Below are 55,674 nucleotides of genomic sequence, written 5' to 3' on the forward strand. Positions count from 1 at the left end.
CGTCCTCCCTCACCGCCGGCCGTGAGGGAGGACGCCGCACGATCAGGTCACCTGATCACCGACCGGCAGACCGGCCGCCTCCTCACGCGAGGAGGGCCGCGGCCTCCTCGTCGGCGTCGGGCTCGGCGACGGTGGCTCCGGGCAGCCGCACGGTGAAGACCGTCCGGCCCGGCACGCTGTCGACGGCGACCGTGCCCCCGTGCCCCGCGACGACGGCTGCCACGATCGCCAGGCCCAGGCCGGTGCTGCCGTTGGCCCGCGACCGCGAGGAGTCCCCGCGGGCGAACCGTTCGAACACCCCGCCCTGCAGGTCCGCGGGGATGCCGGGGCCGTCGTCGACCACCTCGAGGACCGCCTGCCCGTCCTCGGCGCGCAGCCGGGTGGTCGCCGTCGTGCCGGGCGGGGTGTGGGTGCGGACGTTGGCCAGCAGGTTGGCCAGCACCTGGTGCAGCCGGGCCGCGTCGCCGCGCACCAGCACCGCGGCCGGGGGCAGGTCGACCCGCCAGCGGTGCGCGGGACCGGCGGCGTGCGCGTCGCTGACGACGTCGAGGACCAGCCCGGTCAGGTCGACGTCGCCGCCGTCGAGCTCGCGCCCGGCGTCGAGGCGGGCGAGCAGCAGCAGGTCGTCGACCAGCCCGGACATGCGCACCGCCTCGGCCTCGACCCGGCGCAGCGAGGCGTCGGCCTCCTCGGGCAGCCCCCCGCGGCGGCGGACCAGCTCGGTGTAGCCGCGGATGGAGGTGACCGGGGTGCGCAGCTCGTGGCTGGCGTCGGCGACGAAGCGGCGCAGCCGGGTCTCCGACGCCTGGCGGGCGGCGATGCCCGACTCCACCGAGTCCAGCAGCCGGTTGAGCGCGGCACCGACCCGGCCGACCTCGGTGCGCGGGTCGGTGTCGGCGGCCGGCACCCGGTCGGCCAGCCGCACCTCCCCGCTCGACAGCGGCAGCTCCGCGACCCGGCCCGCGGTGGCCGCCACCCGGTGCAGCGGGCGCAGCGTCCGCCCGATCACCGCCGAGCCGACGAGCCCGGCGGCCAGCAGCCCGAGCAGCCCGACGGCGACCTCGACGACGACCAGCCGCAGCAGGGCCGCCCGCACCGAGTCCAGCGGCAGGCCGGTGACCAGCACCTCGCCGTCGCCGGCCGCGGTCGCGACCACGCGGTAGGAGCCCAGCCCGCCGAGGTCGACCGTCCGCGGCTCGCCGTCGGCGTCCAGGCGGGCGAGGTCGGCCGCCTCGGCGGCGGTCAGCGCCTCCCCGTCGCCCTCCCGGCCGATGACGGCGGCCTCGGTGACGGTGCCGTCCTCGACCCGGGCGCCCAGCGTGCCGTCGCCCTGCCCGGGCACCACCAGGAAGTCCGGGCCCTCGTCGGCCCAGCCGTCCCAGCCGGGCCAGCCACCGGGCCAGGCGGGACCCTCGTCGGCCTGCTCCGAGCGGGCGACCGCGGCCGCGAGCCGGTCGTCCACCTGCCCGAGCAGCTCCCCGCGGACGGCGGTGGCGGCCGCGGTGCCCACGACGGCGAGCACGACGGCGAGCGGCACGAGGAAGGCGCACAGCAGCCGGGTGCGCAGGGACCACCGCCGGGCGCGCGAGCTCATGCGCCCACCGTGCGCGGCGGACCTGCACGTCGCCTGGATGCCGGTCGGGAGTCGGCTGGGGGCCGGGTGCCGCGCCGTGCCCCGCCCGGGCCCCGGTCTCAGGCTCGACGGGTGCAGAGCACCACCCCGGGCGGGACCCGGCCCGCCCGGGCTGTCAGCGGCCGAGGCCCGGGAGCGCCGTCGCCGGGGCGAGGGCAACGTCGCGGTCAGCGCGTCGTCGCGCAGCTACGAGCGCATCCTGCGGACCAACGTCCGAGCTGCTGACCGCCGCCTACCGCTTCCGGCTGCTGGAGCGGGCGCTGGGGCTGACCGGCCCGCTCAGGCCGCCGGGCGTCCCAGCAGCTCGGGGAGGGTGAGCCGGGCGGCCCGCGGGCGGTCGACGACGACGACGTCGGGGCCCGCCGCGGCGGCCTGCATCAGCCGGGCCCAGCGCAGCCCGTGCCGCCGCATCCGGCCCTCGGGGATGCGGCGGCCGCGGATCCGCTGGCCGTCGGCGGCCTCCTCCGGCGAGGCGTCGAGCAGCACCAGCCGCACCCATCGCCCCGCCCCCCGCGCGGTCGCCAGCACGACCGGGCGCCACCAGCGGCTGGTCCACGGATCGGCGAGCACGACCACCGGTGCCGGGCCGGCGAGCGCGTGCAGCACCCGCAGCCGGTGCTGCAGGTGCACCAGCGGGCGCACGACGCGGTAGGGCACGCGGGAGCCGGTGCGCCAGCGGGCGGCGACCTGCTCGGAGTCCACCGACGTCACGCCGGGGACCCCGTCGCCCAGCAGCCGCCGGACCATCGTCGTCTTGCCGCTGCCGGGCAGCCCGCCGACGACGACCAGGCCGCGCCCGCCGTCCTCTCCGGACACGGGGCCCGGCACGGAGTCGGGCACGGGGCCCGGCACGGGCATCGTCGCGGTCGGCACGGCTGCCTCCTCCTGTCCCCGGCGGCGCGGGACGCACCGGCCGGATCGGCGGCGGACGCTACCGGGCCGCTCCCGCACGTGGCCGCTCTCGGCGCGCGGGACCGGGCCCGCCGCAGCGACCCGCGGCGAGCCCGTCGGCGGAGCCGGGCAGAGAGTCGCTCCGTCAGTCGCCGTCGGCGTCCCACCACCAGCCGCCGCGGCCGCCCCACCAGGGACCGGCCGCCTGGGCGGACTGCACGAACTCGGTGACCCGCGCCTCCAGGTCGGCCCGCCACTCGTCGGCCTGCTCCTGGGTGAGGCGGCCCTCCTCGACGGCGGCGGCGATGCGCTCCTCCGCCTCCCCGACGATCGCGGTGACGAGGTCCTCGACGGCGACGCCCTGGGCCTCGGCCACCGAGGCGAGGGTGGCGCCCTCGGCCTCCAGGGCGGTGCGCAGCTCCTCCTCGGACAGGCCGAGGGTCTCGGCGACCACCGAGGACCCGTCGCCCCAGCCGTCGTGCCAGCCGTCGTGCCAGCCACCCCAGCCGCCGTGCCAGGCCCCGGCGTCGTCCAGGGTGGTGGCGACCTCGTCGGCCTGCTCCTGGGTGAGCGACCCGTCGTCGACGAGGCCGGAGAGGGCGTCGCGGATGCGGTCCTCGACCGGGGTGGCGGAGTCGGTGGTCGTGTCGGGGGTGGCCGTGTCGTCGTCGGCGACGGCCGGGACGGCGAAGGCCAGGCCGCCGACGGCCAGGGCACCGGCTGCGGTGGCGATCACGATCTTCTTCCGCACGGGCACACTCCTCGCTCGGGCGGCCGGTCGATCCGGCCGTCGGCTGCGAGCATCGGGCCCGTTCCTGTGACCTTGCTGTCAACCGCCCGTGCCGCGACTGTGGACCCCGGCCCCGGCGGGCCGGGCGCTCAGCCGGCCGCCGGCTCCGGCACGACCGAGCAGGTCCCCGCGGGGATGAACACCCCGGTGTGCCCGTCGGAATCCCACTGGACGACGTAGGGCGGCGCCCCGTGCTCGCCCCGGACCTCCAGCACCCGGCCGGTGCGGTCCGGCTCTCCCTGGTGCGTGGACCGGACGACGATCCGGTCCCCGACGCGTGCCTCCACGGCGACCTCCCAGCGGTGTGGCCCTGCCGTCACGCCGAGCCTGCTCCCCACCCCCGCACCGGGGCAAGGGCCCGGGACACCGATCCCGCCGGGGGCGGGGTGGCCGCCGCGGGCGGAGGAGGAACTCATCCCGACGGGGTGGCGACCGCGGACGGCGACGCGGCCACGGTCGTCGCCGGGCCCGACGGCCGGGAGGTGGTCATGACCGGGGGAACCGCACCCGCGGAACGTCGACTGCTGCGCTCCCTGGGCACACCCGACTCGATGATCGACGAGTTCGACTTCTGGGACCGCCGCCACGAGGGCCGGCGGCTGTTCGCCGAGCTGTTCGGGACCTTCCTCCTCGTGCTCGTCGCCGTCGGCGGCGGGATGGTCGACGCGCGCTTCGGCGGCTCGGCGGTGCCCTACGGCGCCCTCGTCGTCGCCCCGGCGCTCATGGTCACGGCCGTCATCCTGTCCATGGGCACGGTGTCCGGGGCCCACCTGAACCCGGGAGTCAGCATCGCGTTCGCGCTGCGCGGGGACTTCCCGTTCCGCCGGGTGCCCGCCTACGTCGTGGCGCAGGTGCTCGGCGCGGTCCTCGCGACCCTGCTGCTGTGGGCCCTCCTCGGCCGGCAGGGCAGCGCCGGGCTCACCCTCCCCGGCCCGGGGATCTCGGCCACCACGGCGATGCTGTGGGAGGTCGTCCTCACCGTGGGGCTGGTCAGCACGGTCCTCGGCGTGTCCTCGGGGGCACAGAACCTGGGGCCGATCGCCGCGGTCGGCGTGGGCAGCTACATCGCGCTGGCCGGGCTGTGGGGCTCGCCGGTGAGCGGCGCCTCGATGAACCCGGCCCGGTCACTGGGTCCGGCCCTCGTCCTCGGGGACTGGACGGCGTGGTGGGCCTACCTGCTCGGACCCGCCTGCGGCGCGCTGGTCGCCGTGGGCATCGCCGTCGTCCTGCGGGGTCCCGGCGGAGGACGCAGTGGGCGGGCGGCCGCCCAGGGGACGCTGGGCCCGGACCGGCAGGCCGGCCCGATCGACCGGGACGCGACCGCGTCCCCCGCCGGGGACGGTGTCGACGCCGGCCGGCCGCGGGCCGATCGGTCACCCCGCCGGTGAGCCCGCCGCGACACGAGAGCCGGCCCGTCCACCGTCGGGGCCGGCGCCGGGAGGACCCGATGGAACAGCGGACCGGAGCACGCACATCGCTCCTGGCCACGACGGCGGCGGCCCTCGCCCTCCTCGTGACCGCGTGCAGCACCGGGCAGGACGCGGAGACGACCCAGGAGGTGCCGGACACGCCGGGCGTCGACGGCTCGGTCGGGCAGGTCGCCCTCGACGACGTCTTCCTCGACGCCGACGCGACCATCGCGGCGGGTGACTCGGTCGGCCTGCGTGGCGCCCTGACCAACGACGCGGACACCGACGACCGGCTGGTCTCCGTCAGCACCCCCTCGGCCGGGTCGGTCGTGCTGCTCGACGAGCAGGGTGACAGCAGCCCCGACGGCATCGACCTGCCCGCCGACGGCTCGGTCGACGCGACGCAGGGGCAGGTGCGGATGCAGCTCGACGACGTGACGGCCGACATCGCCACGTCGGACACCGTGTCGGTCACCTTCGCCTTCGAGAACGCCGGACAGGTGCAGCTCGACGTGCCCGTCGGGACGTCGTAGGCCCGGTGGTCGGACCCGCCGGCCGAGCGTGCCCCGCCGGTCAGAGCAGCTTCGGGAAGACGGCGAGGAGCACGACCCCGACGAGGGCCATCACCACGCCGGTCCCGAGCAGCAGCCACTGCGAGCGGGGCGCGCGCACCCGCGCCGACATGGCCGCGAAGAAGAGGACGGCGGCGAACAGCACCGTGAGGACGGTGTAGTCGTCGCCGCGCTGGTCGTCGGTGAGGGCGGCCTCGAAGCGCTCCGACGCCTGCGCGTCGAGCTCCGTGGCGGGCCCGGCGCTCCGGCAGGACGTAGGAGGACATCTCGAACGGTGAGCCCGGGGCGTCCGCGGCGGTCCCGCCGCCGCCACCCAGTCCCGGTGGGCGGTCGCCAGCGGCTCGGGGAACCGGGCGACGAGGAAGTCCGCCAGCTCCTCCTCCCCGGAGCCGTGGGCGACGACCCACTGGGTCCACAGCCCGATCTGGTTGGTCAGGCGGGCGTTGGCGAGAGCGGCGGCGCGGGCGGCCTCGATCCGGTCGGCCGAGGCCTCGCTTCGACTCGGCTCACCGCGCACCCCCTCCTCGGACAGGCGTCCACGCTGCGCCCCGGCCCCTGGGCCCGGTGCCATCCCGGCAGGACGGTCCCGCGGCCGCACGCTGCCGCAGCGCGGAAACACCGAGTTCACCCACGTGCCGCCCGCACGGTGCACGCTGCGGGTGTGACCAGCGTCAGCCCGCCGCCCGGGCGCTCACGCGGCGGCCTCCGGGCGCACCCGGTCGCCGCCGCGCTGCCCCTGGTGCTGGCGGTCGTGCTGGCGGTCGGCTCGGCAGGGGTCCGGGACGGGATGGCCGGCGACCCGGTGTCCGTGGCAGCCGCCGAGCCGACGGTCCCGCAGGTGGCCCGCGCGGAGTCCGCCGTCGGCACCGCGCCCGGACCCGCCCCTCCGCCGGCCGTGACCGCGCCACCGGTCGACGCCGCCGGGGTGCTCGCCGCCGTGGGCGCCGCGGCGGCGGAGGCGGGCGGCTCCATCGACCTGGTGGTCGTGGCCGCCGACGGGACGCCGCTGGTCTCCTCCCCGGCCGCCGGCGACGCCGTCTACACCGCCTCGCTGGTCAAGCTGTTCCTCGTCGGCCGGCTGCTGGAGCTGGAGGCCACCGGGGCGGTCGCGCTCACCGACCGCGACCGGGAGCTCATGGAGCGCGCGATCGTGCGCTCGGACGACCCCGCGACCAGCGTGCTGTGGGACCGGTGGGAGGGCGCCGCGCTGGTCACACAGACGGCGGCCGAGGCCGGCCTGACCGCCACCGCTCCCCCGGTGACCGCCGGCCAGTGGGGCGAGGCGACCACCAGCGCGGCCGACGTCGCCACCCTGCTGTCCCGGCTCAGCGGGTGGCTGGGCAGCGGCCCGGCCGCCACCCTGCTCGGCTGGATGCGCGCCACCGCCCCCACCGCCGCCGACGGGTTCGACCAGGCCTTCGGCCTCCTGGCCGGCGGACCGGCCGGGACCGTGGCGGCCAAGCAGGGCTGGATGTGCTGCGTGGACGGCGGCCGGCAGCTGCACTCGGCCGGGGTGCTGCCCGGTGGTCAGGCGGTGGTCCTGCTCGGCGACTTCCCGGCCGCGACGTCGTGGGCCGAGGCCCGGAGCGCCCTCGACACCGCCGCCGCCGCGGTCCGCGCCGCCGTGGGCTGAGCCGCCGGGCGCGGGCCACCGGGCCGGTCCCGGGTCCCTCGGGAGGTGCGACGCCCAGCATCCCCGCAGGGAGCACCCAGGCCGGCGGCAGGCGCGGCGGCCACCGTGCGGACATGGACCGGCCTCCCCACGGCGAGCCCGACCGCTGGCTCTTCGACCCCGACTCCACCCGCGCGCTGGTGCTGGCGCGCCGCTGCCCGGGCGGCCGGGCGGTCGAGGACGTGGTCTCCGACCTCGTCTGGGGCGAGGTCGTGCGGCTGCTGCGCTGGGCCACCGCCGGCACGCACGCGACGGCGGCCCTGCGGACCGGGATCTGGTGGCGGCTGGCCGCCGGGTGCGCGGCGCTGCTGCGCCGGCTGCCGGAGCTGAGCGCCGAGATCGCCGAGCCGTGGTCGCTCGACCCGCCGCCCGCCGTTGCACCCGGGGTCCCCGCCGCCGACCGGATCGGTCTGGTCGCCGAGCGCCTCGCCGCCCTGCTGCGCAGCCGGGAGCCGGTGCCGCTGCGCCGGCTGGCCGCCGAGGTGGACGCGCTGGGCGAGGCCGCGGTGCAGGCCCTCGCGGATGCCTCCTTCGACCACTGGCCTGACGACGCATCGCGATATATCGTTAGCGTCATCCGATACGTCAGGAGGACGTCGTGAACCGCGATCCACGCTTCGAGGGGTGGCGCCCCCGCCACCACCACCACCACCACCGCCCGCACGGCTTCGGTTTCGGCCCCGGGGGGCCCGGCTGGCCCGGGAGCGGCCCCGGCGCCGGCGCGGGCTTCGGTCCCGGTCCCGCGTTCGGTCCCGGGTTCGGTCCCGGCCCGGGCTTCGGTCCCGGCTTCGGCTTCGGGCCGGGACCGGGTGGCGGCCACCGCCGCCGCGGCTGGGGCCGCGGACGGGCTCTCCGCGGTGACGTCCGCGCCGCCGTCCTGCTGCTGCTGGCCGAGGAGCCGATGCACGGCTACCAGCTCATACACGCCATCGCCGAGCGCAGCGGCGGGCGCTGGACGCCCAGCCCCGGCGCCATCTACCCGACCCTCGCCCAGCTCGAGGACGAGGGCCTGGTCACCGTGACCGCCGAGGGCGGCCGCAAGCTCGCCACCCTCACCGAGGCCGGCCGCAGCGCCGTGGAGGACCTGCGCGGCGCCGGGACCGACCCGTTCGCCGGCGCGCCTGACGGCGCGGCCGCGGCCGACCTGCGCGCGCTGCTCGACCAGCTGCACGGCGCGGTCCGGCAGATCGCCCGCACCGGCACCGAGGCCCAGCTCACCGCCGCTGCCGAGGTGATCGCCCAGGCCCGGCGGTCGCTGTACCTGCTGCTCGCCGAGGGCCCCGACACGGCGCCGCCGTCCGCGGCCGAGTGACCCGCACCGGGCGCCGCGGGTGACGGCGCCGGCTCAGGACGCGTCGTCGAGCACCCGGCGCAGCGTCGCGGCGAAGGCCTCGGGCTCGCCGGTCTGGCCGTACTCGCCGCCGAGGAAGCCGTCGTGGCCGCCGGGGAAGACCACCGGCGCCGTCCCCAGCCGCCGGGCCATCGCCTCCCCGGCGCGCTGGGCGAGCTCCCCGTCACCGGCGGCCCCGACGGCCACCAGCACCCGGGTGGGCGCGGCCCGCAGCGCGTCGACGTCGTGCTCGTGGTGGGTGCAGGTGATCAGGTTCTGCGCCAGCAGCACGTCGTCGCGCGAGCCGTCGTCCCCGGCGGGCAGGCCGAAGGTCGCGGGGTCGGGGACCGGTCCCAGGTCGGCCGGCACCGGGCCGCGGTGGGCGACCAGCCGGATGAAGCCGGCCATCCCCACGCCGAACCCGTCCCGCTGGTAGGCCTCGGCCACCGCCCGGGTCGCCGCGGAGGCCTCGTCGCGGTCGGGCAGCACCGCCAGCACCGGCGGCTCGTGCGCCACCAGGGTGCGGACCAGCTCCGGCCGGCGGACGACGAGCTCGAGGGCGTTGACCGCCCCGCCGCTGGTGGCGAAGACGTCGGCCGGTCCGCCGCCGACCGCCTCGAGGACGCGGGCGAGGTCGTCGGCGTGCTCCTCGGGTGTGCTGTGCGCCGCGCCGTCGGTGCGCCGGCTGCGCTCGACGCCGCGGGGGTCGTAGGTGACGACCGTGCGGTCGGGGAAGTACCCGGCCAGCGTGCCGAAGCCGGAGGCGCCCATCGGGAAGCCGACCAGCAGGAGCACGGGCGCCTCGGGGCTGCCGGGGGCGGCGGGACGGACGTCGTAGGTGAGCTGCGCGCCGGGGACGTCGAGGAGCTGGGTGCGGATCTCGCGGGCGGTGGTGGTCATGGCTGCCTCCGGGGGTGGTGGGGTCGCAGGGTGGACTCCCCCGGCCCGCCGTTCTCATCGCCGCCGGTCCGGACCTGCCGCGCGGGGGCGGGCGTGCCACGCTCCGGCATGGCCTTCGACCTCCACCGGACCGACGGCGAGGTGCTGCACTTCGACGACGCCGCCCGGTTCAGCTTCACCGCGACCGGTCACCTCGTCGTCTACGACTCGCACGGCAACAAGACCCTCTACAGCCACCACAGCTGGAACTGGCTCGAGGAGCCCGTCCCCCCGCCGCGCCCGATGCGCTGAGCGGCCGGCCCGCGCGGCGTCGGGCAGAGTGCGGGTGCCGACGACGGGAGGAGCGGGGATGGGTGCGCGGGCCAGGCTGGGCGGGGTGCTCGCGGACGCGCTGCTGGGCCTGCCCCTGCGCGCGACGCCGTACACGGTGGAGCGGGACGTCGCCGTCCCGATGCCCGACGGGGTGTCGCTGCTGGGCGACCACTACCGCCCGGCCGCCGCCACCGGTCCGCTGCCGGTGGTGCTGGTCCGCCTCCCCTACGGCCGGGCCGGGCTGTTCGCGCACGCCTTCGCCGCGCCCTACGCCCGGCGCGGGTTCCAGGTGTTCGTGCAGTCCACCCGCGGCACCTTCGGCTCGGGCGGGCACTTCCGGCCGTTCACCACCGAGCACGAGGACGGCCTGGCCACCCTCGCCTGGGTGCGCGCGCAGCCGTGGTGCGACGGCCGGGTGGCGATGACCGGCGGCAGCTACTTCGGCCACACGCAGTGGGCGGTGGCGCCCTACGCCGACCCGCCGCTGGTGGCGGTCTCCCCGCACGTCACCGGGGCGCGGATCACGTCGGCCTTCTACGACCACGGCGCCCCCGGGGTGGAGAACGCCCTGCGGTGGTCGGTGGCGATCGGCCGCCAGGAGGCCGGCGGGGTGCCCGCTCCGCTGCTGCGGCCCCTCCTGCGGACCCGGGTCGAGCGGGCGCTGCGGCGGCTGCCGCTGCAGGCCGCCGACACCGCCGCCACCGGGGCGCCGGTGCCCTTCTGGCGGGACTTCACCGCGCACGCCGCACCGGGGGACCCGTTCTGGGACACCGCCGACCACGACGACGCCGACCTCAGCCGCATGCCGCCGGTCAGCATGGTCACCGGCTGGTGGGACCTGTTCGCCGCCGCCCAGCTCGCCGACTTCGCACGGCTGCGCGCCGCCGGCGTCCCGGCCCGGATCGTCGTCGGCCCCTGGATCCACGGCGAGCCCGCCGAGCTGCGGGCGATCCTGCGCACCGACGTCGCCTGGCTCGACCACCACCTGCGCGGCGGGCCGGCGCCCGGCGGCGCGCCGGTGCGGCTGTACCTGCAGCAGGCCGGCCGGTGGCTGGAGTCGGAGTCGTGGCCGCCGCCGGGTAGCCGTCCGGTCCACCACCACCTGCGGGCCGGCGGCGGCCTCACCCGGGACCCCGAGCCCGGGAACGCCGCGCCCAGCGAGTTCACCCACGACCCGGCCGACCCCACGCCCACCATCGGAGGCCCGCTGCTCGAGCGGCCGGGCAAGCAGGCCGACAACCGCCCGGTGGAGGCCCGCGACGACGTGCTGGTCTTCACCGGGCCGGTGCTCGACCGCGACGTCGACGTCGTCGGGCACGTGCGCGCCCGCGTGCACGTACGCCCCGACCTCGAGCACGCCGACGTCGTCGTGCGGCTGTGCGACGTCGACCCCGGCGGGGTGTCGCACAACGTCGTCGACGGCATCCGCCGGCTGGACCCGCGCAGCGTCCCGGCCGACGACGTCACCGTCGGCACCGACGGCGTGCTGGCCGTCGACGTGGAGCTGTTCCCCACCGCCTACCGCTTCCGGGCCGGGCACCGGCTGCGGGTGCACGTCGCCGGCGGCGCCTTCCCCCGGTTCGCCCGCAACCTCGGCACCGCCGAGCCCTTCGCCACCGCGACCGCCGGGCGGCCGTGCCGGTTCGAGGTCCACCACGACGCCGCGCACCCCTCCCGGCTGGAGCTGCCGGTCCTGTCCTGACACACGACGGCGCCCCCTCTCCGCAGAGAGGGGGCGCCAGACCGTGAGCCGAGGGTGTGGCCCCTCCGCAGGGTCCCGCCGCGAGCGTGCGAGCGGTGGGGGGCGGAGGGGTCCTTCGATCAGCCGGCGAGCTCGCCGGCCAGCTCGCCCTCGAAGGCCTCCTGGATGACCTCGGCGCCGCCGGGGACGTCGGCCGGCCGCAGGATGATGCTCTGCGTGCTCGGCGACACCCCGGTCTCGAAGCCCTCGATCGGCACGATCAGGCCCCCGGTGTCGACCTCCTGGAGCTCGTCGAAGGCAGCGCGGACGCCTTCACGGGTGAGATCACCGTTCTCGCAGGCCGCGTCGAGCACCTGGTTCATCACGTCGCCCATCGCGTAGCCGAAGATCGCGCCGAGGCTCGGCGTGGTGTTCGGGAAGGCCGACTGGTACTGCTCGAGCAGCTCGGGCTGGGCGTCCCACGACGTGACCGGCGAGGCGACGTACAGGTGGTCCTTGAGCCACTGCGCCGAGGGGCCCTGCAGCAGGCCCGGCGCGAACACCGGGTTGCTGCCCAGGATCGGGACGTCGAGGCCCTGGGCCTGGGCCACCGCGGCGACCGAGGCGGTCGCCGCCGGGCCGACGGTCAGCACGATGGCGTCGACCCCCTCGGCGGCGAACTGGGTGACCTGCGCGGACATGTCCTGGTCGGTGGACTTGATCTGCGCCGGGATGACGGTCAGCCCGCGCGCCTCCGCGACGGCCTCGCTGCCGGCCAGGCCGTTCTCGCCGTACTCGCCCTCGAAGTAGATGTGGCCGACTGTGGCGCCGTCCTGCAGCAGGCCCTGGTCGAACAGGTACTGGTAGCCGTTGGCGATCTCGACGTCGTAGGTGGCCCCCAGCACGCCGGTGCCGGGGATCTCGGTGAGCGTCCGCGCCCAGGCCGACGAGAAGTTGGTCATGACGTCGGACTCGAACTCCGGCGCCAGCGCGGTGTTGATCGGCGAGCCGATCGTCTGCTGCATCGCCAGGACGTTGGGCTCCATGGAGCTGTAGAGCTGCACGCCCGTCTGCGGCACGTAGCCGGTGTCCTGGACGTCGAGCTCGACGTCGTAGGTCTCGCAGACCTGGTTGTCCTGCCAGTACAGCGTGTTGCCGTTGGTGATGTCCTGGCCGAGCGCGGCGAAGGTGCCGGTCAGGTCGGTGAGCACGCCGAGCCGGATGGTGGTGCCGTCGACGCCGATGTCGGTGGCGACGTCCTCGCCGCCACCACCACCGCCGCCACCACCGCCGCCGCCGCTGTCCTCGGCCCGGGTGCTGCAGCCGCTGACCGCGACCACGGCGACGGCGGCCAGGACGGTGGCCCCCCGCAGACGCTTACCTGCTCTCATCTGGTGCTGCTCCCTTGCGCTGGTGGATCGGACGGGACGGTGGTGCCGGGGCCGGCGCCCGGGGAGGGGCCGCCGGACGAGCGCGGGGAGGCGCCCGGTGATCCGCGGCCGGGTCTGCGACCCCGGTGGCGGAAGCGGTTGGCGAACCCGACCAGGCCGCCGGGCTCGAAGAGGATGACCAGGACGATCGCCAGGCCGAACAGGTAGCGGGCGGCGATGCCGGCGGAGATCCCGCCCTCGCCCGGCGCGCTGACCAGCGGCAGGACGTCGGCGAACTGCTGGAACACCAGCGGCAGCGCGGTCACGAAGGCCGCGCCCAGCGCCGCGCCGGCCACCGAGCCCAGCCCGCCGAGCACGATCATCGCCAGGTAGAGGATCGAGACGGTCAGACCGAAGGACTCCGGCGCGATGCTGCCGATCGACAGCGCGTACATGACGCCCGAGAGGCCCGCGTACATCGAGCTGACGAGGAACACCCGCGCCTTGTAGGCCTGCACGTTCACGCCCATGACCGAGGCGGCGACCTCGCTGTCGCGCAGGGTCTGCAGCGCCCGGCCCGGCCGGCTGCGCAGCAGGTTGCGGGCGAAGACGTAGGCAGCCAGGGCCAGGACGATGCCCAGGTACCAGAGGCGCTCGGCCTCCCGGAAGGGCACGCCGAGGACGAACAGCTGCGGGTCGCTGTTGCCGAAGGTGAACCCGAACAGCGAGAACTCCGGCACCGAGCGGCCGTTGAACCCGCCGGTGACCGGGGTCCACGTGTTGAGGACGTGGACGCCGATGAACACCAGCCCGAGCGAGGCGACGCCGAGGTAGATGCCGCGCAGCCGCGCCGCGATCGGGCTGAACAGCAGCCCGGCGACGCCGGCGAGCAGGACGCCGACGACCATGCCGACGATCGGCGGCAGCTCCAGCCCGCGCAGCGAGGCCCGGGTGCCCAGCCCGCCGGACTCCCCCGAGATGTAGGTGTAGCTGACCGCGCCGACGGCGAGGAAGAACGCGTGCGCCAGCGACAGCTGCCCGGTGGTGCCGACCAGCAGGTTCAGCCCGATGGCGCCCACGATCGCCCCGGCGACGGCGAAGCCGGTGCGCAGCCAGAACTCCCCGACGTAGAGCGGGAGGACCAGCAGGACGACGAGGAAGGCCACCAGCAGCAGCGGCTTGAGGAACCGCATCGGCGACCGGCCGGCGCGGGACGCGTCGGCCGCCGTCGTCCTGCGGGTGGCGCCGGCCGGGGCGGAGAGGGTGTCAGACACGTGTCAGCTCCTTGGTCCCGAACAGCCCGGAGGGGCGGACCAGCAGCACGATGATCATGACGACGTAGGGGGCGACCTCGCCGAACCCGCGGCCGAGGAAGGACAGCTGCTCCTGGTAGCCGGCCGCCATCGCCTCGGTGATGCCGATGAGCAGCCCGCCCACCAGGGCGCCGCCGGTGGAGTCCAGGCCCCCGAGGATCGCCGCTGGGAAGGCGCGCAGCGCGACGGTGTAGGCCGCGGCGCTCACGCCCGGGGTCGGGGCGCCGACGAGGAACAGCGCGGCCACCGCGGCCAGCACGCCGGCCACGATCCAGGCCAGCGCCGAGACCCGGCCCTGCCGGATGCCCATGAGCGCCGCCGCCTCGCCGTCCTCGGCCGAGGCGCGCATGGCCACGCCCCAGCTGGAGTACTTGAAGGCGACGAAGAAGGCGATGATCAGGACCCCGGCGACGCCCATCGCGATCAGCCGGTTCTCGCTGATGCCGACGCCGCCGATGCGCACGGAGTCCCCGCCCCACGGGTGCGGGACGTTGAGGATGTCCGGGCCGATCCGCCGGATCAGCTCGGTGAGCAGGATGATGTCGACGCCGATGGTGACGATCGCCAGGCTGATCACCGGGGCGCCGCGCAGCCGGTTGATGACCAGCCGCTCGATGAGGAACGCCGCCACCGCGGTGACGAGGATCCCGACCAGCACCGCGGGCAGGAAGCCGATCGGGTCGGCGAGCCGGGCCATCGTGTAGGCGGCCAGCAGGAGCAGCGAGCCGTGGGTGAAGCTCACGACCTCGCTGGCCTTGAAGATGATCACGAAGCCCAGGGCGATGAGCGCGTAGATCGCGCCCAGCGAGATGCCGTTGAGCAGCAGGGACAGGAACTGGTTCACGGCCGGCTCCCCGGGGCGTCGGTGGACTGGGTGGGGTGGGTCGTGGAGGTGCGGGTCGGCGTGGGCCGGGCCGTGGTGGGCTGGGCCGCGGCGACGTGCCCGGCGGCGGCCTCCGCGGGGTCGACCTCGGAGCCCGAGCCGAGGTAGGCGCGGATGACCTCGGGGTCGGCCTGGACCTCCGCCGGCGTGCCGTCGGCGATCCGGCGGCCGAAGTCCAGGACGGTCACCCGGTCGGCCAGGGACATGACCATGCCCATGTCGTGCTCGACGAGGATGACCGAGATGCCGAGCGCCGAGCGGATCTCGCGGATGGCGTCGGCCATGCGGTCGGTCTCCTGGGCGTTCATCCCGGCGACCGGCTCGTCGAGCAGCAGCAGCCGCGGCTCGATGCACAGCGCCCGGGCCACCTCCACCCGCTTCTGGTCGCCGTAGGAGAGCACGCCCACGGGGGTGTGCAGCTTGGCGCCGAGGTCGAGGAACTCGGCGATCTCGCGGATCCGCTCGCCGTGCACCCGGCCCTCGCGGGTGGCCCGCGGCAGCCGCAGGCCGGAGGAGAGGAACCCCGCCCTGGTCAGGTGGTGGCGGCCGAGCATGAGGTTCTCGGCGACGGTCTGCGCACCCGACAGCGCGATGTTCTGGAACGCGCGGGCCACGCCGACGCCGGCGATCTGGAACGGCCGCATGGCGCTCAGCCGCGCGTCGCCGAACCGGACCTCCCCCGCGGTGGCCCGGTACACGCCGGACAGGACGTTGAACAGCGTCGACTTGCCTGCGCCGTTGGGCCCGATGACGGCGTGGATGGACCCCGGGACGACGGTGAAGGAGACGTCGTTGAGCGCCTTGATCGCGCCGAAGGCGACGCTGACGCCGTCGACCTCGACCGGCGGGACGTCGTCCCGCGTGGTCACCGGTGCGGCGCTCACGTCGTCCACCGCGACAGGGTCCGCAGGGGGGCGCGCTCGACGCGCTGCCCGGCCTCGGCCTCGCCGGTGTGGCCCAGGTAGAGCCGCTGCACCTCGTCGGTGGCCGCCAGCTCGCGGGCGTCGCCGGACAGCGAGACCTCCCCGACGTCGAGCACGTAGGCGCGGTCGGCGACGCCGAGGGCCATGGTCGCGTTCTGCTCCACCAGCAGCACCGACGTCCCCTGCCGGTTGATCTCGGCGATGACCTCGCCGATCTGGCCGATGACGCGCGGGGCCAGGCCGAGGGAGGGCTCGTCGAGCAGCAGCAGCTTGGGGCTGGCCATCAGGGCGCGGCCGATGGCCAGCATCTGCTGCTCGCCGCCGGAGAGCAGGCCGGCGCGCTGCCCGGCCCGCTCCCGCAGCACGGGGAACAGGTCGTGCACCCGGGCCACGGCCGAGGCCTTGGCGGCGCGGTCGCGGTTGCCCATGCCGCCGGCGCGCAGGTTCTCCTCGACGGTCAGCCGCCCGAAGATCCGCCGTCCCTCGGGGACCTGGACCACGCCCCGCCGCACGATCTGGCCGGCGTCGCGGCGGGTGAGGTCGGTGTCCTCGAAGCGGACGGTCCCCTCGTCGACGCGGCCGCGGTGCAGCCGCAGCGTCCCGGAGATGGTCCGCAGCAGGGTGCTCTTGCCCGCGCCGTTGCTCCCGAGGACCGCGACGACCGAGCCGTCGGGGACCTCCATCGACACGCCGCGGACGGCCTCGACCGCGCCGCCGTAGGTGACGCGCAGCGAGTCGATGCTCAGCACGGCGCAACCCGGGGTGATGTCGCCCACATGCGGCGGAACGATAGGGCGAAGGTCAAGGCCGGTCGCGCTGGAACCGCACGACTGTGACCACTCGGTGATACGAGTCCACGCCGTCCTGATTCCGGGGGGCAGGTCGTGTGCCCCGGCCACACGACCTGGGGCGGGTCTGCGGGTCCTGCCGACATTGTCCGGGGTCCGCGGCCGTGCCAGCACCGCCGGTGCCTCGACGCGAGGTGTCCGCGGCTGCTACACCCGGCTCCCCGGGACCGACGCCGGCAGAGGAGCCCCCGTGTTCGACCAGACGCTGACCGACACCATCGCCCAGGCCCGCCGGCACGCCCTCGGCGACCTGCTGCACCGCTCCGCCGCCCGCACCCCCGCCAAGCCCGCGCTGCGCTTCCGCGACCGCTCCTACACCTACGCCGAGCTCGACACCGTCGTCGACCGCACCGCCAACGCCCTCGCCGCGCGCGGCGTCGGCCGGGGCGACCGGATCGCGCTGCTCTCCCACAACGACGACGGCTACGTCGTGCTGGTGTTCGCCCTCGCCCGCCTGGGCGCCGTCGCCGTCCCGGTGAACTTCATGCTGCAGGCCGGCGAGGTCGGCTACATCCTCGGCCACTCCGGAGCCGTGGGCGTCGTCGCGGAGCACGCGCTGCTGCCGGTGGCGCAGGCGGCGATCGAGCAGGCCGGGCGGACCCCGGAGGTCCGCGTCCGCGGCGTCCTGGGCAGCGGCGGCGGGCCGCTGCCCGAGGGCTGGGAGCCCTTCGAGACGTGGGCGGCGCACGAGGACGCCACTCCCCCGCAGGTGCCGGTCGCCGACGACGACGTCCTGCAGCTGATGTACACCAGCGGCACCGAGTCGCGGCCCAAGGGCGTGGTGATGACCAGCCGCAGCCTGGTCACCCAGTACGTCAGCTGCATCGTCGACGGCCGGTACTCCGCCGACGACGTCGCGCTGCACGCGCTGCCGCTGTTCCACGTCGCCGCACAGCACTGCTTCCTCAACCCGAACCTCTACCTGGGCGGCAGCAACGTGGTGCTCGACGGCCCCGACCCCGCGACCGTCCTGGAGACGATCGAGCGGGAGCGGATCACCAGCCTGTTCTGCCCGCCGACGGTGTGGATCGGCCTGCTGCGGCACCCCGACCTCGACGAGCGCGACCTGTCCTCGCTGGCCAAGGGCTACTACGGCGCGTCGATCATGCCGGTGGCCGTGGTCGAGGAGCTGCGCCGGCGGCTGCCGGGCATGGCGCTGTTCAACTTCTACGGGCAGACCGAGATGTCCGCGCTGGCCCTGGTCCTGTCCCCGGAGGACCAGCTGCGCCGACCCGGGTCGGCCGGTACCGCGGTGATCAACAGCGAGACGCGGCTGGTCGACGACCTCGGCCGCCCGGTGGGCCCCGGCGTCGAGGGCGAGATCGTGCACCGCAGCCCGCACGCGACCGCCGGCTACTGGAACGACCCGGACAAGACCGCCGAGGCCTTCCGCGACGGCTGGTTCCACAGCGGCGACCTCGGCGTCATGGACGCCGACGGCTACATCACGATCGTCGACCGCAAGAAGGACGTCATCAAGACCGGCGGGGAGAACGTGGCCAGCCGCGAGGTCGAGGAGGTGCTCTACCAGCACCCGGCGGTCGCCGAGGTCGCCGTCTTCGGCATCCCGCACCCGCGGTGGATCGAGGCCGTGGCCGCCGTGGTGGTCCCCCGGGAGGGGCAGCGGGCCGAGCCCGCGGAGCTGGTCGCCTTCTGCCGGGAGCGGCTGGCCGGGTTCAAGACGCCACGGCACGTCGTGGTCGCCGACGCGCTGCCCAAGAACGCCAGCGGCAAGATCCTCAAGCGCGAGCTGCGGACGGCACACGCCGACCTGGCCGGCGAGCAGGAGGCCGGCTGAGCGCGACCCCGGCCGGCCGGGACCGTCGGTGCCGGCGGGCAGGATCGGCGGCGTGCCCGCCTTCTTCCTCCCCCGCGCCACCGACGACGACCAGGCCGAGCGGCTCTACGAGGCACTCGCCGAGTTCGCCGGCTGCGAGCCCGCGCCGCCCGGCGGGCGGGTCCGGTCGATCGGCTTCGAGCAGGACGGCGCCCGGTGGGTGGCCGAGGTCGGCGAGGAGCTGCGCGGGCACCGGACCACGTCGTTCCTGCGGCGCGGCGAGCTCGTCGAGCACACCGAGACGCTGACCGACCCCGCGCGGGTGCTCGCCGTCTACCCGGGCACCCCGCACGTCGTCGTCACCGACGCCCAGCCGATCACCGGCACCGCCTCGCGGTGGGCCAACCCCTTCTCCGCGCAGCCCGACGAGGTGGTGCTGTTCGACGCCGGGTGAGGGCGCCGCTCAGTCCTCGACGCGGAAGCCGATCTTCATGGCCACCTGGACGTGGGCCACCTCGCCGTCGACCACCTGACCGCGGACCTCCTGGACCTCGAACCACTCGATGTGGCGCACCGTCTGCGCCGCCTTGGCGATGCCGGTGCGGATGGCGTCGTCGACGCCGACCGGGCTGCTGCCCACGATCTCGCTGAGCCGGTAGACGTGGTTGCTCATGTCGGCCTCCTGACCTGCGGACCCCGGGCCGAGCCTCCCGCCCGGACGGGTGGATGTCACATCCGCGGGGCCGGCGGTGCTGTAGGGATGTGGACGTCGTGAGGCAGGCGCCGGTGACCGCGCTCGGGACCGCCGTGGCGCGCGGGACCGCCCGCGGGCGCCCGGGTCGGAGGGACGGTGCCGTGGCAGGCGAGCGGGGCGCCGTCCGGGCCGACCTCGAGCAGGTGTTCCGCGCCGGCTACCCCGCCGTGGTCGCCGTCGCTGCGCGGGTGCTCGGCTCGCGGGACGAGGCCGAGGACGTCGCGCAGGAGGTGTTCCTCTCCTTCGCCCGCTCCGCGGTGCCCGCCGCCGAGGCCCCGGGCTGGCTCGCCGTCGCCGCCGCCCACACCGCGCTCAACCACCTCCGCTCGGGCCGCCGCCGCGCGGCCCGGGAGGAGGCCGCCTCCGACGGCCACCGGCCCGTCCCCGACGTGGCCGACGACGTCCTGCTCCGCGAGGAGCGCAGCCGCGTGCGGGCCGCGCTGGCCCGGCTGCCCCGCCGGCAGGCCGTCGCCCTCGTCCTGCGCCACAGCGGCCTGTCCTACGCCGACGTGGCCGCCGCCCTCGACCTCTCCCCCGGCAGCGTCGGCACCACCGTGCGGCGCGCCGAGTCCGCCCTTCGCGAGGAGTTGACCCGCAGTGCCCCTGTTGCCTGAGCGCCTGTCCGCCGACCGTCATCCCGCCGACGGCACGCTGCGCCGCCTGCTCGACGAGCCCGCCGGCGTCACCGACGCCGACCGCGCGCACGTCGCCGGCTGCGCGGTCTGCCTGCGCGGCCTGGCCGACGTCCGCGCCGACGCCCTGACCGCCGCCGACGCCATGACCGCCGGTGCCACGCCGGCCGCGCCCGACGTCGACGCGGCGTGGCGGCGGCTCTCGGCCGCGGTCGACGCCGAGGCCCGCGGCCGCGCGCCCGCGCCCGCCCCGGCCCGGTCCGGCCGGTGGCGCACCGCGCTGCGCAGTCCCGTCGTCGCCGCGTTCGGCGTGGTCGTCGTCCTCGGCGGCGCCGGGGCGGCCGCCGCCGCCGACTGGCTGGACGTGTTCCGCACCGAGGAGGTCGCCGCCGTCGAGGTGAGCAGCACCGACCTCGTCGCCCTGCCCGACCTGTCCGCCTACGGCGACCTCGTCGTCGTCTCCGACCCCGACGTCCGGGAGGTCCCCGACGCGGACGCCGCGGAGGAGGCCACCGGGCTGGAGGCCCCGGAGGTCGGGGTGCTGCCCGCCGGGGTGACCGGCGAGCCGCGCTACACCGTCGGCGGGCAGGCGGTCGCCGAGTTCACCTTCTCCGCCGACCGGGCCGCGCAGGCCGCCGCCGCGGCCGGCGAGACGCTGCCGCCCCCGCCGGCCGGGCTCGACGGCGCCACGTTCCGGCTGGAGGCCGGCCCCGGGGTGGCCGCGGTGTGGTCGGAGGCCCGCGGGGTGCCGGCGCTGGTCGTCGGCCGGGTCACCGCGCCCACCGCGTTCTCCTCCGGCGTGCCGTTCGCCGAGGCCCGCGACTACCTGTTGTCCCTGCCCGGCTTCCCCGACGACCTCGCCGCGCAGCTGCGGACCTTCGACGGCGACGGCGGCACGCTGCCGCTGCCGGTGCCCGCCGAGCTGGCCACCTCGTCGACCGCCGAGGTCGACGGCGCCCCGGCCACCGTGCTGGCCAGCCGCGACGGCACCCTCACCGGCGTCGTCTGGGTCGAGGACGGCCTGGTCACCGCGGTCGCCGGCTCGCTGAGCGAGGACGAGGTCCTCGCCGTCGCCGGGGACCTCGGCTGACCACCGGCTCCCCCGCCGCCGCCGGGGACGTGCGGCAGCTGCTCGAGCAGCTGCCGCCGTCCCCGGCGGTGTGGTGCTCGGGACTGCGCAAGCGGTACGGCCGGCGCACGGCGGTCGACGGCGTCTCGTTCACCGTCGGCCGCGGCGAGGTCGTCGGCCTGCTCGGCCCCAACGGCGCGGGCAAGACCAGCGTCATCAAGATGCTGCTCGGCCTGGTCCGGCCCGACGCCGGCGAGGTGCTGCTCCTGGGCCGGCCCGGGCGCGACCCGCGGGCCCGCGAGCGGGTCGGGTACCTGCCCGAGCTGTTCCGCTACCAGCCGTGGCTGACCGCGGCGGAGGTGCTGGCGCTGCACGTGCGGCTGGCCGGCGCGCCGGTGCCGCGGGAGGGCCGGCGGGAGGTGCTGGCCCGGGTCGGGCTCGCCGAGCGGGCCGGTGACCGGGTGGGCGGCTTCTCCAAGGGCATGCAGCAGCGGCTGGGGCTCGCGGTGGCGCTGGTCGCCCGCCCGGAGCTCGTCGTGCTCGACGAGCCGACCAGCGCGCTGGACCCGCTCGGCCGGGTCGACGTGCGCGACATCGTGCTGTCCCTCAAGGACGACGGCGTCGCGGTGCTGCTCAACTCCCACCTCATCGGCGAGGTGGAGCGGGTGTGCGACCGGGTGGTGATCCTCGACCGCGGGCGGGTGGCCGCGGCGGGCACGCTCGCCGAGCTGCTCGGCCGGCGGGAGCTGCGGCTGCGCCTGACCGGGCTCACCCCGGCCGCCGAGGCGCGGCTGGCCGCGACCGGCGCCACCACCCGCACCGGCGAGGACCTCACCGTCGCCCTGCCCGCCGACGACGACGGGACCACGGTGCCCGGCCTGGTCGCCGACCTGGTCGGCCTCGGGGTGCGGGTGCACGCGGTCGAGCCGGTGCGGATCAGCCTCGAGGAGCGGCTGCTGGGCATCCTGCGGGAGGAGCGCACGTGACCGAGCTCGCGAGGTCACGCGTCAGCGCAGCACCGCCCGTCGCCATGCCGACGAGCGCCGGCGAGGAGGCATCGTGACGGTCCTGACCTTCGCCGCGCTGACGCTGCGCGAGGCCGCCCGCCGCAAGGTGCTGCGGGCCCTCGGGGCGCTGACCGTGGCGCTGCTGGCCCTGTCGGCCTGGGGCTTCTCCCGGCTCGCGACGGTCGACCCCGAGTTCGGCGCGCTGACCAGCGGCGAGGCCCGGCTGTTCGCCTCCCAGCTGCTCAACCTGGTGATGTTCGGCTACAGCCTCATCGCCGCGCTGGGCACCGCGTTCCTCGCCGGCCCGACGCTGTCCGGGGAGGTCGAGTCCGGCCAGGCGCTGGCGGTGCTGGCCCGGCCGGTGCGCCGCGCCACCGTGCTGGCGGGCAAGTGGCTCGGCCTGGTCGCCTTCGGCACCGGCTACGTCGCCGTCGCCGGGTTCGCGCAGTTCCTCGTGGTCCGGTGGGCCGTGGACTACTGGCCGCCCGACCCGGTCACCGGGCTGCTGCTGCTCGCCGCGCAGACCACGGTGCTGATGACGCTCGCGCTGCTGCTGGCCACCGCGATCTCCCCCATGGCCTCGGGCATCGTCGCCGTCGGCCTGTTCGGCGCCACCTGGGTGGCCGGGGTCGTGGGCAGCGTCGGGGAGGTCATCGGCAACGACGGCGTCGCCCGGGTCGGTGAGGTCTCGCGGATGCTGCTGCCCACCGACGGGCTCTGGCGGGGTGCCATGCACGCCTTCCAGGACGCCACCGCCCCGGCCGCCTTCGGCTTCGAGGGCTCGCCGTTCCTCTCCATCGCCCCGCTGAGCCCGGCCTACCTGGCCTGGGTGGTGGTCTGGCTGCTGCTCATCGGCGGGCTGGCCGCGCTGTCCTTCTCCCGCCGCGACGTCTGAGGCCCCGGGGTCAGGGACCGAAGAACAGCCGGACCGCGGTGCCGCACGGGCCGGTGCGGACGGCGGCGTCGTCGGCCAGGCTCCACGCCAGCCACATCCCCTTGCCCTCGAGCGGGTCGGGCGGCACGTAGCCGAGCGTCTCGTCGGGCAGGCCGGGCCCGGCGTCGGACACCTCGACGACGAAGGCGTCCCCGTCGGGCCACGTCGCCAGCGTGGCGAACGGCGCCACGCGCAGCGCGTTGACCACCAGCTCGTGGGCGGCCGCGACGACGTCGCCGAGCCGGGCGCGGCGGTCGGCGGGCAGCGTGACGCTCAGCGCGCGGCGCGCCTGCACCGGCGCGGTCACCGTGGTGACGGCGGCGCCGGCGGGACGGGCGGTCCAGGGGCGCTGCAGCGCGCGGAGCAGGCGCACGGGGTCCTCGTACGCCGGCTGCGGCGCGGGCGCGGTGCCGTCCCAGGTGAGCGGGTGGGACCGCGCCACGGTCGTCAGCACGTCGCCGGGCACGCGCCGGGCGTCGTGCAGGCAGAGGCTGTAGTACGGCATGGCGTCGAAGCAGAGGTTGGCGACCGCCTCGAAGCGGCTCCACTCCCGCCCGTCGTCGCGGGTGAGCCACACCGGCTCGGCGGCCAGCCGCCAGCTCGGCGCGCCGGCCCGCAGCTCGCGCAGGTCGCGGGCGTAGGCCAGCAGCGTGCCGTGGCCACCGCGCCACCAGGTCTCGGCGGCGGCGAAGGTCGCCAGCCGGCCCAGGTCGGCGCCCAGGTGGGCGGCGAGGAGGGAGCGGACCCGCCGGCCGGCCACGACGAGCACCGGCTCCTCCCGGCGGAAGCCCTCGAGGACGAAGGGCACCACCCGCTCGACGAGCTGGGTGTCGTCGGAGAACACGAACCCCTCGTGCGCGAGGGAGGTCCCGTCCCAGCCGCCGGTGGGACGCAGCAGGGCCGTCACCGCTCCTCCTCGAGGAGGTCGAACAGGTCCAGGCAGCGGCGCAGGTGCCGGCCGGTCCCGGTCAGCCGGAGGGCCGTGCCCCGCCCGGCCAGCTCGTCCCGCGCACCGGAGAGCGCCCGTGCGCCGGCCACGTCGAGGAACCCCAGGTCGGAGAGGTCGAGCACCAGCTCCCCGGGGACGGGGCCGGCCGTGCCGAGGACGGTGTCGACGAGGGCGGTCCGCACGGCGGCGGCCTCGGTGAGGTCGACCTCGCCGCGCAGGGCCGGCTGCGGGCCCCGGCCGGACAGGTGGGCCAGCGGCTCGCGGTCCCCCATGTGCTGCACCGGGTGGAGGACGGCGACCGGCGCGATGACCTCCGCGCCCAGTGACGCGTCGTAGAGGCAGGCCGCGGTCATGGGGACCGCCCCCATGAGCTCGTCGGCGAGCCGCTCGTAGGCGTGCAGCAGACGGCGGCCCGGGGGCCCGCAGCGCAGCAGACCGGTCACGTCGGCGGCCACGCGCAGGCCGGTGCGCCCGCCGTCGAGCGCGGCCTGCACCGTGACGCGGTAGCGCTCGGCCTGCTCCTCGGGCACCAGGCCGCCTCCGGCCGCGTAGGCGTCCGCGGTGGTCTGCACGTCGAGCCGGCCGTCGGCGAGGAGGTCGTCGCGCTGCGGCAGGCCGGCGAGGACGTCGAGCAGGGCCGGCCGGGACGCCCCCACCAGCAGCAGCTGCTCCCCGCGCCGGCGGCCCTCGTCGAAGTAGGGCACGACCGCCCCTGCGAGGTCGGCGTCGTCGGTGAAGGTCCAGCAGACGTGGTCACCCGGCCGGAGGCCGGTCAGGGAGCGGAGCCCCCGAGGAGCCGTCACGGCGGGGACGCTACCGGCGGGAGCGCCCGGTGTCAGGGCCCCGGCGCAGGGACCCGGCCCCGCCCGGTGGACCGGGTTCCGACGTCCGCCCCGGAGCGAGAGGTACCGTGTGGAACCGCGCTCGTGCCGGACCCCGTGAGAGGGCGGTCCTCCCGCGTCGGCGAGGGACGGGTGCACGTACTCGTCACAGGTCGACCGTCGGGGAGTCCACGGGTGTCAGCTGCGCGCACGGGCGGAGGGCAGGGAACTGCCGGGCGCTACGTGCACGACGCGTTCCTGTACGACGACCCCACCCAGCTCGCCGACGTGGCCGCGCGCTTCCTCGGGGAGGGCCTCGCCGCGGGTGAGGCGGCGGTGGTGGCCACCGGCCCCCGGACCACGGGGATGATCCGGGACGCGCTCGACGACCACCCGCACCTGCGCGTCCTCGACCGGTCGGAGGTCTACCGGGGCCGCACGCCGGCCGTCATCACCTCGCTGCGCCGGCTGGCCGACCGCTGCGCCGCCGACGGCGTGGACCGGATCCGGGTCGTCGGGGAGACCGACTTCGGCACCACCGAGCAGGACCGCTACGAGTGGCAGCGCTACGAGGCGGTGGTCAACGTCGCCCTGGCCGACCGGCCGCTGTGGGGCCTGTGCGTGTTCGACGCCCGGCGGCTGCCCGAGCCGGTGCTGGAGTCGGCCCGCCGCACCCATCCGCACCTGGTCACCGCGGCCGGCCGCACGGCCAACCCCGGGTACGTCGACCCGGCCGCCTTCCTGCGCGACCTGCCGGCGCCGCCGGAGCCGCTCGAGCAGAGCCGGCCCCGGCTGGTGGCCCGCGACGTCACCGACTTCATCGGCCTGCGACACGCCGTCGCCGCCGAGCTGGCCACCCTGGACGGCCCGCAGGAGACCGTCGAGGACCTCCTGCTCGCCGTCGACGAGATGACCTCCAACGCCGTCCGGCACGGCCGGCCCCCGGTGGACCTGGAGCTGTGGACCGACCGCGAGCGGGTGGTCTGCCGCATCACCGACCGCGGTCCCGGGCCGGCGGACCCCTACGCCGGGTACGGCCCGGCCCACGGCGAGGACCTCTCCCGCGGCGGCATGGGCCTGTGGCTGGCGCGCCAGCTCTGCGACCACGTCCACGTGGCGCGCACCGCCACGGGCACGTCGGTGCGCCTGGTGACGCGCCTGCGCTGACCGCCGGCGGACCCCCGGACGGCAGCAGGCCCCCGGCGGGACCGCTCCCGCCGGGGGCCTGCTCGTGTGCTCCCGGTTCCCGCCCGGGGGGTGCGGGCGGCCGGCCGGGGTCAGGCGGCGGCGTCGACCCCCGCGTCGTGGTCGTGACCGGCGTCCGCGCTGTTGCCGGCACCGTGCGACCGGCCCGGCGCCCGCGGCACGCCGTTCACCGCGGAGGTGTCGTAGGCGAAGGTGATGATCGCGGTGGCCAGCGCGTCGGAGTTCTGGTCGAGGGCGTCGACGTTGACGTTGCCCACGAGCCGGTAGTCCTCGGCCAGCTGCGCGTACAGGGCGGCGTCCTGGCCCTCACCGCGGAGGTTGTCGCAGGCGGAGTGGTAGCACGGGTCCTTCTGCGCGCCGGCGACCCCGCCGAAGATCTCGGCCTCGGCCGCGGTCTTGGGCACCTCGGCGCCGGTGAACAGCCCGCCGGAGGGGATGCCGACCGCGATGAAGGGCCCGTAGTCCGACCGCCCGGAGAACTCCGAGTCCACGAACGGCAGGCCGCGGGAGGTGTAGAAGCCCTCGAACACGTCCTCGATCTGCGCGGAGCCCTCGGGGATGAAGCCCGGAGCCGCCGTGCCGCCGGAGTTGTCGCCGTCGTAGATGCCGGTCGTGTAGTTGGGCGAGGCGATCATGTCGAAGTTGAGGTAGAGACCGATGTCGGCGATCTCCTCGTCGCTCAGCTGGTCGACGTAGTACTCCGACCCGAGCAGGCCCTCCTCCTCCGCGCCCCACCAGGCGAACCGGACGGCGTTGTTGGGCTTGACCTTCTGCATCTGGATCGCGGTCTCCAGCAGCGCGGCGCTGCCCGAGCCGTTGTCGTTGACGCCCGCGCCCTCCTGCACCGAGTCCAGGTGCGCACCGGCCATGACGACGTTGTCGGTGCGGCCGCTGCGGGTCTGGGCGATGACGTTGTAGGTGGTGCGCTGCTCGGCCGCGTAGTCGACGGTGACGGTGACCGTGGCGCCCGGGGTGGCCGCGAGGTCGGTGCCGGCCTCGATGGTGGCGAAGACGACCGGGATGGTGAGCCCGGGCGCGGCGCCGATCATGTTGACCAGGCCGGTCGTGTTGTTCCAGATCACGACGCCGGCGGCCCCGGCGGCCTGGGCGTTGGTCGCCTTGACGGCGAAGCCGCAGCCGCCGCGCTGGATGAGGACGATGGAACCGGCGGTGGTGCCCGGGAAGTCCGTCGCCTCGCAGCCGGCGGTCGTGCCACCCGGCTCGACCGGGACCAGGGTGCCCGTCGCGGTGCCCTCGGGGCTGCCGGTGTCGAAGGTGTTCCGCACGAAGTCGACGCCCTCGACGAACGTCCGGGCCGGTGCCGAGGTCCGCACCAGCGCCGAGTTCTCCTCGGCGTAGGTGAACGGGAACTCCTGGACCTCCGGGTCGTACCCGGCCGCCCTGAGCTGCTCGACGACGTAGTCGACGCTCGCCTCGTAACCGGGCCGGCCCGCGGCACGGTCGCCGCCGTTGGCGTCCGCGACGCCCTGGAGGGCCTCGATGTGGTCGAGCACCCCCTCGGCGGTGACGGCCCTGGTCAGCTTCTCGGCCGAGTTGTTGTTCGGGACGGCGAACGCCGACGACATGCCCAGCACCGTGGTCACGCTGAGCGCGGTCACGGTGGCGAGCCCGCCGGTCACCATGCGGGAACGGGTCATCCGGGAGGTCCTCCTTCGTCGTTGAAGCCGCCCGCGGCAGGGGCCGCGGACGGTGAGGCGGAGGGAACCTAGAGGTCAGCGCGCTGCCGGGGAAAGGGCTGCACGGCGAGTCCGGTCGCTCACGCGGCGTGTCGGCCGCCCGGCCGCACCCGTCAGCGGCCCGCGGACCAGCCCGCGGGCTCGAACCGGACGGCGTCGACGGCGGCCAGCGCGCCCAGCTCGTCGGCGACCATGAAGACCTCGGTGATCCGGCCGCCGGCCAGCGTGAGCACGTCCACGACCCGCAGCTCCAGGTGCCGGCCGGTGGGCGGCAGCACCCCGGCCGCGGTGTGCAGCGGGCCCACGTGCCGCCCGCGCATGCGGAAGGCCACCGCGACCCGCTCGCCGTCCTCGACGAGGGAGACCACCTCCCGCTCGGCGTCGGCGAAGGTGGCCTGTACCGCCCGGGCGCGGGCGACCAGGTCGGCAGCGGTCAGCGGGTGCCCGTTGACGGTGACCGGGTCGGTGTAGAGGGCGCGGAAGGCCTCCTCCGCGGCCGGGCCGTCGGGCAGCGGGTCGGTCCACAGGCGCAGCAGCCGGTCGACGTCGAAGGCTGTCGGGGATGCCATCGCGCCATGGTCGTCCCGGGCCGGACCCGGCACCAGGGGCGCCGGTGCCCGGCGGTCGGGTGGTGACGTGTTCAGGCCGGGGCGTCGAGGGTGACCACCTGCCACCGGCCGTCGAGGGCCGCGGGGTCGTGCGTCACCAGCAGCACGGTGCGCGGCTCGCGGGCGAGCAGGTCGAGCACCCGCCCGGTCAGCGCGGGGTCGAGGTGGGCGGTGGGCTCGTCGAGCAGCAGCACGTCGGCGCGGCTGAGCAGCGCCCGCGCCAGCCCCACCCGGGCGCGCTCACCGGCCGAGAGCCGCTCGCCGCCCTCCCCCACCCAGCCGTCGAGACCCGGCGTCGTGGCGAGGGACCCGAGGCCGACGTCGGCCAGGACGGCGAGCAGTTCCTCGTCGGTGGCGTCCTGCCGGCCGAGGCGGAGGTTCCCGGCGAGCGTGCCGCCGAGCACCTGCGGCGCCTGCGCGCTCCAGGCCAGGCGGGACCGGACGCCCTCGAGCGGGAGCCGGCGCAGGTCGGTGCCGCCGAGGGTGACCCGGCCGGTGTCGGGGTCCCGCGCGCGCACCGCCAGCGCCAGCACGGTGCTCTTGCCGGCGCCGCTCCCGCCGGTGAGGGCCACCTTGGCGCCGTCGGGCACGGCGAGGTCGACCCCGCGCAGCGCTGGGCGGACGGCGCCGGGATGGGTCAGCGAGACGCCCTCGAACCGCAGCGCGGAGCCCGCCGGCAGCGGCAACGGCTCGGCCGGGTCGGCGACGGCGGGGCGCCGGGCGGCGAGGTCCTGCACGCGGCCGGCCGCCGCGCGGATCCCGCCCGCGGCGCTCCAGGCCGCGCCCAGCCCGCCCACCGCCTCGAAGGCGCCGAGCACCCCGAGCGCGCAAGCGGCCAGCAGCAGCGGGCCGGTGTCCCCCGCGGCCACGTCGGCGCCCACCAGCCACAGCGCCGCCACGAGCCCGAGCCCCGGCACGCCCTCCCGGCACAGGGTGGTGACCGCGGCCAGCCGGGCCGACGCGCGCTGCGCCTCCTCCTGCCGGTCCAGGTGACCGTCGAGGGTGCGCAGCGCCGTGGCGCCGCCGTCGCCGCTGAGGGTGTCGGCCAGGCCGCGGACCAGGTCCAGGGTGTCGGCGGCCACGTCGGCGTCGGCGCGGGCGGCGGCCAGCGCGGCGCGGCGCCCGGCACGGGCGGCCACCACGGGCACGACGACCCCGAGGAGGACGAGCAGGCCGGCGAGCACGGCGGCGGTGGCCGGCGAGACCAGGGCGGTGAGGACGACCGCGGTGCCCCCGGCCAGGACGGCGACGCCGGCGGGGGCGACGAGCCGGACGACGACGCCCTGCAGCTCGTCGACGTCGGCCCGCACCCGCGACAGCAGCTCGCCGCCGCGGACGCCGGTGAGCGCGGCCGGCGCGAGCGGGACCAGCCGCTCGAGCACCCGGGCGCGCACGGCGGTGACCATCCGCAGCGTGACGTCGTGCGTGACCAGCCGCTCGGTGTAGCGCAGCGCCGCCCGGGACAGCCCGAACAGGCGGACCCCGGTGATCAGCGGCATGAGGACCAGCAGGGTCGAGGGCCGCTGCGCCGCGCCGGTGATCAACGCACCGGACACCGCCAGCAGCGCCGCGCCGCACAGCACGGTGAGAGCGCCGAGGGCGACGGCGAGGGCGGTGCGCGGCCCGTGCAGCAGCGCCAGCGTCTCCCTCACCGCGGCACCGCCGGCTCCCGCACCCGCCCGCCGTCGAGCGCCACGACCCGGTCGTGCAGGGCCAGCGGCGCCGTCCGGTGGGTGACGGTGACGACGGTGCGCCCGCGGGCGAGGTCGTCCAGGGCGGCCAGCACCGCCGACTCGGTGGCCGCGTCGAGCTGCCCGGTGGGCTCGTCGAGGACCAGCACGGGGGCGTCCTTGACGAACGCGCGGGCCAGCGCCAGCCGCACCCGCTCGCCGCCGGACAGCCGCGCGGCGTCCTCGCCCAGCGGCGTGGCGCTGCCCTGCGGCAGCCGGGCGACCAGGTCCAGCAGCCCCGCCCGGTGCAGCGCCTGCTCGACCTCCGCGTCGCCGGCGCCCGGGCGGCCCAGCCGCACGTTGTCGGCGACGGTGCCCGGCGACAGCCACGGCCGCTCCGGGACGTAGGCCACCCGCGCCCGCCAGGCGTCGGGGTCCAGCTCGGACAGCGGGACGCCGTCGGCGAGCACGGCGCCGGCGTCGGGGGCGCGGAACCCGAGCAGCAGCCGGACGGCGGTGGTCTTGCCGGCGCCGCTGGGCCCGACCAGCGCCGTCCGGGACAGCGGCGGCAGGTCGAGGTCGACGCCGTCGAGGGCCACCCGGTCGCCGTAGCGGACGGTGACACCGAGCAGCGCGAGGTGCGGCACGCCGGGCGGGACCGGGCGGGTGCCACGGGCGGGCGCGGGGGTGTCGAGCAGCGCGAACACCCGCTCGGCGGCCGGCCGGCCCTCCAGGCTCGCGTGCCGGTCGGCGCCCAGGGCGCGCAGCGGGGCGAAGAACTCCGGGGTGAGCAGCAGGACCAGCAGCGCGCGCTCGAGGTCCAGCCCGCCCTGGAACAGCCGCACCCCCACGGTGACGGCGACCAGCGCGGTGCAGAGCACGGCGCCGAGCTCGAGCACGAAGCCGGAGAGGAACGCGGTGCCCAGCACCCGCATCGTGTTCCGGCGGTGGGCCTCGCTGACCCCGGTCAGCCAGCGGGCGCTGCCGCGGGCCCGGCCGTAGGCGACCAGCGTGGGCAGCACCCGCAGCGTGTCCACCAGGACCGCGCCCAGCTGGGCGAGGGTCTCCCACGAGGCGCGGGCGGACCGCGCGGCGAGCGTGCCGGTCAGCCACAGGAAGACCAGGACCAGCGGGCCGGTGAGCAGCAGCAGGCCGCCGCTGGCCGGGTCGAGCACGAGCACGGTGGCGGCCACCAGCGGCGGGACGACGGCCGCCGTCGCCGCACCCGGCAGGTACCGGCCGAGGACGCCGTCGAGCCGGCCCACGCCCTCGGTGACCGTGGTGACCAACTCGCCCGCACGCTCCCCCGCCGCGGCGGCGGGGCCGAGGACGAGGAGCTTGCGCAGCAGCGCGGCGCGCAGCTCGCGCCGGACCCGCGCCGAGGTGCGGACCGCGGCGCGGTCGCGGAGCCCGGCCAGCCCGGCGCGGGCGCCCCAGGCGGCGAGGACGCCGGCGAGGGCGCCGGACGTCTGCGCCGGCGTCGCCGCGCCGGTGGCCACCGCGCTGACGACCGCGGCCACCAGGGCCCACTGCACCACCAGCAGCGCCCAGACCAGCACTCCGAGCACGGCGCACAGGGCGACCAGCCGGCGTGACGCGGGCAGCGCCAGCAGGCGGCCGGTGGGTCCGCGGTCCATCAGTAGCCGTGGCTGAGCGCGCCCTCGTCGGGGCGCACCCGCTCGCGGAAGACGTAGTAGTTCCAGATCTGGTAGCCGATGATCAGCGGCAGGAAGATCGCGCCGACCCAGGTCATCAGGACCAGCGTGTAGTCCTGGGCCGCCGACTCCTCGAGGGTGAGCCCGTACTCCGCCCGCAGCGTCGAGGGCAGCACCTCACCGCGGGTGTAGAGCGCGATGAACACCGTGACGGTGGCGAACAGGACGGTCAGGCCGCTCATCGTGAACGCCAGGACGTCGCGGCGCCGCACCAGCGCCCACCAGATGCTGGCCAGGGTGAGGAACGCCGCGACCGGGAAGGCCCACGGCACGACGCCGAAGTCCTCGAACAGGTCCTCGGTGACGTACCCCATGACGACGAAGCCCACGATCGCCACGGTGGCCAGCGCCCCCCAGCGCAACGCGGCCCGGCGGGCCCGCCGGTAGAGCACGGTGTCGGTGTGCAGGCGCAGCAGCAGGAAGTTGGCGCCGTGCAGCATGAACAGCAGCAGCGTGGTGACGCCGCCGACGATCGAGAACGGCGTGAACATCGCCGCGAAACCGCCCTCGACGCGCCCCTCGGCGTTCACCGGCAGCCCCTCGATGAGCTTGGCCATGATCACGCCCCACAGGAACGAGGGGACCACGCTGCCGCCGAAGGACATCCAGTCCCAGAAGGAGCGCCAGCGCTCGCTGTCGACCTGGTTGCGGTACTCGAAGGACACCCCGCGCAGCAGCAGCGCCAGCAGGATGAGCACGAACAGCGGGTACATGCCGCTGAAGACCGCGCCGTACCAGAGCGGGAAGGTGGAGAACATCAGCCCGGCGGCGGCGATGACCCAGACCTCGTTGCCGTCCCAGAACGGCCCGATGGTGCCGGTGAGCGCCCGCTCCTCGGCCTCGGTGCGCGCCAGCGTCGGCCGCAGGATGTCGACGCCGAAGTCGAAGCCCTCCAGGAAGAAGTAGAGGGTGAACGTCAGCGCGATCAGCCAGAACCACAGCGTGACGAGGTCCACCGTCAGTCCCTCTTCTCGTACCCCTGGAACCCGGCGCCCTCGTAGTCCGGGGCCGGCGCGGAGACCAGCTGGGCCTCGGGCTTGCGGTGGATGCCGGCGCGGGCGGTGACGCTGAGCAGGTAGACGTCGAGCCCGATGAGGGCGAGGTAGACCGCCCACAGGCCGACCAGGCCGGCGAGCACCTCCCCGGCGGTGTTGGCGCTCACGCCCTCGGTGACGGTGAGCTCGCCGTAGACCATGAACGGCTGGCGGCCCATCTCGGTGACGATCCACCCGGTGAAGTTGGCGATCCAGGGCAGCGGGATGAACCACACCAGCGCCCGGAGGAACCAGCGGGTGCTGTCGAGCCCCCGCTTGCGCCGCCACCACAGGAAGAGCCCGAGGAACGCCGTCGCCAGCAGCAGCGACCCGATGGCGACCATGATCCGGAAGGACCAGTACACCCAGGCCACCGGCGGGGTGTAGTCGTCCTCGCCGTAGGCGGCGTCGTACTCCTCCTCGAGCTGGTTGATGCCCTCGTAGCGGCCCTCGAGGCTGTTGTAGGCCAGGATCGAGCCGACGTAGGGGATCTCGAGGCTGAACGAGTTCTCCCGGGCCGTCTGGTCGATGACGGCGATCAGCGACCACGGCGCCGGGGAGTCCGAGGTCTCCCACTGCGCCTCCATGGCCGCGAACTTCATCGGCTGGTCCTCCCGGGACACCTGGGCCGCGGTGTGCCCGCTGAACACCGAGAAGACGGTGCCGACGGCGGCGAAGACCAACCCGATCCGCAGCGCCCGGGAGAACACGTCGGGGTCCTGCCTCCGCAGCAGGTGGTAGGCGCTGATGCCCAGCACGAAGAAGGCCGCGACCACCCAGGCGCTGCCCTGGACGTGGGCGAAGTACAGCCAGGCCTTGTAGTTGAAGACGACGGCGGCGAAGTCGGTGAGCCGGGCCTGCCCGTCGACGACCTCGTAGCCGACCGGGTGGTGCATCCAGGCGTTGGCCAGCACGATCCAGAAGGCGCTGATCTGGGTGCCGATGGCGACCAGCCAGATGCTGGCCAGCCGCATCCACGGCTTGAGCCGGTCCTTGCCGAACCACCACAACCCGATGAAGGTGCTCTCGAGGAAGAAGGCCATGAGCACCTCGAGGGCCAGCGGGACCCCGAAGATGTTGCCGACGAAGTAGGAGTACTGGCTCCAGTTCATCCCGAACTGGAACTCCTGCACGATGCCGGTCACCACGCCGACGGCGAAGTTGATGAGGAAGAGGTGACCGAAGAAGTTGGTCATCTTCCCGTAGACCTCGCGCCGGTCCGACCGGCGGTAGGCGATGGTCTCCATGACCGCGATGAGGAACGCCAGGCCCACGGTCAGCGAGACGAAGAAGAAGTGGAAGATGCTGGTCGAGGCGAACTGGAAGCGGGAGAGCTCGACCACGTCCACGCGGGCACCACCTCGACGTCCGGAGGCCGGGCGATCAGGTGGCGCGGGGTCGTCACGCCGAGGGGTACCGGCCGTCCGGGGACGACGATTGCACGCAACCGGCTGGGGTGCAGCGCGAGCGGCCGGACCGGCCGCGGGGCGGGCCGGCGGTCACCGGGAAATGTCGTTGCCCTCAGGTGCACTGCAGGTCCCATGCTGTCGGGGTGACCCCGCCGGAACCCCCCTCCGCGCGACCGACGGCACCCCGGGACCAGGAGGCGGTATGAACGTCCCACCCGCGGTCGAGGCGATCGACCTGACCAAGCACTTCGGAGACAACCGCGCCGTCGACGGCGTGAGCTTCGTCGTCCCCACGGGGACGGTCCTGGGGCTGCTCGGCCCCAACGGCGCCGGCAAGACCACGCTGGTGCGGATGCTGACCACGCTCAGCGTGCCCACCAGCGGCACCGGCCGGGTGGCCGGGTTCGACGTCCGGGAGCAGCCCGAGGCGGTCCGCCGCAGCATCGGCCTGACCGGTCAGGCGGCGACGGTCGACGAGATCCTCACCGGGCGCGAGAACCTGCGGCTGATCGGCAGCCTCTACGGCCTGGGCCGCGGCTACGTCCGTCGGGCGTCGGACGACCTGCTGGAGCGCTTCGACCTCGCCGCGGCCGCCGACCGGCCGGCGAAGTCCTACTCCGGGGGCATGCGCCGGCGGCTCGACCTCGCGGTGAGCCTGCTGGCGGCCCCGCCGATCCTGTTCCTCGACGAGCCCACCACCGGGCTGGACCCGCAGAGCCGGTCGGGGCTGTGGGAGGTGCTGCGCGAGCTCGTGCAGGAGGGCACCACCCTGGTGCTCACCACGCAGTACCTGGAGGAGGCCGACCACCTCGCCGACGAGATCGTGGTGGTCGACAAGGGCCGCGTCATCGCCGCCGGCACCCCGACCCAGCTCAAGGACCAGGCCGGGCAGGCCAGCGTCGTGGTCACCCTGACCCACGCCGCCGACCTCGACGCGGCCGCCGCCCTGATGCGCGACCACTCCCCCGAGGTGCACGTCGAGGCGGGCAGCCGTCGGCTGACCGCGCAGGCCGGCGGGCTGGGCGACATGACCCGGATCGCCGCGGTCTTCGAGCACAGCGGGATCGAGCTCGACGACCTCGGGCTGGCCCGGCCGAGCCTCGACGACGTGTTCCTGCACCTGACCGGGCACCGCGCCGAGTCGGCCACCACCGAAGAGACCACCACGGGGGCCCAGACCGAGGGAGCCGCGTCGTGACCGCCACCCAGACCCCGCTCCGGGCCACGGCCCGACCGGAGATCCATCCGCCGTCGCTGCTGCGGGCGTCGTCGACGATCGTCTGGCGCAACCTGATCCACATCCGGCGGATGCCGGAGATGCTGCTCGACGTCACCGTGCAGTCGGTGATGTTCGTGCTGCTGTTCGCCTACGTGTTCGGCGGCGCCATCGCCGTGGCCGGCTCGAACTACCGGGAGTTCCTGCTGCCCGGGATCATGGTGCAGACGATGGTGTTCTCCTCCGCCATCGTCGCCATGGGGCTGACCAACGACCTGCAGAAGGGGTTCGTCGACCGCTTCAAGTCCCTGCCGGTCCCGCGGGCGGCGGTGCTCGTCGGGCGGAGCCTGTCCAGCCTGATCCACTCCAGCATCGGCGTCGCCGTCATGGCGCTGACCGGCCTGCTCATCGGGTGGCGGATCCGCAACGGCCTCGTCGACGGCGTCCTCGGGTTCCTGCTGCTGCTGGTGTTCGGCTTCGCCATGATCTGGCTGGGGATCTGGGTCGGCTCGCTGATGCGGACCGTGGAGGCCGTGCAGGGCTTCATGTTCACCGTCATGTTCCCGCTGACGTTCGTGGCCAACACGTTCGCGCCGACCGAGAGCATGCCCGCCTGGCTGCGCACCATCGCCGAGTGGAACCCGGTCTCGGCGCTGACCCAGGCCTGCCGGGAGCTGTGGGGCAACGGCCTGCCCGCCCCCGCGGACGCCGCCTGGCCGCTGCAGAACCCGGTCCTGGTGTCGATCGCCTGGTCGCTGCTGCTCACGGCGCTGTTCGCGCCGCTGGCCCTCTCGGCGTTCCGCCGCCGGTCCCGGGACTGACGAGGGCCCGGGGCCCCGGGCCCCGGCGTCAGCGCACGGCGGCGACGTCGGCCGGCAGCCCGGGGGCCCGGCCGGCGGCCGGCGTCTCCCCCCGGGCGACGGCCGCCGGGGCGCTGTCCGGGCGCACCCCGGCGGCGACGTAGGCCTCGTCCTCCTCGAGGGTCTCCCGCTCGAGGAGGGCGGCGGCCAGCCGGTCCAGCCGCTCCCGGTTGGCCCGCAGCGTCGCGACCGCCTCGGCGTAGCACTCCTCGACCAGCCGGCGCACCTCGGCGTCGACGAGTTCCCGCGTCGCCGGGGCGGCGCCGTCGGCGGCGAAGGGCTGGTCCCCCGACGGCGGCAGGACCGCCACCGGGCCCACCGCCGGTGACATGCCCCACCGGCCGACCATCTGCCGGGCGAGCCGGGTCACCTGCTCGAGGTCGTCGGCGGCGCCGGTGGTGACGTCGCCGTAGACGACCTCCTCGGCGGCCCGCCCGCCTAACGCACCGACGATGCGGCCCCGCAGGTACCGCACCGAGTAGCCGTACCGGTCGCCCTCCGGCGTCTGCACGGTCACCCCGAGGGCCTGTCCCCGCGGGATGATCGTCACGCGGCGCACCGGGTCCGCGCCGGGCGTGAGCATGCCGAGCAGCGCGTGCCCCGCCTCGTGGTGGGCGGTGCGGAGCTTCTCCTCCGGGGAGAGCACGATGCCGCGCACCGTGCCCAGCAGGGTCTTCTCCAGCGCCTCGGCGAGGTCGGCGCCGGCGACCTGCTCACGGCGGTTCTTCGCGGCCAGCAGTGCCGCCTCGTTGACCAGGTTGGCCAGGTCGGCGCCGACCATCCCGGGCGTCGCGGCGGCCACCGCGGCGAGGTCGACGTCGGGCGCCAGCGGCACCTCCCGGGTGTGCACCCGGAGGATCTCCAGCCGCCCGGCGCGGTCGGGCGGGCCGACGGTCACCCGCCGGTCGAAGCGGCCGGGCCGCAGCAGCGCCGGGTCGAGGATCTCGGGCCGGTTGGTGGCGGCGAGCACGACCACGCCCTGGTTGCCCTGGAACCCGTCCATCTCGGTGAGGACCTGGTTGAGCGTCTGCTCGCGCTCGTCGACGCCTCCGGTGGTGGCCGTCCCGCCCCGCGCCCGGCCGATGGCGTCGAGCTCGTCGATGAACACGATCGAGGGCGCCACCTTCTTCGCCTGGGCGAACAGGTCGCGCACCCGGCTGGCACCCACGCCCACGATCGCCTCGATGAACTCCGAGGCCGAGATGGAGAAGAACGGCACCCCGGCCTCGCCGGCCACGGCCCGGGCGAGCAGGGTCTTGCCGGTGCCGGGCGGGCCGGAGAGCAGCACGCCCCGCGGGATCCGCGCCCCGAGCCGGGTGTAGCGCCCGGGGTCGCGCAGGAAGTCGACGACCTCGCCCACCTCCTGCTCGACCGCGTCGATCCCGGCGACGTCGGTGAACGTCGTCCGCCGCCCGGAGTCGGGCCGGTAGAGGGTGGCCTTCGACCGGCCGAAGCCGCCGAGCGCGCCGGCGCCGGAGGCCGCCCGCCGCCGCAGGAACCACAGCAGGAGCGCCACCAGCAGCAGGGTCGGGCCGAAGCCGACGACGACCTGCACCCACAGCGGCGGGCCGGCGTCCGGCGAGACGGCGTCGACGGTGACGTCCTGGGCCTCCAGCGTGGCCAGCAGGTCGTCGGTGGCGAAGGACGGGCGCTGGGTGGTGAACAGCTCCGTCGGGGCGGCGTCGTCCCCGCCGGGCGGGTCGACGGCGGTGCGGAACTCCCCCTCGATGGTGTCCCCGGTCGAGGTCACCGACGCGACGTTGCCGGCGGTCAGCTGGTCGGTGAAGTACGTGTAGGGGACCGCGGCCCGCGGCGGTGGGCCCATCGCGACCGACGCGATGATCCAGTTGACGGCCAGCGCGGCCAGCACCAGCCCCCACAGGGCGCCCAGCCGCGGGCGCTGCGCCGCCGGGCGGCCCCGGTCGTCGGGCATGCCCTCGACGCGCCACGGCGGGGGACGGCGGGACACGCCGTCGTCGCGGCCGCGCAGCCGGGCCCAGGATCCCGACCGGCGCGTGCTCTCGTCCTCCGGCGCGCCCGCCTCCCCCCGTGTCGCAGCACCGGCCATCGGGACCCTCCCCTGTCGAGCGCAGCCTCGTCCGCCCCATCGGGGCCACCGTGCCGCCGCACCGGGAGTGCTCGCGCCAGGGAAGGACCCTGGGCTCGGGTGCGCCGGCCGGGCCCCGCTCCGTGTCGACCCGGTGCGGTCCCCGCGGCCGGGAGACCGCACCAGGTCGACACCGGGCGCCCGCGCGCCCGGGGGGGTCAGGCCAGGCCGTCGACGTGCACGCCCGTTGCGCGCAGGTCCGCGACACCGGTCAGCAGGCCGGGTCCGTCTCGTCGAGCCCGAGGGGAGAGCTGCAGTCGCCGGTGCAACGGCACGACGTCTCGCGATGGGGGACCGCAAGCGGACGACAGCCGGTGGTGATGCACCCGTGACAGGTCGGTGACGCGCCATGACGACCATCGGCAACGACTCTCGGCACGTCCAGGAGAGGAGTGGTCATGTCTGCACCCCTCGAGGTGTCGCAACCCCACGATCCGACCCGACCGGGACGGACCACGGCGGCCAAGGCCTGGGTGGCCGCGATCTACAGCGCGGTCCTCGCATTCCTGTCATCGCTCCTCACCGCACTGGGCGGTGCGGACACCGGCTTCGACTCGGTCACCGCAGGTCAGTGGCTGACGGCGGTGGTCGCTGCCCTCGTCGCCTTCGGTGGGGCTGCCGGTCTCACCTATTACGTCCCCAACAAGCCCCGGTGACGAGCCAGGCGTACTGCCGGACCGATGCGAGTCGATCGCGCCGTTGACATCGCGTGTCTCCCGCTGGGGATGATGTCGCCAGGCCGGGTGGCAGCCTCTGATCCGGTCGCCGTGCGCCGGTCGGCTGACCCCACTCAGGGCGAGCACCGGAAGGACGTGTCCCGGTCGCGCTCGGTGAGCGGTCAGCCCGCGCTGCACCACTCCCCCGGCGTGTGCGCGCCGTGGGCCACCCGCAGGTCGACGCCGTCGTCCCCGGGACGCAGGTGCGGCGAGGGGCGCCAGTCGTGCCGGGGCGCGGCCGGCCGGGCCGCGGCGTGCGCGGCCAGGGCGGCGGGAAGCAGCCGCATCCGGGCGGCGAGCCACTCGTCGTCCCAGGGGCCGTCCTCGAGCACCGAGGCGGCGGGGCGGAACTCCAGGTAGACCGTGCGCCGCAGCGGCGAGCCGGCGGTGGGCGGCGAGCCGTGCACCACCATGTCGTCGTGGACGAGGACGTCCCCGGGCGCCATCGGCACCTCGACCGCAGCGGGCACGTCCCAGCCGTGGGCGTCGCGCAGCCCGCAGGCGTCGGTGCGCGCCCGCTGCGAACCGGGCACCACCCGCAGCGCGCCCTGCCCGGGCAGCGCGGCGTCGAGGTAGACGTCGACGTTGAACAGCCGGTGCCGCCGGGCGTGCACGGCGTCCTGGTGCCACGGCACGGGCGCGCCGGCGCCCTCGGCCTTGACCACGAGCGACTCGTAGGTGGGCACCAGGTCCGGCCCGGCCAGCGACTCGGCGATGCCGAGCACCTCCGGGCTGCCGAGCAGCTCCAGCGAGGCGTCCTCGCCCTTGTCGTGCAGGTAGTCGACCCGCCACAGCACGCCGCCGGTGAACAGGTGGTCCCCGGTGGGCGGCATCGACGTCCACCGGTCGGCGGCGGCGCGCAGCCGGGCGAGCAGGTCGGCGGGGATGCGGTCGCGCAGGACGAGGAACCCCTCGGCGTCGAACCGGGCGACCTGGGCGGGGGTCAGGGACAACGGCGTCATGCCCCCGATGCTCGGCCGGGCCGGCGCGGGAGACTCCCAGCATGGACGGCGGTGCTTCCCGGATCCGCGCCGGGTCCCCGGCCGAGCCCCTGCTCGCCGGCCCGGTGCACGAGGAGCACGGCCTGGCCTGCCGGCTGAGCACCCGGCCGGTGATGCGCCGCGCGCACCGGCACGACGACGTCGAGCTCGCGCTGGCCGTGGGCGGGTGGGTCGAGCACGAGCACGCGGGCCGGCGGGTGCGGGTGCCCGACGGGACGCTGGTCGTGGCGTGGGGGGCGCTGCCCCACCGGGTGAGCGCCGCCGGGGACGGCGCGGCGGTCCGCTGGCTCACCGTGCCGCTGGCCGATGCGCTGGAGTGGGACGTGGAGGGCCGGCTGACCGCGGCGCTGCTGCGCGGCGAGCGGCGGGTGCTGCCCGGCCGGTCCGACGACGCCGCGCGCTTCGCCGGCTGGGCGGCCGACCTGGCCGGCGGCGTCCCGGCCGAGGCCCGCGCGGCCCGGCTGGAGGTGCGCGCGCTGCTGGAGCGGCTGTCGGTGCTCGACCCGGATCCGGACCCGGCGCAGGACGAGGGCCCGGCGGAGGACGAGGGCCCGGCGGAGGACGAGGGCCCCGCCCCTGACCGGCACGCGCGGCGGGTGGCGCAGATGGCCGCCTTCGTCGCGGCGCGGTTCCGCGAGCCGATCGGCGTCGCCGAGGTCGCCGCCGCCGCGCACCTGCACCCGGCCACGGCGACCGCCGCCTTCCGCACGGTCACCGGCACCACCCCGGCCGCGTTCCTGCTGCGCTGCCGGCTCGCCGAGGCCCGGCGGCTGCTGCTGGTCACCACGGCCGACGTCGACGCCGTCGCCCGGCGGGCCGGCTTCGGCTCCACGAGCAGCTTCTACGCCGCCTTCACCCGCGAGGTCGGCGAGCCGCCGGCGGCCTGGCGGCGGCGCCGGCTGGCGCGCCGGGAACTTGTCTGAGCCGCAACGGCAGCAGCAGGAGCTTGCCCGTGGTCCGCCGCGCCTCCAGGTCCTCGTGCGCGCGCCGGGCCTCGCTCAGCGGGTGACGGCCGCCGATGCGCACGTCGAGCCGGCCGGAGGCGACCAGGTCCAGGACGGCGCCGACCCGCTCCCGGAGCAGATGCGGGGTGCGGGTGTAGGTCCCCAGCGTCGGCCGCTGGACGTACAGCGACCCGTGCGCCGCCAGCTGCTGCAGCGGCAGCGGCTCGGGCTGCCCGCTCGCGGCGCCGAAGAGGACCATCCGGCCGGTGGGCCGCAGCGCGGTCAGCCCCGCGGCGAACGTCGCCCTCCCGACGCCGTCGTAGACCACCGCCGCGCCCTCGCCGCCGGAGAGCTCGCGCACCCGCTCGGGGAACCCCGCGTAGCCCACGACGACGTCGTCGGCCCCGGCCCCCCGCGCCAGCACGGCCTTGTCCTCGGTCGACACCGTGGCCAGCACGTGCCCGCCCCGGGCGCGCACCAGCTGCGTAAGCAGGAGCCCGACGCCGCCGGCCGCGCTGTGCACGACCGCCCAGTCGCCCTCGGACACCGGGTAGGAGTCGGCGGCCAGGTACTGGGCGGTGCAGCCCTGCAGCACCACGGCGGCGGCCAGCTCGGCGGGCACGCCGTCGGGTACCGGGACCAGCCTGTCCCTCGGCGCGGCCACGCGGGTCGCGTAGCTGCCCGGGACGTCGAGCCAGGCCACCCGCTCGCCGGTGCCGGCCACGGTGCCGGCCCCCTCCGCGCCCACGACCGCCGGCAGGCGGCCCCCGTAGGGCGGGCGCCCCTCCCGCTCGTAGACGTCGCGGAAGTTCACGCCCACGGCCTCGACGTCGACGAGGACCTGCCCCTCCCCCGGCTCGGGGTCGGGGAGGTCGCGGACCTGCAGCACCTCGGGCCCACCGGTGCGTTCGACGACCACCGCCTGCACGGTGCCTCCCGTCATCGATCCGGTCGTGTCACCGGGATGGTCCTCCCCGGGGGCCCGACAGTGTGATCTGCGACGGGAACACGACTCCGCGCCTTCGCGAGTGGAATGGCCGGTAGGTGGTAACGCTTGTCGTCTGCAACCACAGTCCAGACGGGGCGCTGCCGCGCGCCCAGGGGGAAGTCCGTGACCGTCACCCACGACCGCAGCACCACCGTGCCCGCGGAGGTCCAGACGCCGCACCGCGCGGTGCTGGTGCTCGTCCTCGGCGCCTTCGTCGCCGTCGGCGCGTTCACCATCGACATGTACCTGCCGGCGCTGCCGGCCATCGCCACCGACCTGCGCACCAGCTCGCCGATGGTCCAGCTGACCCTGACCGGCACGCTGGCCGGGCTGGCGATCGGGCAGCTCGTGATCGGGCCGCTCGCCGACGCGCTGGGCCGCCGCCGTCCGATGCTGGCGGGGACCGCGCTGCACGTGGTGGCCTCGCTGCTGGTCCTCGTCGCGCCGACCGTCGAGGTGCTCGGGGTGCTGCGGGTCCTGCAGGGCGTGGGCAGCGCCGCCGGTGGGGTGGTCGCCATGGCGATCGTGCGGGACCTGTTCGAGGGCCGGGCGGCCGCCGCCATGCTGTCGCGGCTGTTCCTCGTCATGGGCGCCGCCCCGGTGCTCGCCCCGACGATCGGCGGCGAGCTGCTGCGGATCACCTCGTGGCGCGGGGTGTTCGTCGTCCTCGCGGGTTACGGGCTGCTCCTGCTCGTCGTCGGCGCGCTCGTCGTCCCGGAGACCCTGCCGCCGGCCCGCCGCGTGACCGGCGGCGTCGCCGGGGTCCTGCGCACCTACCGGGGGCTGCTCCGGGACCGGGTGTACGTGGGGCTGGTGGTGGTGGCCGGGCTGACCATGGCCGGGCTGTTCAGCTACGTCTCCGGGTCCTCCTTCGTCTACCAGCGGCAGTTCGGCCTCGACGAGCAGCAGTTCGGGATGCTGTTCGGCGCGGGCGCCTTCTGGCTGATCGGCGCGACCCAGCTCAACCCGGTCCTGCTGCGCCGGTGGTCGCCGGCGCAGCTCCTGTCCGCCGCGATGTCGGCCGGTGCGGTCGCCGCGCTGGTGCTGCTGGCGCTGGCGGTCACCGGGACCGGCGGGCTCGCCGGCGTGGTCGTCCCGCTGTGGGCCGTGCTCGCCGCCATCGGGCTGGCGCTGCCCAACGCCCCGGCGCTCGCGCTGGCCGCGCACGGCGAGACCGCGGGCTCCGCGGCCGCCCTGCTGGGCGCGGTCCAGTTCGGCATCGGCGCCGCGGTCTCCCCGCTCGTCGGCCTGCTCGGCAACGACGCCACGGCGATGGCGCTCACCATGGTGGGCGGCCTGGTCCTGGCCATCGGGGTGCTCGGCGTCGTCGTCCGGCCGTGGCGGCTGACCGAGCTGGGCGACTCCCCGGCGGTCGCCGTCGCCCACTGAGCGGCGGCCCGGCCGCGCGCACGAGCGCGGCCGGGTGGCCGGGACGACGACACGGCGATGACTCCGGCCCGGCGGGGCGGTCTGAGTACCCGAGGACCCCGTTCCGTCCCTCCCGAGAGGACCGCCGCCATGGCCGAGACCGACCGCACCGACCAGGCCGGCGGGCCCCGGGCCCCCGAGCCCCACCCGCGGCTGCGCGACCTCGACGTGCTCGTGGGCACGTGGCGGCTGGAGGGCAGCGACCTCGACGGCAGCGGCGCGTTCACCGGCACGGTGACGCGACGCTGGCTCGAGGGCGGCCACTTCCTCGTGCAGCAGATGCGGATCGACGGCGACGAGCGCGAGGGCGCCGAGTACATCGGCTACGACCACGCGCAGGAGACGCTGCGGTCGATGTTCTTCAGCAACGAGGGGCCCGGCCCGTACTGCTCCTTCGCGCTCGAGTACTCCTGGCAGATTGAGGGCGACGACCTCACCGTCTGGCACGGGGCCAAGGACTCCCCCGCCCGCTTCCACGGCACCATCGACCGCGCCGCCGGCACCGTCGACGGCCGCTGGGAGTGGCCCGGCGGCGGTTACCGGGCCACGGAGATCCGCGTCGACGACGGCGGGTGAGCGGCCGGTCCGGCGCCGCGGGGTCGGGCCGGCGAGGTCAGGCCGGGGACGGGCGGCGCTTCTCCTGCCGCGTCCGGCTCTCCGGCGCCTTCCGCGGACCGGGCGTGCCCGCCGCAGCCGAGCCCTCGGCCGCCGGCGCGCGGTCCTGCTCCGACCGCGCCTCGTCGGACCCGTCCTGCGGCGGTGCCGCGGTAGCCCGGCCGGGGACGGCCCACTTCAGCTCCAGCTCCAGCTCGATCTCGTCGCCGTCGACCTCCACCTCGAGCTCGCAGCGGAGCCGGTCGGCCACCGTCAGCTCCAGGGTGGTGTCGCCCAGCTCGACGGTGACCTCGCCGTCGTCGGACCCCAGCCCCTCCGCCAGCGCCGCCAGGAAGCGGGCGATCTCCGGACGGCTCAGCGTCCGTTCCTGCTCGATCTTCACGTCCGACACGGGCTCCTCCGTTCCTCCGCGCACGCCGCGCGCCGCGGCGCCGAGGGTCCCGCGCCCGGCGCCCGGCGACCTCATCCCCGCCGGGTGAGGCCGCCGGCGCACCCGCCCGGCACGGTCGCGCCATGAGGACAGGTGCAGCCGGACGCCGAGCAGCCGGGTCCACGACCCCCACCCGCCACGCCCGCCGGGGAGGTGGCAGCGCCGTGCTCAACCGGACCGCGGTCGCCCTCGACGACGGCGCGGTGCGGGCCGCGGCCCCGCCCGCCCGGCCCACCCCGCAGGAACGGAAGGCCGCGGGCAAGGCGCTGCGCGCCGGCGCACCCCTGGCCGCGCTCGCCGAGTCCCCCCGGGCCACGCGCACCCGCGACCCCCTCACCCTGCTCGTGGAGCAGGCCGCCGACCGGGTGCCCGAGCTGGTGCCGATCCGCTACGGGCGGATGCTGCAGTCCCCGTTCGCCTACTACCGCGGCGCCGCCCGGGTCATGGCCGCCGACCAGGCCGGGGCGTCGCGGTCGGGCCTGACCGTGCAGATGTGCGGCGACGCGCACGCGGCCAACTTCGGCCTGTACGGCTCACCGGAGCGCCGGCTGGTGTTCGACACCAACGACTTCGACGAGACCCTGCCGGGCCCGTTCGAGCACGACGTCCAGCGGCTGGTCGCCAGCCTGGAGCTCGCCGGCCGGGAGAACGGCCTGTCGCGCAAGCAGCGGCGGGCGGTCACCGTCGCCGCCGGCGCGCGGTACCGGACGGCGATGGCGGAGTTCGCGGCGCAGCGGGACATCGAGGTCTGGTACGCCGGCCTCGACGCCGAGGCGTTGCAGCGCGACCTGATCCCGCAGCTCGGGCCGGGCGCGCGCAAGCGGCTGGCCCGCGCGCTCGAGCGGGCGCGGACCCGCGACAGCCTCCAGGCCTTCGGCAAGCTCACCGAGCTGGTCGACGGCCGGCTGCGGATCAAGGCCGAGCCCCCGCTGCTGGTGCCGCTGCGCGACCTCCTGCCCGGGGCGGAGGGCCCGGACCCGGCCCGCGCCTTCCACGGCCTGATCCGGCTGTACCGGAGCACGCTGCAGGTCGACCGCCGCACCCTGCTGGAGCGGTACGCGTTCGTCGACATGGCCCGCAAGGTCGTCGGGGTGGGCAGCGTGGGCACCCGCTGCTGGGTGGTCCTGCTCGTCGGGCGCGACGACGACGACCCGCTGCTGCTCCAGGTCAAGGAGGCCGGCCCGTCGGTGCACGCCGAGTTCGTCGGGCCCAGCCAGTACACCCACCAGGGCGAGCGGGTGGTGGCCGGCCAGCACCTGATGCAACAGGCCAGCGACGTCTTCCTCGGCTGGGAGCGCACCGCCGGCGTCGACGGCGTCGAGCGGGACTTCTACCTCCGGCAGCTGCGGGATTGGAAGGGGTCGGTCGAGCTCGGCGACCTGCGCCCCGAGGGGCTGCAGATCCTCGGCTCGGTCTGCGCCTGGTGCCTGGCCCGGGCGCACGCCCGGACCGGCGACCGCATCGCGATCGCCGGCTACCTGGGCTCCTCGCCGGCGTTCGAGCACGCGCTCGCCGACTACGCGGAGGCGTGCGCCGACGTCACCGAGGGCGACCACCGGCAGCTGGCCGAGGCCGCCGCCGCGGGCCGGGTGCCCGTGCAGCGCGACGTCTGAGCGGGCCCCGCCCCGCCGCGCGCCCCGCCGGCCACATCGTCCGGACGGGAGGAGGCCCGGCGGCCCCGGTCTGCCGACGCTGGACGCCGCCGGTCCCCACCTCAGGAGGAGCCATGACCCAGACCACCCCCGACGCCACCCTCGACGGCCTCGCCCGCGGCGACGCCCCGGTGCTCGAGACCGTCCTCGCCATGAACCTGGACGCGCTCGACCGCTCCGGGCTGGACGCCGACACCTACCTGCTCGTCCGCCTGGCCGTGCTCGTCGCCATGGACGCCCCGCCCGCCTCCTACGCGGTCACCCTCGGCATGGCCGCGGACACCGACGTGACGGTCGAGCAGGCCCAGGCGGTCCTGGTCGCCATCGCCCCGCTGGTGGGGACCCCGCGGATCACCGCCGCGGCCGGCAACATCCTGCGCGCCATCGCGGGCGCGGAGGCCCTGGCCGAGGCCATCCCCGAGCAGCGCACGTCCTGACCCCGCACCGCGGGCGCCGATCCGGGATCGGAGGACACGGATGACCAGGACCGGCGCCCGCGCCGGCGCGGCCACGGCGACGGCAGGCGTGATCGTCCTGCCGCTCGCCCTCGCGCAGTTCATCGCCAGCTACGCCGCGTCGAACATGAACGTGGCGATCAGCACGATCGCCGACGACCTCGACACCGACGTCGCGGGGATCCAGACCACCATCACGCTGTTCACGCTGACGATGGCGGCGCTGATGATCCCCGGCAGCAAGCTCACCGACATCTGGGGCCGCAAGCGCTGCTTCGTCCTCGGCCTGCTGGTGTACGGCGCCGGCGCCCTGCTGGCCGCCCTCGCGCCGGGGCTGGCCGTGCTGACCGTCGGCTACTCCCTGCTGGAGGGGATCGGGTCGGCGCTGCTCATCCCGCCGATCTACATCCTCATCACCGTCGTGTTCGACGACGTGAAGACGCGCGCCAAGTGGTTCGGCGTGGTCAGCGGCGCCGCGGGGCTGGGCGCGGCCGCCGGGCCGCTGATCGGTGGCCTGATCACCAGCTACGTGAGCTGGCGGGCGTCGTTCGTCCTGCAGGCCGCGGTCGTGGGCGCGATCGTGCTGCTCGCCCGCCGGATCGACGACCCGCCGCTGCCGGCGCAGCGCCCGCGGTTCGACCTGCTCGGCGCCGTGCTGTCCGCCGCCGGTCTGTTCTTCGTCGTCTTCGGGATCCTGCAGACGGGCACCCAGGGCTGGACCTCGTCCCGGGTGTGGATCCTGGTCGCCCTCGGCGGCCTGTTCCTGGCCGTCTTCTTCCTCTACACGCAGACCCGAGAGCGGCACGGCCGGACGCCGCTGGTCTCGCCCTCGCTGTTCCGCAACCGCACCTCCAACCTCGGGCTGACCACCCAGACCGTGCAGTGGCTGGTCATGCAGGGGGCGTTCTTCGTCATCTCGGTGTTCCTGCAGCAAGAGCGGGGCTACTCGGCCGTCCAGACCGGACTGATGCTGCTGCCGGCCACGATCGGCATCCTGCTGTCCGCCGGCGCCGCGCAGCGGATGGCCAGCCGGCACCCGCAGCGACTGCTGATCCGGGCCGGCTTCACGCTCACCGTCGTCGGCCTGGCGCTGCTGCTGGCGCTGGTCCGCCAGGACTCCGCGGTCTGGACCTTCTGGCCCGGGCTGTTCCTCATGGGCTTCGGGGTGGGGGCGATGCTCACCGCGTCGGTGAACGTGGTGCAGTCGGCCTGGCCGGAGTCGGTGCAGGGCGACATCTCCGGCGTTTCGCGCAGCGTCTCCAACCTCGGGTCCTCGCTCGGTGTCGCGATCGCCGGGTCGGTGCTCGTGGGGGCGACCGCCGGGGGCAACCCCCCGTTCCTCACCGCGATCGTGGTGGTCGGCGGGTTCGCCGTCGTCGGGTGGCTGGCCGCCTTCCTCCTCCCCCACACGCCACGCCGGAGCCCTCCGCCGTCGGCCTGAGGACCGTTGTCCGGAGCGCTGCCGAGGAGGAGGCTCGGGCGCGCGGCGATGCCGCAGGGGCGTCGCCGCCGTCCGAGAGGAGGGCGGCATGTACGCCCGATCCACCACCATCCGCGGCAACCCCGGATCGCTCGACGACGCCATCGCCTACATGCGCGACGAGGTCTGGCCGGCCGTGCAGGACATGGACGGCTGCGTCGGCCTGTCGATGCTGTGCGATCGCGAGACCGGCCGGTGCATCGCGACGTCGGCCTGGGAGGACCGGCAGGCGATGGACGCCAGCGCCGAGCGCGTCGCCCCGATGCGCCGGCACCTGGTGGACCGCTTCGGCGCGGGTGAGGACCTCGAGGTGCGCGAGTGGGAGATCGCCGTCCTCCACCGCGCGCACACCGCCGGGGACGGCGCGTGCGCCCGGATCACCTGGAGCCACGGCGACCCGGCCAGGGCCGACCAGCTGCTGGACATGTACCGCACCAGCCTGATGCCGCGGATCCAGGAGACGCCCGGCTTCTGCAGCCTCAGCATGATGATCGACCGGGAGACCGGTCACGCCGTCGGCACCGTGGTCTTCGACGGCCGCGCCCACCTCGAGGAGTCCCGGGAACAGGCCCGCATGCTGCGCGAGGAGGGCGTCGCGATCATGGGCATCGACATCCTCGACGTCGCCGAGATGGACCTCGTCCTGGCCCACCTCCGGGTACCCGAGACCGTCTGAGGCCGGCCCGGTCAGGGGCCGCTCGGGATCCCCGGGATGGCACCGGCGGGCGGAGGGGGACGCCGCTGCGCCCGCCGGTCACCTGCTCCAGCGCATGCCCAGCAGCACGGTGTCGTCCCCTCCGCCGTCGGCGGTGAGCGTCCGCATCAGGTCGTCGAGCGCCTCCGGCAGCGGCTGCCCGTCGAGGCCCGCGGCGGCGGCCCGCAGCCGGTCCAGGCCGGTGTCGATGACCTCGCCGCGGCGCTCGACGAGCCCGTCGGTGAAGGCGAGCAGCGTGCCGGTGGCCGGCACCCGGACCTCGGTGACCGGGGCCGGCGCCGGGGCGTCCACGCCGACCGGCGGGGTGACGGGCACCGCCAGGGAGCAGGCCCCGCCCCCGGTGACCAGCACGGGCGGGAAGTGCCCGGCGCAGGCCAGTCGCAGCCGTCCGGTGGCGGTGTCGAGCTCGCCGAGGAGCAGAGTGGCGAAGCGGTGGTCGGTGCTGACGTCGAGCAGCCGCCGCAGCCTGGCCAGCACCACGGTGACGTCGTCGCCCTGGGCCAGGTAGGCGCGGACCGCGAACCGCAGCTCGGCCATCGTGGTGGCCGCCGGCAGCCCGCTGCCGGAGATGTCGCCGACGACGAACACGCAGCAGCCGGGCCCGCGGGCGACGACGTCGTACCAGTCCCCGCCGACCTCGAGCTCGTCACCGCGGGCCTCGTAGCGGGCGGCGACCTCCAGCCCCTCCAGGACCGGGACCTCGGGCAGCAGCGCGTGCTGCAGGGTGCTCGCGATGCCGCGCTGCTGGCGGTAGAGCCGCTCGTTCTCGGCCGCCAGCCGCTCCGCCTCGCCGCGGCGCCGCAGGACCGCCGCGGCGGTCCGGGCCGCCGCGGCGGCGAGCGCGACGCCGACGCCGGTCACGATCCACGGCAGCGCGGAGGAGAGCGCGCCGGTCAGGCTCCCCGGGGAGGCGCCGACGACGGTGATCGCGGTGTCCCCGAACGCCACCGTGCTCCGGGCGGTCTCGCCGCGGATCGGCACCGGCCCGGTGGAGTACAGCAGCTGGTCGGCATTGGTGCCGCGCCCGAGGTGGACGGCGAAGTCCAGGCCGCCGAAGGCCTCGTCGGGCGGCACCTCGACGCGCCGGTCCGGTGGCAGGACCGACTCGGCGTAGACCACCAGGCCGGCGGTGTCCCCCGCCGGGCGCAGCGCGTACCCGAGCCGGTCCGGGTCACCGGGCAGGATGCCCCGCACCGCCAGCGTCCCGTCGGCGGGGGCGCCGGCGAGGAACGCGGCGAACCCGTCCCCGCCGGGACCGGCCGGCTCGGCTCCCTGCACCGCCAGCCGCTCGGCCCCTCCGCCGCCGGGGGCGCGCCACAGCGACAGCGACACCAGGTCCGCGCCGGAGACGCGGGCGGCAGCGAACCGCTCGAACGCGCCGGGATCGCCGCCGGTGGCGGTGGCGACCTGCCCGGCGTCGGCCAGCCGGGTGGTCAGCACCGCGACCTGGGTGGTCAGCACCGTGCCGGCCTGGGCGACCTCCCGCTCGAGGAGGTCCCGCTCGGCGCGGGCGTTGACCTGGCCGGCCAGCACCGCGAGCACCGCCGTGACCGCGAGGACCACGACGGCGACGAGGCCGGCGACCCGGCGCGGCGTCCCGGCGGTCACGGGGGTGCCGGCAGGACGACGCCGACGCGGCGCGTGCGGGCGGGCTGGGGCATGCGGGCCTCCCTCAACACGCACGCCACCGACTGCTCGAGGGCGCTCCGCACGGGATCGACGTGGCCGACCGCGTCCCGTCCCTGGACCGCGACAGTGGGGGATGCTAGTCAGCCGCGGCGGCCGGGGACACCGGCTCGCCGCTCCCCCGGCCGCGGAGGCGAGCGGCCCGAGACCCCGCGACGGGCGGGCGGGCGGCCACACTGGCGCCGTGGACGACGAGGACCTGAGACTGCTGGTGTACCGCTCGTTCGCCGACACCGGCGCGGCACCCGGTCCCGACCGGCTGGCGGAGGAGCTGGCCGTCGCGCCGGAGGACGTGCGGGCCGGCCTCCGGCGGTTGGCCGCGGCCCGGCACCTCGTCCTCGACGACGGGGACCGGGTGGTCATGGCCCATCCCTTCGCGGCCGTCCCGCTCGGGTTCGCCGTGATGGGGAGCCGCACCCTGTGGTGGGGCGGCTGCGCGTGGGACTCCTTCGCGCTGCCGCACCTGCTGCCCGACCAGGCGCCGGTCCTCGTGTCCACCCGCTGCCCGGGCTGCTCGCGGGCGCACGCCTGGGACGTCGGCCGGGACGCGCCCCCGGACGGGGACCAGGTGGCCCACTTCCTCGTCCCGGCCGCCCGCATCTGGGACGACGTCGTCCACACGTGCTCCCACCAGCGGCTGTTCTGCTCACCGGGCTGCGTGGACACCTGGCTGGCGCGGACCGGGGAGCCCCGCGGCTACACGATGGACCTCGCCACGCTGTGGCGGCTGGCCGCGCACTGGTACGACGGGCGCCTCGACCGCGGCTACCGGCGCCGGGACCCGGCGACCTCGGCCGAGTACCTGCGGAGCGTGGGACTGGCCGGCTCCTTCTGGGGGCTGTGACCCCACGCCGGCGGGCGGCGTCCGAGCGGGGTCAGTCCCCGCCGTCGTCGCCGCCGACGGCACCGTCCCCGCCGCCGGCGGGGGGTGCGACGCCGGCGTCCGGGTGCTCGGCGACCGTCCGCTCGAGCGGGACGGGCTCCGGCAGGGTCGTGTAGTCGACGTCGGCGGCGTACCGCCCGACGCGGGGCCCCGGCTCGGTCACGACGACCACCTCCTGACCGCAGTGTGCCCCCGGACCGGGCGCCCGGGGCTCTCGCCGACCGGCGGGGATGACCGACGCGGGCCGCCCGACCCGCCGCGCCGCCCCGGATGCCGGGATGATGGCCGGGTGCTGGTCACCGAGGACCGCGGCGACGTCACCGTCCTGCGCATCGAGCACGGCCGGGTCGGCGCCCTGGACGTGGAGCTGCTGGACGCCCTCACCGCGGCCGTCACCGGGTCCGACCGGGCGCTGGTGGTCACCGGCACCGGCTCCTCGTTCTCCGCCGGGGTGGACCTGCGCCGGATCCTCGACGGCGGCCGTCCCTACACCGAGGAGCTGCTGACGGCGCTCTCGCGCACGTTCCGCGCCGTGTTCGACCACCCGCGACCCACGGTCGCCGCGGTCAACGGGCACGCCATCGCCGGCGGCTGCGTGCTGGCCCTCGCCTGCGACCTGCGGCTGGTGTCGGGCGGGCGGATGGGGCTGACCGAGCTGGCGGTCGGCGTCCCCTTCCCGGCCGCCGCGCTGGAGATCGCCCGGCACGCGCTCGGGCCCCGCGCCGGCCGGGTGCTGCTCGGCGCGCAGGCCGTCGACCCGGAGCAGGCGCTGGCCCTGGGGATGGTCGACGAGATCACCGCGCCCGGCGAGCTGCTGCCGCGGGCGCTCGCGCTGGCCGCCGAGCTGGCCGCCCGGTCACCGGAGTCCTACCGGCTGACCAAGACAGCCCTCCACCGCCCCGCCGACGCGGCGATCGCGGCGACCACCGCGGGCGACACGGCCGTCGTCGCCGGGTGGACCTCCGACGACACCCGGCAGCGGATCGACGCCGCGCTCGCGGCGCTGGCCCGCCGCTAGGACACCGGCAGAGCCCGGCGGCGCGGCCTCACCCGGGCCGCGGACCGGAACCGACCACCCGGACCTCCGCGGCGGTGCTCCGGTCGGCGTCGGGCCGATCGCCTGGCCGATCGCCTGGCCGATCGCTCCGCGGCACGACGAGGACGGGGGCCGGCGCGTCCCGGACGAGGGCGTCGGTCACGCTCCCCAGCAGCCGCGTCGACAGGTCCCGTCCGCGCGCGCCGACGACCAGCACGTCGACGGCCCGCCGCCGGGCCAGGCGGCGCAGCGCCTCGGGCGGGACCCCGGCGAGCACCTCCACCTCGACGGGTGCGCCGGTCACCCGCGAGGCCGCGGCCAGGAGGCGCCGACCCGCGGCGGTGACCTGGTCGCCCGCCGGCCGGGACAGTGCCTCGTGGGGCAGGACCTCCGCGAGCAGCAGCCGGCCACCGGCCGGCACCAGCCGGGAGGCCGCGTCCACGGCGGCGGTCGACTCCGGCGAGCCGTCCACCCCGACCAGCACGACGGGTCCGCCGGCGCGGCCCGGGCGCCCCGAGCGCGGCGGTCGGGCGTCGTCCCGGCGGCGGTCCCGGGCGAGGACCTCCAGGGCGATGGGCACGGCCAGCGGACCGAGGCCCAGGGTGACCAGGAGCCATGCCGGGTCGTGCCCGTGCCGGGCCATGCGCCATCCGGTGAGCGCGCCGGTCAGGATCCAGACGGCGACCGCCACCGCGGTACCGGTGCTCGTCATCGCAGGTCTCCTCCCTCCGTGGCGGGGACGGCCGACCGCTCGGGCCGGCCGGTGGACGTCCCCGCGTCCGGGCGCCGTCGGGTGAGTGCCGCCGCACCCCACACGGCCACCGATCCGGCCGCGGCGACACCGGCCACGACGGCCCAGGCCGGCGCGGTCGGCCAGGCGGTGCCGAGCAGGTCGGTGACCCCGGGGGCCGCGCTGACGAGCAGTTGCAGCGCGAGCACGGCGGCGACGCCGACGAGCAGCCAGCGGTTGGCCGACCAGGCCGCACGTGGCAGCGGTGCGTGCAGCGACCGGCAGGTGAAGAGGTAGGCGACCTCGACGAGGACGAAGGCGTTCATGGCGGCGGTGCGGGCCCGGGCGTCGTCGTCGCCGACCGCGGCGGCGGCACCGAAGGCGGCGAACGCGACGGCGGTGAGCAGCAGCCCGACGACGAGAACGCGGAGGGCCATGCGCCGGTCGAGGACGGGCGAGCCCGGTCGCCGGGGTGGGCGGGCCATGATCCCCGGCTCCTCGGGCTCCACGGCGAGGACCAGCCCCAGTCCGACCGCGGTCACCAGGTTGACCCACAGGATCTGGACCGCGGTCAGCGGCAGGGTGACGCCGGCGAGGACGGCCGCGACGACCACCAGGGCCTGCCCGACGTTGGTCGGCAGGGCGAAGACGAGGAACTTGACGACGTTGTCGAAGACACCTCGGCCCTCCTCGACGGCGGCCTCGATGGTGGTGAAGTCGTCGTCGGTGAGGACCAGGTCGGCGGCCTGCTTGGCGGCCTCGGTGCCCCCGCGTCCCATGGCCACCCCGATGTCGGCCTGGCGCAGGGCCGGGGCGTCGTTGACCCCGTCACCGGTCATCGCGACGACCTCGCCACGACGTTGCAGCGCCCGGACCAGGCGCAGCTTCTGCTCCGGGGTCACCCGGGCGAAGACGGACGTGTCCGCGACCGCCCGGTCCAGCCCGCCGTCGTCGAGGCGGTCCAGGTCGGCGCCGCTCAGGGCCCGGAGCGGACCGCCGCCGGGCGCGCGGATCCCGACCTGCCGGGCGATCGCAGTGGCGGTCACGGCGTGGTCGCCGGTGATCACCGCGACGGCGATCCCGGCGTCCTGGCAGGCCGCGACCGCCGCGGGCACCGCCGGGTGCGGCGGGTCCTCCGAGGCGACCAGCCCGAGCAGTTCCAGGTCCCGGACGTCCTCCTCGCCGAGGCCCTGCCGGGCCGGCAGGCGCCCCCGGGCGACCGCGAGCACCCGCATGCCCTCGGCCGAGAGCCTCTCGGCCTGCCGTACCCACTCCTCGGCTCCCGCTCCGGCCGCCCGGGTCCGGTGCAGCAACCGGTCCAGGCCGCCCTTCACGACGACGACGTCGCCACCGTCGCCGGCCGCGTACCGGACGGCCATCCAGCCGAGCGCGCTGTCGAAGGGGACGACCGCCGTGCGGGGCCGGGCGGCGCGCAGCGCCGCGGGGTCGGTGCCGGCCTTGGCGGCGGCCACGAGCAGGGCGGTCTCGGTGGGGTCCCCCACCGTCTCCCAGCCCTCGCCGGTCGGCACCAGGTGGGCGTCGGAGGCCAGGACGGCGGCCTCGAGCGTGTCCCGGGTCGCCGCCAGTGCCTCGGCGGACCCGGCGACCACCTCCCCGGTGGGCGCGTCCCCGGGGCCGGTGACCTCGGCACGGCCGAGGGCGGTGACCACCCGGCGGACGGTCATGCGGTTCTGGGTGAGGGTCCCGGTCTTGTCCGTGCAGATCACCGTCGTACTGCCCAGCGTCTCGACCGTCGGCAGCCTGCGGGTCACCGCGCCCCGCCGGGCCATCCGGGCGACGCCGATCGCCATCGTCACCGTCAGCGCGGCCGGCAGTCCCTCGGGGATCGCGGCGACGGCGACGGCGGCGGCGTCGACGATCGAGGTCCCCGGACCGTGACCCCGGAGGAACCCCACCCCCGCGGTGACCGCGGCGACGGCGACCACGATCCCGGTGAGCCGGCGTCCGAACCCGTTGACCGCCGCCATCAGCGGGGTGTCCAGGCGGTCCGCGGACTCGGTCAGGCGGGCGATCGCCCCGAGCTCGGTCCGGCCGCCGGTCGCCACCACCACGCCGCGGCCGGTCCCGGCGACGACCAGCGTGCCGGCGTAGGCCGCACTGGAGCGCTCGGCCAGGGGCGCGTCGGCGTCCGCCACAGCGGCCCCCTTGCGGGCGGCTTCGGGCTCGCCGGTGAGCGCGGACTCGTCGAGGGCCAGCGCGTCGGTCCGGAGCAGGCGGAGGTCGGCCGGTACCCGGTCGCCGGCGACCAGCTCCACGAGGTCCCCGACGACGACGTCGGCGGCCGGCACCCGGTGCGCCGCGCCGTCGCGCACGACGGTCGCCTCGGGCTGCACCAGGTCGGCCAGCGCCGACAGCGCCTGCTCGGCCCGCCCCTCCTGCACGAACCCGACCACCGCGTTGGCCAGGACCACCACCACGATGACGGCGGCGTCGACCGGGTCGCCGGCGACCAGCGCCAGGCCGGCCGCCGCGAGCAGGACCAGGACCAGCGGATCGGACACCTGGGCCAGGAAGCGGCGCACCGGCCCCGGCCGCACCGGCTCGGGCAGCCAGTTGGGCCCGTCGCGGCGCAGCCGGGTACCCGCCTCGTCGGCGGTCAGCCCGGTGCCCGCCGGCGAGCCCAGCGCGGCCAGCACCTCGCCGGACGCCCGCGCCCAGGGCCGGTCGAGGACCTCCCCGCCCGGCGGGAGCAGTCCCGGCGCCGCGGTCACCGGAGGGCCTCCGCCGGCCGGTGCCCGGCCCACGCGTGTCGCTCGTCCCGCGCCTCGGCGGCCCAGGACAGGGCCGTGACCAGGTGCTCGGCGGTGTCGTACGGGCGGGCCTCCGCGTAGGGCCACCGCACCACCGGTCCCCGGCGGGACGGCTGGGCCAGCAGCCACGCCACCTGCTCGCCGATCTCCTC

General features: G+C 76.2%; 55 protein-coding genes (1 of these 55 only partly in view). 26 read left to right on the plus strand and 29 right to left on the minus strand.

The window, feature by feature from the left end; genetic code table 11:
* Positions 1-82: 82 nt before the first annotated feature.
* The 4 genes from ACI79V_RS05630 to ACI79V_RS05645 form a co-directional block, all read right to left on the minus strand.
* Positions 83-1,594 carry a sensor histidine kinase gene (locus ACI79V_RS05630; protein WP_456887446.1) on the minus strand — a complete coding sequence of 504 codons (1,512 nt, stop codon included), beginning with the start codon at positions 1,592-1,594 and terminating at the stop codon, positions 83-85.
* Positions 1,595-1,912: 318 nt separating this feature from the next.
* Positions 1,913-2,506, minus strand: a complete 594-nt coding sequence (locus ACI79V_RS05635) for an AAA family ATPase (protein WP_456887447.1) — start codon at positions 2,504-2,506, stop codon at positions 1,913-1,915.
* A gap of 163 nt (positions 2,507-2,669) precedes the next feature.
* Positions 2,670-3,275 carry a hypothetical protein gene (locus ACI79V_RS05640; protein WP_456887448.1) on the minus strand — a complete coding sequence of 202 codons (606 nt, stop codon included), beginning with the start codon at positions 3,273-3,275 and terminating at the stop codon, positions 2,670-2,672.
* A gap of 128 nt (positions 3,276-3,403) precedes the next feature.
* Positions 3,404-3,601 carry a DUF1918 domain-containing protein gene (locus ACI79V_RS05645; RefSeq protein WP_456877269.1) on the minus strand — a complete coding sequence of 66 codons (198 nt, stop codon included), beginning with the start codon at positions 3,599-3,601 and terminating at the stop codon, positions 3,404-3,406.
* A 138-nt stretch (positions 3,602-3,739) separates the two neighbouring features.
* Here ACI79V_RS05645 and ACI79V_RS05650 point away from each other — a divergent pair, with 138 nt between their 5' ends.
* Entirely contained in the window at positions 3,740-4,702 is a 963-nt protein-coding gene (locus ACI79V_RS05650) for an MIP/aquaporin family protein (protein WP_456887449.1), read from the plus strand.
* A 59-nt stretch (positions 4,703-4,761) separates the two neighbouring features.
* The gene (locus ACI79V_RS05655) at positions 4,762-5,256 is read left to right on the plus strand and encodes a copper chaperone PCu(A)C (RefSeq protein WP_456887450.1); all 495 of its coding nucleotides are present in this window, start codon (positions 4,762-4,764) and stop codon (positions 5,254-5,256) included.
* Between the two features lie 40 nt (positions 5,257-5,296).
* Here ACI79V_RS05655 and ACI79V_RS05660 read toward each other — a convergent pair whose 3' ends face one another.
* Positions 5,297-5,812, minus strand: a complete 516-nt coding sequence (locus ACI79V_RS05660) for a hypothetical protein (protein WP_456887451.1) — start codon at positions 5,810-5,812, stop codon at positions 5,297-5,299.
* A 144-nt stretch (positions 5,813-5,956) separates the two neighbouring features.
* On the opposite strand from ACI79V_RS05660, the gene ACI79V_RS05665 reads away from it, so the two are divergent.
* The 3 genes from ACI79V_RS05665 (at position 5,957) to ACI79V_RS05675 (ending at position 8,279) form a co-directional block, all read left to right on the plus strand.
* Positions 5,957-6,928 carry a serine hydrolase gene (locus ACI79V_RS05665; RefSeq protein ID WP_456887452.1) on the plus strand — a complete coding sequence of 324 codons (972 nt, stop codon included), beginning with the start codon at positions 5,957-5,959 and terminating at the stop codon, positions 6,926-6,928.
* Positions 6,929-7,041: 113 nt separating this feature from the next.
* Complete coding sequence (locus ACI79V_RS05670) at positions 7,042-7,569, plus strand: hypothetical protein (protein WP_456887453.1); 528 nt, start codon at positions 7,042-7,044, stop codon at positions 7,567-7,569.
* On the plus strand, positions 7,566-8,279 hold the full coding sequence (locus ACI79V_RS05675; protein WP_456887454.1) for a PadR family transcriptional regulator: 714 nt from the start codon (positions 7,566-7,568) through the stop codon (positions 8,277-8,279). Before ACI79V_RS05670 ends, ACI79V_RS05675 begins: the two co-directional genes overlap by 4 nt.
* 33 nt (positions 8,280-8,312) lie before the next feature.
* Here the strand turns inward: ACI79V_RS05675 and ACI79V_RS05680 are convergent, their stop codons facing one another.
* On the minus strand, positions 8,313-9,197 hold the full coding sequence (locus ACI79V_RS05680) for an alpha/beta fold hydrolase (protein ID WP_456887455.1): 885 nt from the start codon (positions 9,195-9,197) through the stop codon (positions 8,313-8,315).
* Positions 9,198-9,305: 108 nt separating this feature from the next.
* Between ACI79V_RS05680 and ACI79V_RS05685 the strand changes: the two genes are divergently transcribed.
* A complete protein-coding gene (locus ACI79V_RS05685) occupies positions 9,306-9,488 on the plus strand; it encodes a hypothetical protein (protein ID WP_456877277.1) in 183 nt (60 codons plus the stop codon).
* A 58-nt stretch (positions 9,489-9,546) separates the two neighbouring features.
* On the plus strand, positions 9,547-11,211 hold the full coding sequence (locus ACI79V_RS05690) for a CocE/NonD family hydrolase (RefSeq protein WP_456887456.1): 1,665 nt from the start codon (positions 9,547-9,549) through the stop codon (positions 11,209-11,211).
* Between the two features lie 119 nt (positions 11,212-11,330).
* Here the strand turns inward: ACI79V_RS05690 and ACI79V_RS05695 are convergent, their stop codons facing one another.
* Genes ACI79V_RS05695 through ACI79V_RS05715 form a run of 5 tightly spaced genes read right to left on the minus strand, consistent with a single transcriptional unit; the run spans position 11,331 to position 16,428 of the window.
* Positions 11,331-12,581 (minus strand): ABC transporter substrate-binding protein, encoded by a 1,251-nt coding sequence (locus ACI79V_RS05695; protein WP_456887457.1) that lies wholly within the window; start codon positions 12,579-12,581, stop codon positions 11,331-11,333.
* Positions 12,578-13,834 carry a branched-chain amino acid ABC transporter permease gene (locus tag ACI79V_RS05700; RefSeq protein ID WP_456887458.1) on the minus strand — a complete coding sequence of 419 codons (1,257 nt, stop codon included), beginning with the start codon at positions 13,832-13,834 and terminating at the stop codon, positions 12,578-12,580. Before ACI79V_RS05700 ends, ACI79V_RS05695 begins: the two co-directional genes overlap by 4 nt.
* Positions 13,827-14,717: a branched-chain amino acid ABC transporter permease gene (locus ACI79V_RS05705; RefSeq protein WP_456887459.1), complete on the minus strand. Its 891-nt coding sequence runs from the start codon at positions 14,715-14,717 to the stop codon at positions 13,827-13,829. Before ACI79V_RS05705 ends, ACI79V_RS05700 begins: the two co-directional genes overlap by 8 nt.
* Positions 14,714-15,649 (minus strand): ABC transporter ATP-binding protein, encoded by a 936-nt coding sequence (locus tag ACI79V_RS05710; protein ID WP_456887460.1) that lies wholly within the window; start codon positions 15,647-15,649, stop codon positions 14,714-14,716. Before ACI79V_RS05710 ends, ACI79V_RS05705 begins: the two co-directional genes overlap by 4 nt.
* A complete protein-coding gene (locus tag ACI79V_RS05715; RefSeq protein WP_456887461.1) occupies positions 15,637-16,428 on the minus strand; it encodes an ABC transporter ATP-binding protein in 792 nt (263 codons plus the stop codon). The genes ACI79V_RS05710 and ACI79V_RS05715 overlap by 13 nt, the downstream gene beginning before the upstream one ends.
* Positions 16,429-16,717: 289 nt before the next feature.
* Between ACI79V_RS05715 and ACI79V_RS05720 the strand changes: the two genes are divergently transcribed.
* Both ACI79V_RS05720 and ACI79V_RS05725 read left to right on the plus strand, forming a co-directional pair.
* Complete coding sequence (locus tag ACI79V_RS05720) at positions 16,718-18,325, plus strand: acyl-CoA synthetase (protein WP_456887462.1); 1,608 nt, start codon at positions 16,718-16,720, stop codon at positions 18,323-18,325.
* 52 nt (positions 18,326-18,377) lie between these two features.
* Positions 18,378-18,758, plus strand: a complete 381-nt coding sequence (locus ACI79V_RS05725) for a hypothetical protein (protein ID WP_456887463.1) — start codon at positions 18,378-18,380, stop codon at positions 18,756-18,758.
* Between the two features lie 9 nt (positions 18,759-18,767).
* Here ACI79V_RS05725 and ACI79V_RS05730 read toward each other — a convergent pair whose 3' ends face one another.
* On the minus strand, positions 18,768-18,977 hold the full coding sequence (locus ACI79V_RS05730) for a dodecin (protein ID WP_456877286.1): 210 nt from the start codon (positions 18,975-18,977) through the stop codon (positions 18,768-18,770).
* 182 nt (positions 18,978-19,159) lie between these two features.
* Here ACI79V_RS05730 and ACI79V_RS05735 point away from each other — a divergent pair, with 182 nt between their 5' ends.
* From ACI79V_RS05735 to ACI79V_RS05750, 4 genes are all read left to right on the plus strand, one after another.
* A complete protein-coding gene (locus ACI79V_RS05735; RefSeq protein WP_456877287.1) occupies positions 19,160-19,672 on the plus strand; it encodes a sigma-70 family RNA polymerase sigma factor in 513 nt (170 codons plus the stop codon).
* The gene (locus tag ACI79V_RS05740; protein WP_456887464.1) at positions 19,656-20,780 is read left to right on the plus strand and encodes a hypothetical protein; all 1,125 of its coding nucleotides are present in this window, start codon (positions 19,656-19,658) and stop codon (positions 20,778-20,780) included. Before ACI79V_RS05735 ends, ACI79V_RS05740 begins: the two co-directional genes overlap by 17 nt.
* 29 nt (positions 20,781-20,809) lie before the next feature.
* Positions 20,810-21,745, plus strand: coding sequence for an ABC transporter ATP-binding protein (locus tag ACI79V_RS05745; protein WP_456887465.1), 936 nt, complete (start codon positions 20,810-20,812; stop codon positions 21,743-21,745).
* Positions 21,746-21,818: 73 nt separating this feature from the next.
* Positions 21,819-22,661: an ABC transporter permease gene (locus tag ACI79V_RS05750; RefSeq protein WP_456887466.1), complete on the plus strand. Its 843-nt coding sequence runs from the start codon at positions 21,819-21,821 to the stop codon at positions 22,659-22,661.
* Positions 22,662-22,671: 10 nt separating this feature from the next.
* Here the strand turns inward: ACI79V_RS05750 and ACI79V_RS05755 are convergent, their stop codons facing one another.
* Positions 22,672-23,607, minus strand: coding sequence for an anti-sigma factor RsbA family regulatory protein (locus ACI79V_RS05755; protein WP_456887467.1), 936 nt, complete (start codon positions 23,605-23,607; stop codon positions 22,672-22,674).
* Positions 23,604-24,452, minus strand: a complete 849-nt coding sequence (locus ACI79V_RS05760) for an MEDS domain-containing protein (RefSeq protein WP_456887468.1) — start codon at positions 24,450-24,452, stop codon at positions 23,604-23,606. Before ACI79V_RS05760 ends, ACI79V_RS05755 begins: the two co-directional genes overlap by 4 nt.
* Positions 24,453-24,713: 261 nt before the next feature.
* Here ACI79V_RS05760 and ACI79V_RS05765 point away from each other — a divergent pair, with 261 nt between their 5' ends.
* Entirely contained in the window at positions 24,714-25,637 is a 924-nt protein-coding gene (locus ACI79V_RS05765) for an anti-sigma factor RsbA family regulatory protein (RefSeq protein ID WP_456887469.1), read from the plus strand.
* 110 nt (positions 25,638-25,747) lie between these two features.
* Here ACI79V_RS05765 and ACI79V_RS05770 read toward each other — a convergent pair whose 3' ends face one another.
* From ACI79V_RS05770 to ACI79V_RS05795, 6 genes are all read right to left on the minus strand, one after another.
* Entirely contained in the window at positions 25,748-27,334 is a 1,587-nt protein-coding gene (locus tag ACI79V_RS05770; RefSeq protein WP_456887470.1) for a M28 family peptidase, read from the minus strand.
* A gap of 152 nt (positions 27,335-27,486) precedes the next feature.
* Positions 27,487-27,942, minus strand: a complete 456-nt coding sequence (locus ACI79V_RS05775; RefSeq protein ID WP_456887471.1) for an ester cyclase — start codon at positions 27,940-27,942, stop codon at positions 27,487-27,489.
* A gap of 71 nt (positions 27,943-28,013) precedes the next feature.
* Positions 28,014-29,633 (minus strand): thiol reductant ABC exporter subunit CydC, encoded by a 1,620-nt coding sequence (gene cydC / locus ACI79V_RS05780; protein ID WP_456887472.1) that lies wholly within the window; start codon positions 29,631-29,633, stop codon positions 28,014-28,016.
* Positions 29,630-31,288, minus strand: a complete 1,659-nt coding sequence (gene cydD / locus ACI79V_RS05785; RefSeq protein WP_456887473.1) for a thiol reductant ABC exporter subunit CydD — start codon at positions 31,286-31,288, stop codon at positions 29,630-29,632. The genes cydC and cydD overlap by 4 nt, the downstream gene beginning before the upstream one ends.
* The gene (gene cydB, locus ACI79V_RS05790) at positions 31,288-32,322 is read right to left on the minus strand and encodes a cytochrome d ubiquinol oxidase subunit II (protein ID WP_456877874.1); all 1,035 of its coding nucleotides are present in this window, start codon (positions 32,320-32,322) and stop codon (positions 31,288-31,290) included. The genes cydD and cydB overlap by 1 nt, the downstream gene beginning before the upstream one ends.
* A 2-nt stretch (positions 32,323-32,324) precedes the next feature.
* Positions 32,325-33,749, minus strand: coding sequence for a cytochrome ubiquinol oxidase subunit I (locus ACI79V_RS05795; protein ID WP_456877875.1), 1,425 nt, complete (start codon positions 33,747-33,749; stop codon positions 32,325-32,327).
* Positions 33,750-34,011: 262 nt separating this feature from the next.
* Here ACI79V_RS05795 and ACI79V_RS05800 point away from each other — a divergent pair, with 262 nt between their 5' ends.
* Together ACI79V_RS05800 and ACI79V_RS05805 are read left to right on the plus strand one after the other, a co-directional pair.
* Positions 34,012-35,007, plus strand: coding sequence for an ATP-binding cassette domain-containing protein (locus tag ACI79V_RS05800; protein ID WP_456887474.1), 996 nt, complete (start codon positions 34,012-34,014; stop codon positions 35,005-35,007).
* Entirely contained in the window at positions 35,004-35,846 is an 843-nt protein-coding gene (locus ACI79V_RS05805; RefSeq protein WP_456876833.1) for an ABC transporter permease, read from the plus strand. Before ACI79V_RS05800 ends, ACI79V_RS05805 begins: the two co-directional genes overlap by 4 nt.
* Before the next feature lie 28 nt (positions 35,847-35,874).
* On the opposite strand, the gene ftsH is transcribed toward ACI79V_RS05805, so the two are convergent.
* Complete coding sequence (gene ftsH / locus ACI79V_RS05810) at positions 35,875-37,953, minus strand: ATP-dependent zinc metalloprotease FtsH (protein WP_456887475.1); 2,079 nt, start codon at positions 37,951-37,953, stop codon at positions 35,875-35,877.
* 437 nt (positions 37,954-38,390) lie between these two features.
* Between ftsH and ACI79V_RS05815 the strand changes: the two genes are divergently transcribed.
* A complete protein-coding gene (locus ACI79V_RS05815; protein WP_456887476.1) occupies positions 38,391-38,648 on the plus strand; it encodes a hypothetical protein in 258 nt (85 codons plus the stop codon).
* 182 nt (positions 38,649-38,830) lie between these two features.
* Here ACI79V_RS05815 and ACI79V_RS05820 read toward each other — a convergent pair whose 3' ends face one another.
* Complete coding sequence (locus ACI79V_RS05820; RefSeq protein WP_456887477.1) at positions 38,831-39,670, minus strand: phytanoyl-CoA dioxygenase family protein; 840 nt, start codon at positions 39,668-39,670, stop codon at positions 38,831-38,833.
* 41 nt (positions 39,671-39,711) lie between these two features.
* Here ACI79V_RS05820 and ACI79V_RS05825 point away from each other — a divergent pair, with 41 nt between their 5' ends.
* Entirely contained in the window at positions 39,712-40,632 is a 921-nt protein-coding gene (locus ACI79V_RS05825) for a helix-turn-helix domain-containing protein (RefSeq protein ID WP_456887478.1), read from the plus strand.
* Here the strand turns inward: ACI79V_RS05825 and ACI79V_RS05830 are convergent.
* Positions 40,562-41,596, minus strand: coding sequence for a quinone oxidoreductase family protein (locus ACI79V_RS05830; RefSeq protein ID WP_456887479.1), 1,035 nt, complete (start codon positions 41,594-41,596; stop codon positions 40,562-40,564). The genes ACI79V_RS05825 and ACI79V_RS05830 overlap by 71 nt on opposite strands.
* Before the next feature lie 168 nt (positions 41,597-41,764).
* Between ACI79V_RS05830 and ACI79V_RS05835 the strand changes: the two genes are divergently transcribed.
* Positions 41,765-43,030, plus strand: coding sequence for a multidrug effflux MFS transporter (locus tag ACI79V_RS05835; protein ID WP_456887480.1), 1,266 nt, complete (start codon positions 41,765-41,767; stop codon positions 43,028-43,030).
* Positions 43,031-43,159: 129 nt separating this feature from the next.
* Positions 43,160-43,645 (plus strand): DUF1579 family protein, encoded by a 486-nt coding sequence (locus ACI79V_RS05840; RefSeq protein ID WP_456887481.1) that lies wholly within the window; start codon positions 43,160-43,162, stop codon positions 43,643-43,645.
* A 37-nt stretch (positions 43,646-43,682) separates the two neighbouring features.
* On the opposite strand, the gene ACI79V_RS05845 is transcribed toward ACI79V_RS05840, so the two are convergent.
* Positions 43,683-44,075 (minus strand): amphi-Trp domain-containing protein, encoded by a 393-nt coding sequence (locus tag ACI79V_RS05845; protein WP_456887482.1) that lies wholly within the window; start codon positions 44,073-44,075, stop codon positions 43,683-43,685.
* A 203-nt stretch (positions 44,076-44,278) separates the two neighbouring features.
* On the opposite strand from ACI79V_RS05845, the gene ACI79V_RS05850 reads away from it, so the two are divergent.
* The 4 genes from ACI79V_RS05850 (at position 44,279) to ACI79V_RS05865 (ending at position 48,377) form a co-directional block, all read left to right on the plus strand.
* The gene (locus ACI79V_RS05850) at positions 44,279-45,727 is read left to right on the plus strand and encodes a DUF2252 domain-containing protein (protein ID WP_456887483.1); all 1,449 of its coding nucleotides are present in this window, start codon (positions 44,279-44,281) and stop codon (positions 45,725-45,727) included.
* A 113-nt stretch (positions 45,728-45,840) separates the two neighbouring features.
* Positions 45,841-46,203, plus strand: a complete 363-nt coding sequence (locus ACI79V_RS05855; RefSeq protein WP_456876843.1) for a carboxymuconolactone decarboxylase family protein — start codon at positions 45,841-45,843, stop codon at positions 46,201-46,203.
* A 40-nt stretch (positions 46,204-46,243) separates the two neighbouring features.
* Positions 46,244-47,662 carry an MFS transporter gene (locus ACI79V_RS05860; protein WP_456887484.1) on the plus strand — a complete coding sequence of 473 codons (1,419 nt, stop codon included), beginning with the start codon at positions 46,244-46,246 and terminating at the stop codon, positions 47,660-47,662.
* A gap of 88 nt (positions 47,663-47,750) precedes the next feature.
* Positions 47,751-48,377 carry an antibiotic biosynthesis monooxygenase gene (locus tag ACI79V_RS05865; RefSeq protein WP_456876845.1) on the plus strand — a complete coding sequence of 209 codons (627 nt, stop codon included), beginning with the start codon at positions 47,751-47,753 and terminating at the stop codon, positions 48,375-48,377.
* Between the two features lie 78 nt (positions 48,378-48,455).
* Here ACI79V_RS05865 and ACI79V_RS05870 read toward each other — a convergent pair whose 3' ends face one another.
* Positions 48,456-50,024 carry a PP2C family protein-serine/threonine phosphatase gene (locus ACI79V_RS05870; protein WP_456887485.1) on the minus strand — a complete coding sequence of 523 codons (1,569 nt, stop codon included), beginning with the start codon at positions 50,022-50,024 and terminating at the stop codon, positions 48,456-48,458.
* 262 nt (positions 50,025-50,286) lie between these two features.
* Between ACI79V_RS05870 and merB the strand changes: the two genes are divergently transcribed.
* Positions 50,287-50,946: an organomercurial lyase gene (gene merB / locus ACI79V_RS05875; protein ID WP_456887486.1), complete on the plus strand. Its 660-nt coding sequence runs from the start codon at positions 50,287-50,289 to the stop codon at positions 50,944-50,946.
* A gap of 31 nt (positions 50,947-50,977) precedes the next feature.
* Here the strand turns inward: merB and ACI79V_RS05880 are convergent, their stop codons facing one another.
* Positions 50,978-51,148: a hypothetical protein gene (locus tag ACI79V_RS05880; RefSeq protein ID WP_456887487.1), complete on the minus strand. Its 171-nt coding sequence runs from the start codon at positions 51,146-51,148 to the stop codon at positions 50,978-50,980.
* A 126-nt stretch (positions 51,149-51,274) separates the two neighbouring features.
* On the opposite strand from ACI79V_RS05880, the gene ACI79V_RS05885 reads away from it, so the two are divergent.
* Positions 51,275-52,003: an enoyl-CoA hydratase/isomerase family protein gene (locus ACI79V_RS05885; RefSeq protein ID WP_456887488.1), complete on the plus strand. Its 729-nt coding sequence runs from the start codon at positions 51,275-51,277 to the stop codon at positions 52,001-52,003.
* A gap of 28 nt (positions 52,004-52,031) precedes the next feature.
* Here the strand turns inward: ACI79V_RS05885 and ACI79V_RS05890 are convergent, their stop codons facing one another.
* The 3 genes in view from ACI79V_RS05890 to ACI79V_RS05900 are tightly spaced (each overlapping or abutting the next) and all read right to left on the minus strand, a layout consistent with a single transcriptional unit that may run on beyond the window.
* Positions 52,032-52,733, minus strand: a complete 702-nt coding sequence (locus ACI79V_RS05890; protein WP_456887489.1) for a universal stress protein — start codon at positions 52,731-52,733, stop codon at positions 52,032-52,034.
* Entirely contained in the window at positions 52,730-55,483 is a 2,754-nt protein-coding gene (locus ACI79V_RS05895) for a cation-translocating P-type ATPase (RefSeq protein WP_456887490.1), read from the minus strand. Before ACI79V_RS05895 ends, ACI79V_RS05890 begins: the two co-directional genes overlap by 4 nt.
* Positions 55,480-55,674: the 3' end of an NmrA family NAD(P)-binding protein gene (locus ACI79V_RS05900; protein ID WP_456887491.1), read on the minus strand. 660 nt of this gene lie beyond the right edge of the window; the window shows 195 of its 855 coding nt (coding positions 661-855); its start codon lies off the right edge, out of view — the gene reads right to left on this strand; it ends in the stop codon at positions 55,480-55,482. The genes ACI79V_RS05895 and ACI79V_RS05900 overlap by 4 nt, the downstream gene beginning before the upstream one ends.

The organism is Geodermatophilus sp. SYSU D00700, assembly GCF_054050255.1.

What these genes read in the sequence shown, in the direction of transcription:
- ACI79V_RS05630 (WP_456887446.1), bottom strand. Translation starts at nt 1,594, where the DNA reads ATGAGCTCGCGCGCCCGGCGGTGGTCCCTGCGCACCCGGCTGCTGTGC.
- ACI79V_RS05655 (WP_456887450.1), top strand. Translation starts at nt 4,762, where the DNA reads ATGGAACAGCGGACCGGAGCACGCACATCGCTCCTGGCCACGACGGCG.
- ACI79V_RS05670 (WP_456887453.1), top strand. Translation starts at nt 7,042, where the DNA reads ATGGACCGGCCTCCCCACGGCGAGCCCGACCGCTGGCTCTTCGACCCC.
- ACI79V_RS05680 (WP_456887455.1), bottom strand. Translation starts at nt 9,197, where the DNA reads ATGACCACCACCGCCCGCGAGATCCGCACCCAGCTCCTCGACGTCCCC.
- ACI79V_RS05685 (WP_456877277.1), top strand. Translation starts at nt 9,306, where the DNA reads ATGGCCTTCGACCTCCACCGGACCGACGGCGAGGTGCTGCACTTCGAC.
- ACI79V_RS05690 (WP_456887456.1), top strand. Translation starts at nt 9,547, where the DNA reads ATGGGTGCGCGGGCCAGGCTGGGCGGGGTGCTCGCGGACGCGCTGCTG.
- ACI79V_RS05695 (WP_456887457.1), bottom strand. Translation starts at nt 12,581, where the DNA reads ATGAGAGCAGGTAAGCGTCTGCGGGGGGCCACCGTCCTGGCCGCCGTC.
- ACI79V_RS05730 (WP_456877286.1), bottom strand. Translation starts at nt 18,977, where the DNA reads ATGAGCAACCACGTCTACCGGCTCAGCGAGATCGTGGGCAGCAGCCCG.
- ACI79V_RS05770 (WP_456887470.1), bottom strand. Translation starts at nt 27,334, where the DNA reads ATGACCCGTTCCCGCATGGTGACCGGCGGGCTCGCCACCGTGACCGCG.
- ACI79V_RS05775 (WP_456887471.1), bottom strand. Translation starts at nt 27,942, where the DNA reads ATGGCATCCCCGACAGCCTTCGACGTCGACCGGCTGCTGCGCCTGTGG.
- cydD (WP_456887473.1), bottom strand. Translation starts at nt 31,288, where the DNA reads ATGGACCGCGGACCCACCGGCCGCCTGCTGGCGCTGCCCGCGTCACGC.
- ACI79V_RS05800 (WP_456887474.1), top strand. Translation starts at nt 34,012, where the DNA reads ATGAACGTCCCACCCGCGGTCGAGGCGATCGACCTGACCAAGCACTTC.
- ftsH (WP_456887475.1), bottom strand. Translation starts at nt 37,953, where the DNA reads ATGGCCGGTGCTGCGACACGGGGGGAGGCGGGCGCGCCGGAGGACGAG.
- ACI79V_RS05815 (WP_456887476.1), top strand. Translation starts at nt 38,391, where the DNA reads ATGTCTGCACCCCTCGAGGTGTCGCAACCCCACGATCCGACCCGACCG.
- ACI79V_RS05820 (WP_456887477.1), bottom strand. Translation starts at nt 39,670, where the DNA reads ATGACGCCGTTGTCCCTGACCCCCGCCCAGGTCGCCCGGTTCGACGCC.
- ACI79V_RS05825 (WP_456887478.1), top strand. Translation starts at nt 39,712, where the DNA reads ATGGACGGCGGTGCTTCCCGGATCCGCGCCGGGTCCCCGGCCGAGCCC.
- ACI79V_RS05830 (WP_456887479.1), bottom strand. Translation starts at nt 41,596, where the DNA reads ATGACGGGAGGCACCGTGCAGGCGGTGGTCGTCGAACGCACCGGTGGG.
- ACI79V_RS05840 (WP_456887481.1), top strand. Translation starts at nt 43,160, where the DNA reads ATGGCCGAGACCGACCGCACCGACCAGGCCGGCGGGCCCCGGGCCCCC.
- ACI79V_RS05855 (WP_456876843.1), top strand. Translation starts at nt 45,841, where the DNA reads ATGACCCAGACCACCCCCGACGCCACCCTCGACGGCCTCGCCCGCGGC.
- ACI79V_RS05860 (WP_456887484.1), top strand. Translation starts at nt 46,244, where the DNA reads ATGACCAGGACCGGCGCCCGCGCCGGCGCGGCCACGGCGACGGCAGGC.
- ACI79V_RS05865 (WP_456876845.1), top strand. Translation starts at nt 47,751, where the DNA reads ATGTACGCCCGATCCACCACCATCCGCGGCAACCCCGGATCGCTCGAC.
- ACI79V_RS05890 (WP_456887489.1), bottom strand. Translation starts at nt 52,733, where the DNA reads ATGACGAGCACCGGTACCGCGGTGGCGGTCGCCGTCTGGATCCTGACC.